At 51.4% G+C, this 57,671-nt stretch carries 53 protein-coding genes (1 of these 53 running past the window's edge); 35 read left to right on the forward strand and 18 right to left on the reverse strand.

Annotated features, from left to right (window positions below; genetic code table 11):
- Window positions 1–269: 269 nt before the first annotated feature.
- Window positions 270–491: a hypothetical protein gene (locus tag ACQ4M4_RS22830; RefSeq protein ID WP_430686776.1), complete on the reverse strand. Its 222-nt coding sequence runs from the start codon at window positions 489–491 to the stop codon at window positions 270–272.
- Window positions 492–843: 352 nt separating this feature from the next.
- Between ACQ4M4_RS22830 and ACQ4M4_RS22835 the strand changes: the two genes are divergently transcribed.
- Both ACQ4M4_RS22835 and glmM read left to right on the forward strand, forming a co-directional pair.
- Entirely contained in the window at window positions 844–1,149 is a 306-nt protein-coding gene (locus ACQ4M4_RS22835; protein WP_430686777.1) for a hypothetical protein, read from the forward strand.
- Between the two features lie 376 nt (window positions 1,150–1,525).
- Complete coding sequence (glmM, locus tag ACQ4M4_RS22840) at window positions 1,526–2,995, forward strand: phosphoglucosamine mutase (RefSeq protein WP_430686778.1); 1,470 nt, start codon at window positions 1,526–1,528, stop codon at window positions 2,993–2,995.
- Window positions 2,996–3,182: 187 nt separating this feature from the next.
- Here the strand turns inward: glmM and ACQ4M4_RS22845 are convergent, their stop codons facing one another.
- The gene (locus tag ACQ4M4_RS22845; protein ID WP_430686779.1) at window positions 3,183–3,608 is read right to left on the reverse strand and encodes an allophanate hydrolase-related protein; all 426 of its coding nucleotides are present in this window, start codon (window positions 3,606–3,608) and stop codon (window positions 3,183–3,185) included.
- 132 nt (window positions 3,609–3,740) lie between these two features.
- The gene (locus ACQ4M4_RS22850) at window positions 3,741–7,649 is read right to left on the reverse strand and encodes a hypothetical protein (protein ID WP_430686780.1); all 3,909 of its coding nucleotides are present in this window, start codon (window positions 7,647–7,649) and stop codon (window positions 3,741–3,743) included.
- Window positions 7,650–8,068: 419 nt separating this feature from the next.
- Between ACQ4M4_RS22850 and ACQ4M4_RS22855 the strand changes: the two genes are divergently transcribed.
- From ACQ4M4_RS22855 to ACQ4M4_RS22895, 9 genes are all read left to right on the forward strand, one after another.
- Window positions 8,069–9,250 (forward strand): BMP family ABC transporter substrate-binding protein, encoded by a 1,182-nt coding sequence (locus ACQ4M4_RS22855; RefSeq protein ID WP_430686781.1) that lies wholly within the window; start codon window positions 8,069–8,071, stop codon window positions 9,248–9,250.
- A gap of 124 nt (window positions 9,251–9,374) precedes the next feature.
- Window positions 9,375–10,484 (forward strand): ABC transporter permease, encoded by a 1,110-nt coding sequence (locus tag ACQ4M4_RS22860; protein ID WP_430686782.1) that lies wholly within the window; start codon window positions 9,375–9,377, stop codon window positions 10,482–10,484.
- Window positions 10,485–10,569: 85 nt separating this feature from the next.
- Window positions 10,570–11,508, forward strand: coding sequence for an ABC transporter permease (locus tag ACQ4M4_RS22865; RefSeq protein WP_430686783.1), 939 nt, complete (start codon window positions 10,570–10,572; stop codon window positions 11,506–11,508).
- Between the two features lie 67 nt (window positions 11,509–11,575).
- Window positions 11,576–12,607: a formamidase gene (locus ACQ4M4_RS22870; RefSeq protein ID WP_430686784.1), complete on the forward strand. Its 1,032-nt coding sequence runs from the start codon at window positions 11,576–11,578 to the stop codon at window positions 12,605–12,607.
- Entirely contained in the window at window positions 12,607–13,293 is a 687-nt protein-coding gene (gene biuH, locus ACQ4M4_RS22875) for a biuret amidohydrolase (protein WP_430686785.1), read from the forward strand. Before ACQ4M4_RS22870 ends, biuH begins: the two co-directional genes overlap by 1 nt.
- A gap of 5 nt (window positions 13,294–13,298) precedes the next feature.
- Window positions 13,299–14,333 (forward strand): ABC transporter substrate-binding protein, encoded by a 1,035-nt coding sequence (locus ACQ4M4_RS22880; RefSeq protein WP_430686786.1) that lies wholly within the window; start codon window positions 13,299–13,301, stop codon window positions 14,331–14,333.
- Between the two features lie 66 nt (window positions 14,334–14,399).
- A complete protein-coding gene (locus ACQ4M4_RS22885) occupies window positions 14,400–15,191 on the forward strand; it encodes an ABC transporter ATP-binding protein (protein ID WP_430686787.1) in 792 nt (263 codons plus the stop codon).
- Window positions 15,188–15,994, forward strand: a complete 807-nt coding sequence (locus ACQ4M4_RS22890; protein WP_430686788.1) for an ABC transporter permease — start codon at window positions 15,188–15,190, stop codon at window positions 15,992–15,994. Before ACQ4M4_RS22885 ends, ACQ4M4_RS22890 begins: the two co-directional genes overlap by 4 nt.
- A gap of 75 nt (window positions 15,995–16,069) precedes the next feature.
- Window positions 16,070–17,617 carry an ABC transporter ATP-binding protein gene (locus tag ACQ4M4_RS22895; protein ID WP_430686789.1) on the forward strand — a complete coding sequence of 516 codons (1,548 nt, stop codon included), beginning with the start codon at window positions 16,070–16,072 and terminating at the stop codon, window positions 17,615–17,617.
- Between the two features lie 57 nt (window positions 17,618–17,674).
- On the opposite strand, the gene ACQ4M4_RS22900 is transcribed toward ACQ4M4_RS22895, so the two are convergent.
- Entirely contained in the window at window positions 17,675–18,052 is a 378-nt protein-coding gene (locus tag ACQ4M4_RS22900; RefSeq protein ID WP_430686790.1) for a four helix bundle protein, read from the reverse strand.
- 194 nt (window positions 18,053–18,246) lie between these two features.
- Between ACQ4M4_RS22900 and ACQ4M4_RS22905 the strand changes: the two genes are divergently transcribed.
- The 3 genes from ACQ4M4_RS22905 (at window position 18,247) to ACQ4M4_RS22915 (ending at window position 21,298) form a co-directional block, all read left to right on the forward strand.
- Entirely contained in the window at window positions 18,247–18,951 is a 705-nt protein-coding gene (locus ACQ4M4_RS22905) for a cysteine hydrolase family protein (protein WP_430686791.1), read from the forward strand.
- 224 nt (window positions 18,952–19,175) lie between these two features.
- Window positions 19,176–20,621 carry a sensor histidine kinase gene (locus tag ACQ4M4_RS22910; RefSeq protein ID WP_430686792.1) on the forward strand — a complete coding sequence of 482 codons (1,446 nt, stop codon included), beginning with the start codon at window positions 19,176–19,178 and terminating at the stop codon, window positions 20,619–20,621.
- Window positions 20,618–21,298: a response regulator transcription factor gene (locus tag ACQ4M4_RS22915; protein ID WP_430686793.1), complete on the forward strand. Its 681-nt coding sequence runs from the start codon at window positions 20,618–20,620 to the stop codon at window positions 21,296–21,298. The genes ACQ4M4_RS22910 and ACQ4M4_RS22915 overlap by 4 nt, the downstream gene beginning before the upstream one ends.
- A gap of 112 nt (window positions 21,299–21,410) precedes the next feature.
- On the opposite strand, the gene ACQ4M4_RS22920 is transcribed toward ACQ4M4_RS22915, so the two are convergent.
- The gene (locus ACQ4M4_RS22920; RefSeq protein WP_430686794.1) at window positions 21,411–22,043 is read right to left on the reverse strand and encodes a TetR/AcrR family transcriptional regulator; all 633 of its coding nucleotides are present in this window, start codon (window positions 22,041–22,043) and stop codon (window positions 21,411–21,413) included.
- A 95-nt stretch (window positions 22,044–22,138) separates the two neighbouring features.
- Between ACQ4M4_RS22920 and ACQ4M4_RS22925 the strand changes: the two genes are divergently transcribed.
- On the forward strand, window positions 22,139–23,458 hold the full coding sequence (locus ACQ4M4_RS22925; RefSeq protein ID WP_430686795.1) for a glycosyltransferase: 1,320 nt from the start codon (window positions 22,139–22,141) through the stop codon (window positions 23,456–23,458).
- A 464-nt stretch (window positions 23,459–23,922) separates the two neighbouring features.
- The gene (locus ACQ4M4_RS22930; protein WP_430686796.1) at window positions 23,923–25,299 is read left to right on the forward strand and encodes a glycosyltransferase; all 1,377 of its coding nucleotides are present in this window, start codon (window positions 23,923–23,925) and stop codon (window positions 25,297–25,299) included.
- A gap of 194 nt (window positions 25,300–25,493) precedes the next feature.
- Here the strand turns inward: ACQ4M4_RS22930 and ACQ4M4_RS22935 are convergent, their stop codons facing one another.
- The 4 genes from ACQ4M4_RS22935 to ACQ4M4_RS22950 form a co-directional block, all read right to left on the reverse strand.
- On the reverse strand, window positions 25,494–26,291 hold the full coding sequence (locus tag ACQ4M4_RS22935; protein ID WP_430686797.1) for a manganese catalase family protein: 798 nt from the start codon (window positions 26,289–26,291) through the stop codon (window positions 25,494–25,496).
- Window positions 26,292–26,480: 189 nt separating this feature from the next.
- Window positions 26,481–27,074: an SAM-dependent methyltransferase gene (locus ACQ4M4_RS22940; RefSeq protein WP_430686798.1), complete on the reverse strand. Its 594-nt coding sequence runs from the start codon at window positions 27,072–27,074 to the stop codon at window positions 26,481–26,483.
- The gene (locus ACQ4M4_RS22945) at window positions 27,071–27,868 is read right to left on the reverse strand and encodes a PIG-L deacetylase family protein (protein WP_430686799.1); all 798 of its coding nucleotides are present in this window, start codon (window positions 27,866–27,868) and stop codon (window positions 27,071–27,073) included. The genes ACQ4M4_RS22940 and ACQ4M4_RS22945 overlap by 4 nt, the downstream gene beginning before the upstream one ends.
- The gene (locus ACQ4M4_RS22950) at window positions 27,861–29,081 is read right to left on the reverse strand and encodes an acyl-CoA dehydrogenase family protein (protein ID WP_430686800.1); all 1,221 of its coding nucleotides are present in this window, start codon (window positions 29,079–29,081) and stop codon (window positions 27,861–27,863) included. Before ACQ4M4_RS22950 ends, ACQ4M4_RS22945 begins: the two co-directional genes overlap by 8 nt.
- A 204-nt stretch (window positions 29,082–29,285) precedes the next feature.
- Between ACQ4M4_RS22950 and ACQ4M4_RS22955 the strand changes: the two genes are divergently transcribed.
- The 4 genes from ACQ4M4_RS22955 (at window position 29,286) to ACQ4M4_RS22970 (ending at window position 34,729) form a co-directional block, all read left to right on the forward strand.
- Window positions 29,286–29,729, forward strand: coding sequence for a response regulator (locus tag ACQ4M4_RS22955; RefSeq protein ID WP_430686801.1), 444 nt, complete (start codon window positions 29,286–29,288; stop codon window positions 29,727–29,729).
- Window positions 29,730–30,007: 278 nt separating this feature from the next.
- Window positions 30,008–32,320, forward strand: a complete 2,313-nt coding sequence (locus ACQ4M4_RS22960) for an ATP-binding protein (RefSeq protein WP_430686802.1) — start codon at window positions 30,008–30,010, stop codon at window positions 32,318–32,320.
- Window positions 32,274–32,711 carry a response regulator gene (locus ACQ4M4_RS22965; protein ID WP_430686803.1) on the forward strand — a complete coding sequence of 146 codons (438 nt, stop codon included), beginning with the start codon at window positions 32,274–32,276 and terminating at the stop codon, window positions 32,709–32,711. Before ACQ4M4_RS22960 ends, ACQ4M4_RS22965 begins: the two co-directional genes overlap by 47 nt.
- Window positions 32,681–34,729, forward strand: coding sequence for a response regulator (locus ACQ4M4_RS22970; protein ID WP_430686804.1), 2,049 nt, complete (start codon window positions 32,681–32,683; stop codon window positions 34,727–34,729). The genes ACQ4M4_RS22965 and ACQ4M4_RS22970 overlap by 31 nt, the downstream gene beginning before the upstream one ends.
- A 573-nt stretch (window positions 34,730–35,302) precedes the next feature.
- Here ACQ4M4_RS22970 and ACQ4M4_RS22975 read toward each other — a convergent pair.
- Window positions 35,303–35,521, reverse strand: coding sequence for a DUF2188 domain-containing protein (locus tag ACQ4M4_RS22975; protein ID WP_430686805.1), 219 nt, complete (start codon window positions 35,519–35,521; stop codon window positions 35,303–35,305).
- 81 nt (window positions 35,522–35,602) lie between these two features.
- Here ACQ4M4_RS22975 and ACQ4M4_RS22980 point away from each other — a divergent pair, with 81 nt between their 5' ends.
- A complete protein-coding gene (locus tag ACQ4M4_RS22980; RefSeq protein ID WP_430686806.1) occupies window positions 35,603–36,700 on the forward strand; it encodes a helix-turn-helix domain-containing protein in 1,098 nt (365 codons plus the stop codon).
- Entirely contained in the window at window positions 36,684–37,196 is a 513-nt protein-coding gene (locus ACQ4M4_RS22985) for a hypothetical protein (RefSeq protein ID WP_430686807.1), read from the forward strand. The genes ACQ4M4_RS22980 and ACQ4M4_RS22985 overlap by 17 nt, the downstream gene beginning before the upstream one ends.
- A 176-nt stretch (window positions 37,197–37,372) precedes the next feature.
- On the opposite strand, the gene ACQ4M4_RS22990 is transcribed toward ACQ4M4_RS22985, so the two are convergent.
- Complete coding sequence (locus ACQ4M4_RS22990) at window positions 37,373–37,579, reverse strand: hypothetical protein (protein ID WP_430686808.1); 207 nt, start codon at window positions 37,577–37,579, stop codon at window positions 37,373–37,375.
- 421 nt (window positions 37,580–38,000) lie between these two features.
- Here ACQ4M4_RS22990 and ACQ4M4_RS22995 point away from each other — a divergent pair, with 421 nt between their 5' ends.
- From ACQ4M4_RS22995 to ACQ4M4_RS23020, 6 genes are all read left to right on the forward strand, one after another.
- Window positions 38,001–39,182, forward strand: a complete 1,182-nt coding sequence (locus tag ACQ4M4_RS22995; protein ID WP_430686809.1) for a glycosyltransferase family protein — start codon at window positions 38,001–38,003, stop codon at window positions 39,180–39,182.
- 270 nt (window positions 39,183–39,452) lie between these two features.
- Window positions 39,453–40,715 carry a glycosyltransferase family 4 protein gene (locus tag ACQ4M4_RS23000; protein ID WP_430686810.1) on the forward strand — a complete coding sequence of 421 codons (1,263 nt, stop codon included), beginning with the start codon at window positions 39,453–39,455 and terminating at the stop codon, window positions 40,713–40,715.
- Window positions 40,716–40,719: 4 nt separating this feature from the next.
- On the forward strand, window positions 40,720–42,009 hold the full coding sequence (locus tag ACQ4M4_RS23005; RefSeq protein ID WP_430686811.1) for a glycosyltransferase family 4 protein: 1,290 nt from the start codon (window positions 40,720–40,722) through the stop codon (window positions 42,007–42,009).
- The gene (locus ACQ4M4_RS23010) at window positions 42,006–43,835 is read left to right on the forward strand and encodes an ABC transporter ATP-binding protein (protein WP_430686812.1); all 1,830 of its coding nucleotides are present in this window, start codon (window positions 42,006–42,008) and stop codon (window positions 43,833–43,835) included. Before ACQ4M4_RS23005 ends, ACQ4M4_RS23010 begins: the two co-directional genes overlap by 4 nt.
- Window positions 43,836–44,567: 732 nt before the next feature.
- Window positions 44,568–46,172: a right-handed parallel beta-helix repeat-containing protein gene (locus ACQ4M4_RS23015; protein WP_430686813.1), complete on the forward strand. Its 1,605-nt coding sequence runs from the start codon at window positions 44,568–44,570 to the stop codon at window positions 46,170–46,172.
- Between the two features lie 282 nt (window positions 46,173–46,454).
- Window positions 46,455–47,483, forward strand: a complete 1,029-nt coding sequence (locus ACQ4M4_RS23020) for a phosphotransferase family protein (protein WP_430686814.1) — start codon at window positions 46,455–46,457, stop codon at window positions 47,481–47,483.
- Between the two features lie 230 nt (window positions 47,484–47,713).
- On the opposite strand, the gene ACQ4M4_RS23025 is transcribed toward ACQ4M4_RS23020, so the two are convergent.
- Together ACQ4M4_RS23025 and ACQ4M4_RS23030 are read right to left on the reverse strand one after the other, a co-directional pair.
- Complete coding sequence (locus tag ACQ4M4_RS23025) at window positions 47,714–48,412, reverse strand: phosphatase PAP2 family protein (RefSeq protein WP_430686815.1); 699 nt, start codon at window positions 48,410–48,412, stop codon at window positions 47,714–47,716.
- 111 nt (window positions 48,413–48,523) lie between these two features.
- Complete coding sequence (locus tag ACQ4M4_RS23030; RefSeq protein ID WP_430686816.1) at window positions 48,524–49,012, reverse strand: hypothetical protein; 489 nt, start codon at window positions 49,010–49,012, stop codon at window positions 48,524–48,526.
- 430 nt (window positions 49,013–49,442) lie between these two features.
- Here ACQ4M4_RS23030 and ACQ4M4_RS23035 point away from each other — a divergent pair, with 430 nt between their 5' ends.
- The 3 genes from ACQ4M4_RS23035 (at window position 49,443) to ACQ4M4_RS23045 (ending at window position 52,760) form a co-directional block, all read left to right on the forward strand.
- A complete protein-coding gene (locus ACQ4M4_RS23035) occupies window positions 49,443–50,891 on the forward strand; it encodes a sensor histidine kinase (RefSeq protein ID WP_430686817.1) in 1,449 nt (482 codons plus the stop codon).
- An 11-nt stretch (window positions 50,892–50,902) separates the two neighbouring features.
- Entirely contained in the window at window positions 50,903–51,577 is a 675-nt protein-coding gene (locus tag ACQ4M4_RS23040) for a response regulator transcription factor (RefSeq protein WP_430686818.1), read from the forward strand.
- A gap of 400 nt (window positions 51,578–51,977) precedes the next feature.
- Window positions 51,978–52,760, forward strand: coding sequence for a hypothetical protein (locus ACQ4M4_RS23045; RefSeq protein WP_430686819.1), 783 nt, complete (start codon window positions 51,978–51,980; stop codon window positions 52,758–52,760).
- A gap of 295 nt (window positions 52,761–53,055) precedes the next feature.
- Here ACQ4M4_RS23045 and ACQ4M4_RS23050 read toward each other — a convergent pair whose 3' ends face one another.
- Together ACQ4M4_RS23050 and ACQ4M4_RS23055 are read right to left on the reverse strand one after the other, a co-directional pair.
- Window positions 53,056–53,448 carry an ATP-binding cassette domain-containing protein gene (locus ACQ4M4_RS23050; protein ID WP_430686820.1) on the reverse strand — a complete coding sequence of 131 codons (393 nt, stop codon included), beginning with the start codon at window positions 53,446–53,448 and terminating at the stop codon, window positions 53,056–53,058.
- 30 nt (window positions 53,449–53,478) lie between these two features.
- Window positions 53,479–53,631 carry a hypothetical protein gene (locus ACQ4M4_RS23055; RefSeq protein WP_430686821.1) on the reverse strand — a complete coding sequence of 51 codons (153 nt, stop codon included), beginning with the start codon at window positions 53,629–53,631 and terminating at the stop codon, window positions 53,479–53,481.
- Between the two features lie 30 nt (window positions 53,632–53,661).
- Between ACQ4M4_RS23055 and ACQ4M4_RS23060 the strand changes: the two genes are divergently transcribed.
- On the forward strand, window positions 53,662–53,946 hold the full coding sequence (locus ACQ4M4_RS23060; protein WP_430686822.1) for a hypothetical protein: 285 nt from the start codon (window positions 53,662–53,664) through the stop codon (window positions 53,944–53,946).
- A gap of 19 nt (window positions 53,947–53,965) precedes the next feature.
- Here the strand turns inward: ACQ4M4_RS23060 and ACQ4M4_RS23065 are convergent, their stop codons facing one another.
- Both ACQ4M4_RS23065 and ACQ4M4_RS23070 read right to left on the reverse strand, forming a co-directional pair.
- Window positions 53,966–54,112, reverse strand: a complete 147-nt coding sequence (locus ACQ4M4_RS23065) for a hypothetical protein (RefSeq protein ID WP_430686823.1) — start codon at window positions 54,110–54,112, stop codon at window positions 53,966–53,968.
- 35 nt (window positions 54,113–54,147) lie between these two features.
- Window positions 54,148–54,360 carry a hypothetical protein gene (locus tag ACQ4M4_RS23070; RefSeq protein ID WP_430686824.1) on the reverse strand — a complete coding sequence of 71 codons (213 nt, stop codon included), beginning with the start codon at window positions 54,358–54,360 and terminating at the stop codon, window positions 54,148–54,150.
- A gap of 560 nt (window positions 54,361–54,920) precedes the next feature.
- Here ACQ4M4_RS23070 and ACQ4M4_RS23075 point away from each other — a divergent pair.
- Window positions 54,921–55,667 (forward strand): SIMPL domain-containing protein, encoded by a 747-nt coding sequence (locus ACQ4M4_RS23075; RefSeq protein ID WP_430686825.1) that lies wholly within the window; start codon window positions 54,921–54,923, stop codon window positions 55,665–55,667.
- A gap of 156 nt (window positions 55,668–55,823) precedes the next feature.
- On the opposite strand, the gene ACQ4M4_RS23080 is transcribed toward ACQ4M4_RS23075, so the two are convergent.
- Window positions 55,824–56,207: a hypothetical protein gene (locus ACQ4M4_RS23080; protein WP_430686826.1), complete on the reverse strand. Its 384-nt coding sequence runs from the start codon at window positions 56,205–56,207 to the stop codon at window positions 55,824–55,826.
- A gap of 70 nt (window positions 56,208–56,277) precedes the next feature.
- Between ACQ4M4_RS23080 and ACQ4M4_RS23085 the strand changes: the two genes are divergently transcribed.
- Both ACQ4M4_RS23085 and ACQ4M4_RS23090 read left to right on the forward strand, forming a co-directional pair.
- Window positions 56,278–56,964 carry a response regulator transcription factor gene (locus tag ACQ4M4_RS23085; RefSeq protein WP_430686827.1) on the forward strand — a complete coding sequence of 229 codons (687 nt, stop codon included), beginning with the start codon at window positions 56,278–56,280 and terminating at the stop codon, window positions 56,962–56,964.
- Between the two features lie 31 nt (window positions 56,965–56,995).
- On the forward strand, window positions 56,996–57,671 hold the 5' portion of the coding sequence (locus tag ACQ4M4_RS23090; RefSeq protein WP_430686833.1) for a sensor histidine kinase. 644 nt of this gene lie beyond the right edge of the window; the window shows 676 of its 1,320 coding nt (coding positions 1–676); it begins with the start codon at window positions 56,996–56,998; its stop codon lies off the right edge, out of view.

A 57,671-nucleotide genomic window follows, 5' to 3' on the forward strand; every position in this document is an offset into this window, starting at 1 on the left:
CGGGCAAGCTCAGCAGGTCAGTAATCTGATGGATGAGCGCTCTAAAATCATCCAACTTTTGGGCCTACCTTACTGCCGTTACTACCTGCTTAATTAATTCCCAGCAACCTGCGGAATATCGGTTCAGTGATTGTGTTGAGGCAGTGTGTCTAAAATTTATACTCTAGAGAAGAGGGATCGCCCATAGGTAATGGGCGATCGCTCTTCTCCTTTGGAATCATAGGAACTTGGATTGTGGTTCACATGCCCAGAACAACAGGGGAAGCAAATTAGGGGTGATAAGAATGAATGGTGGGGACTACGGTTTTGCCCGTTTGTTGATAAAGGCAAATCTGTTGTTCGGATGCGGGAAGGATGGAGTGTAACTTTAATCCTAGCTTTTGGGCGTGCTGTAATGCATAATCCTTGGCTTGGTCCTCGGTGGGAGCCTGGATCAAAAGATCATCAGCTAGATAATGAGAACCCGCAAACGAAAACTCTACAATATACATGGCGATCGCTCCTCTTCTGCTGATACGGTTTTGGAGATGGAGGTAGCCTGAGTTTTCACGACTCCCGGTTCATCCTGTCATCCGGCTCATGGCCTGCCTTCCCTCCTAAGAAATAGATTGCAGCTAGATTAGAGGATGTCTGAGAAGTCAAAAAATAGCCCTCATCCCCCAGCCCCTTATCCCAAAATTGGGAGAAGGGGATTTGTAAACCCTTTCCCCTTTCCCAAAATTGGGAGAGGGGAACACAAGGGTTGAGGGCTATACACGAAGCTTTAGGCACTTTTCAGACGTCCTCTTACAGCACGGTTTTCCGTCATCATTTTGAATTGCAAGCAACAGGACTGTGAATTTCTTGTCTACCCACTTGTTACCTATTAAGCGCTTGGAAGAGTACACCATCAAGCGGCCCAATGAAGTCCTTTTGGTTGTAGCGGAGCTGGAGGGCGATCGCGAAGAAGTGACCGTTTTTCGAGGCTTTTCTAGCTCGTTAACGCGGCCCACCGCCTTTGATCCAGACATCCCAATCCTGCCAATCGATAGTCAAATCCTATCGATTGATCGGCTAAAAGCGCCCTACAATCCACAGGCTCCAGCCTATATTCAGCAAGACATCTCTTGGGTTGATATGGAGAAATTGCTGGAAGAACTTGCTCTCTAACGGTGGTGTCACTATGGCGTTTCAAACGCGGTCAGCTCACATGGTGTTAAATGCACCACTCTTGACCTGTGACTATCAGAGTGGAGGATGCTGAAGTCTGACCTAAACCTGTCCCTAAGTTCCATAGAGTTGAATCAGCTACGTAGAATTCCGAACGAAATTCTAAAAAGTCGCATCAAGCTGCTGTTGAACGTGATAAAGAGCCAGTATTTTTACAGAGAAATAAATAAAAAAGTGTTGAGCTTTACCGAAAACAACAACAAAGTTTTGTCCTTGGAGGGATGTTCGTAAAGGTTCTGTCAACCCTCAGCATTTAGACTTCTGAATCGACAAATGCTATGCTCCACTGAGTGTGAAGTGTGGAGTGTATTGGCGCATGGTTTTGTCTCCAGTTTCGCAAAACCAGATCTCAGATTTAAGCAATTCAAACGCATGCGATTTGGTTGTTGAAGACATTGTTTCTTTATCAAAGGGTTGGTGTAATCCCTTAGTTCTTCCATCGACCCAGCTGTTTGGTACCGATGGTATCCGTGGGCATGCAGGAGATTTATTGACTCCTGCCTTGGCATTCCAGGTTGGATATTGGGCCGGCAAATTGATGGGGCGAGATGATGCAACTCCTGTAATTGTTGGACAGGATTCTCGGAATTCCAGTAATACGCTGGCGGAAGCATTAACCGCAGGCTTAACTACAGCCGGAGTCGAAGTTTGGAATTTGGGTTTGTGTCCGACTCCTGCGGTGGCTTACTTAGCGCACCAATATGGGGCTGCTGGTGGTGTCATGATCTCTGCGAGCCACAATCCCCCCGAAGATAATGGCATCAAGTTCTTTGGTTCGGGTGGCACAAAGCTGTCCACCGTTTTGCAGGCTCGTATCGAAGCGTCGTTGCGCAATGAGTCTTTGCCGCTGGTGCCGGTTCCGTCTGCGTCGAGTGCGCTGCGCAGTGAGTTGCTAGAGCAATATCTTGAGTCGTTGTATGCACCGCTGGCATCTCGGGTTGACTTTACCGGGATGCGAATTGTGCTGGATCTGGCTTGGGGTGCGGCGGCTCACATTGGTAGTGTTGTGTTTCGGCAATTAGGAGCCGAGGTGATTTGTTTGCATGATCAGCCAGATGGCGATCGCATTAATGTAAGTTGCGGCTCAACCCATTTGGGTTTGCTCAAAGCTGCCGTGTTGGAACATCAGGCCGACTTGGGTTTTGCCTTTGATGGTGATGCCGACCGGGCGCTAGCGGTTGATTCTCAAGGGCGTGTGGTGGATGGAGACTACATTCTTTATCTATGGGGATGTGCGCTCAAGCAAGCTCAGCAGCTTCCCAACAGCACCATCGTCACGACGGTTATGGCCAATTTGGGCTTTGAGCGGGCATGGCAGCAGCAAGGCGGCACATTTGTTCGCACGGCCGTGGGCGATCAGTACGTCCATGCTGAAATGGTGAAGCGTGGCGCGATGCTGGGTGGCGAACAGTCGGGTCACATTCTGTGTCCGCACTACAGTGTGTCGGGGGATGGCTTGTTGACGGCACTGCATGTGGCCGCGTTGGTGCAGCAGGCTGGTTTGCCGCTCTGCCAACTGCGTGATGAAAGCTTCCAAACGTATCCTCAATTGTTGCAAAACATTCGAGTAGAAGATCGCGATCGCCGTCTCAATTGGCAGCAGTGCGATCCGGTGCAGCAGGCGATCGCTCAGGCCGAAGCCGCTATGGGAGATCAGGGCCGAATTTTGGTGCGGGCTTCGGGCACGGAACCGGTGATTCGAGTCATGGTAGAGGCCGCGAGCGCTGAACTCACCCAGCACTGGACTCAGGAGCTAGCTGCTGTGGTGAAGCAACACCTGAGTTAGCCTGCGCCCTGTCTTTACGAAATCTGAATATTGTGAAATGTGGTGATGTTGGGAAATCCAGCATCACCTTTTTGCTGGCGATCGCAGGAGCTTGATGAACGCCAGGGTCGGTTAAGGGCTTTTTCGCTGATCCACAGCTTGCGCTTGGTTATTTGTTGTGGATGCGGCTGCGGAAAAGTGAAACAGCTCAGTCAGTCCCGCTGGATATTGGCGTGGCTTCCGTAGGGGAGGCTTGAACCGCCGCGCAATACGCTCGCCAGCTTCCAAATTCGGTAATTTCCCGCTGCCCTTCACATAAGATTGGTTCACCCAATACGCCCAGCACTTCCTCCCCGTCTGCGAGGTGCACTTTGCCGATGCATAGGCCGGGTGGCTCTTGCAGCAACACCTGTGCCAACCCTTCAGGCGGAACGGCCCACACTTCAAGGGCGATCGCCCTCCCTCCCTGGGCAACCCGCACCATAGCCGGGTGGCGATCGCCAATTGACCACAGGCGATAGGTCGGTTCGGTGGTGGTTTCGCGGACAAATGTGGCCTGAACGGCCAGCAAATTGCCGTTGAGTTCGAGACCACGCATGAGGGTGCCATTAACGGCGAGGTGAATTGGAGTCATGAAAGGAGTGCCAAAAAACTCGAAAAACTTGAACGGGTCAGCAAAAGATAAGCCAACAAGATGATAGATGCGAATCTTTGTTTTGTGTTTGCTGATGGATTTTTGCTGATTTTAAAGTCGATCTTACTGATTTTAGTAGTCCGTCGCGCCCAACATTTTGAGGGTGAAAATTTGGGCAGGGGTGAGTCCGGTGATGTGAGCGATCGCCATTTCCTCATAGGGGCGGGGAATGCGCAGAATTTGGCGGCTGGTAGTGCGGGGTTGATTGGGCGGGGGCTCCGCCATGTAACCGTGCCACAAACGAATGGTTTCATCTTGCCCGCAGCTAGCTAGGGTATTGCCATCGGGACTGTAGGTAAGAAAGCGCACCCAGCGATCGTGGCCGTGTAGGGTTTGCAAGGGCTCTCCAGCTGCAGACCACAGCTTAATCGTGGTGTCGGTGCTGCCGGTCGCCAGGTGGGTATTGTCGGGGTGAATGGCGATCGCCAGAATAGGGCCACGATGGGCTAAGTGAGTCATAGTGCATTGGCCCTGGGGCAAATGCCACAGCTTGAGCATGCCGTCGGCGCTGCCGCTGGCGAGGGTGTGACCATCGGGGCTCATAGCCAAGCTCCGAATCCAGCCATCGTGCCCCACAAGGGTTTGCAAACATTGCCCGCTGTTGATGTCCCACCGTTTGATTGTTTGGTCTTGGCTGCCGCTGGCCAGTTGGCACCCATCGGTGCTGAGGGCAAGGCACCATACTCCACCGCCGTGTCCCATCAGCGATCGCACACAACGGCCCGAAACCACATCCCACAGTCGAATGGTGCCATCCAAGCTTCCACTCACTAGCCGCGTGCCATCGGGAGTAAAGAGAACCGAGAGCACTGCATCGCGATGGCCTGTCAAGGTGGCGAGGTGGGTATTCGTGTGAGTATTCCACAGGCGAATGGTGTGATCTTCGCTGCCACTGGCCAACATGGGCTGAGTGGGGCTAAAGGCCACACTCCAGATCCAGCCGAGGTGTCCTTGCATACTGGTTTGCATGGTGCCGCTGGCTGCATCCCACAGGCGAATGGTGCGGTCTTGGCTACCGCTGGAGATTGTGGTTCCGGTGGGATCAAAGGCGACTGACCAGACTCCGTTACTGTAGCCTTGCAACGTTTTGACGCAGTGGCCCGAGCGGCTTTCCCATAACCGCACGGATTGATCTTCGCTGCCGCTAGCGACCAATTCAGTATTGGGGCTAAAGGCGATCGCCCCGATCCAACTCGTATGACCTGTGAGGGTTTTTAGGGGTTGCCGCCGCCGATAATCCCACAGGCGCACAGTGCGATCATCACTGGCGCTGGCTAACGTGCGGCCATCGGCACAAAAAGCAACAGTCCGAACCGTTTCCTCATGGTTGGCAAAGGTGTAAATACAGCGACCTGTCACCGAATCCCACAGCTGCACGGTGCGATCGCTCCCGCTGCTGGCCAGAACGGCTCCGTCGGGGCTAAAGGCCACACTCCACACCCAGCCCTGGTGTCTGCGTAGGGTGCGCAGGTGGTCTCCGGTCGTGGCATTCCACAGGCGCACTGTGCCGTCATAACTAGCGCTGGCTAGCAGCCATTGGGTGGGATGTGCTGACCGAGGCATGGGGGAACTGCTGGCTTTGCGAGGGGACTTGAGGCTGGCTGGGCTAAAGGCCACCGAGCGAACCTCGTGGGTGTGGCCGGTGAGGCAGTGTTCCAGCGCTCCAGTGCGCACATTCCAAATCCGAATTAAATGGTCTTCGCTGCCTGTGGCTAAGAGCTGTCCATCGGGGCTAAAGGCGACGGAAAAAACGCGATCGCAGTATCCTTCAAAGGTGCGAATACAGGCTCCCGTTTGCACATCCCACAGTTTGACTGTCCGGTTGGCGCTACTGGCTAGCCATCGGCCATCGGGGCTAAAGGCCACACTCCACACCCAGCCTTCATCCAGCCGAAAGCCGAGCTGTTGGGTGCCATCGGCCACCCGCCATAGATGAATCTCATGGTTGACATCGCCTGTGGCCAACAGTTCGCCATCGGGACTAAAGGCGATCGCCAGGACCTGGCTAAAGGTTTCGGTAAACACCGACTTGGCTAAATCGGCTCCGGTCAAGTTCACCCTCCGCAATGGAGTACGGCGTAGGTAAGCATTCCAAACAGGCAAATGAGAAAAATCCCACCCGGTCAAATCTATCTGCATTTCACACAGTAGGTTCAATAGGTTGCCAGGGGCATAGCCAATATCGTCAAAGCTGGGATTGTGACGTTGGTGTTGCTGCATCGCTTTGAGCATGTGGCGAAACTGATGGATCAGGGCTTCTCGACCAACGTCGTGAATGAGGCGATCGCATACGGGTTTCAGCAGCAGCCGAATTTGAGTGTCGCGCACGTAGTCTTTGGCCTGAGCCAGCAGGAGCGCATGGGACGACAAAAACTCCAGCGCTGGCAGTTCGGCATCAGCCTTCCATCGGTGCACATCCTGGCAAGCCCGCTCAATACTGCGTCCTGTGACATATTCCATCACCGTTGGTTGCAGCGTAAAGCAGGCTTGGGTTCGTTCGCCTGGTTTGGGAATGGCCTTTTCAATTAAGTAGCGATGCTCAAGCGCAGTCATGGCTTCGAGCAAGTGACCCAGAGAAACGGCGGGTACCAGATTGGCGCGTAGTTGCGAAAGGGTGAGGGGTTTGCGGGCGATCGCCAGCCAGTTCATCACCTGATCTTCTAACGGAGACAGGCGGCAAATTTGCTGGCTCAGCAAATCTTGAATGTCGCCAAAAACGGAGCTACCTTCGTCAAAACAGCCCAAAAACTCACCGATTCGCCCATCAAATACTTCTTGAATAACGGGGGCTACCATTTTGAGGGCCAGGGGATTACCAGCATAGTGGTCAATGAGCTGATCCCATTCCCCCTCGGTTGCCACAAACTGTCCCTTGCGGGTAAACATGGCTTGAGCCGCGTGGGTGGGCAACCCTGCTAATCGCAGCGATCGCACGGGTAAGGATTCTCCCTCTTGCAGGGCAAACCGATTGGGCTTTTCGCGACTGGTGAGCACAACCGTACTGCGATGGGCCAGTTCGCCAACCCAACGCCACAAATTGTCGTAATTTTCGTATCCCGGGAGGTAGCCGCCGCCACAGTCTCCCTGCTGCAAAATCGTTTCACAGTTGTCGAGAATGACCAGACATCGCCGCCGTCGCAAACAGCCCAGCAAGAGCATCAGCATGTCATCGACCGAGTTGGGCAGTTCGTGGTGCCGCTCATCGGCTAAAAACCGAATGAGATCCCGCAAAAGCTCTGGCAACAGGGGCGCATTTCGGAGCGATCGCCAAATTACAGCGTCAAAGGCAGCACCCGTTGGCTCTGTCATGGGGTGCTCCCCAACGATGGGCGGTGTGCTAGAAGTCGATCGCGCCAACAGGCGTTGGGCCAGCCGAATTGAGAGTGTGGTTTTGCCAATGCCACCCATGCCAAAAATGCCAACCAGGCGGCAGTGGGGATCATGCGATTCCCCGTCGGTCGGGTCGCTCACATCCCCAACAATCCACTGCTCCAAGCGCTCCAACTCGGCTGTCCGGCCATAAAACGCAGGCACATCAACGGCATCGCCCCAATCCGTTTTGGGCAAGATAGGAGGAGAGTCTTCCGCTGTCGCAATGCGAGATGAATTGGCGGTGGGAGTGGCGATCGCAGGATGCTGCAGTTCTACCCCTACAGACTCCATCTCTACCGAGTGTTCCATCGCATTGGGTTCATCGGTTTCCAATGCAACAGAGCGATTGCCCGTCCACATGGCGCAGTTGCGTTGCACAATCAGCCGAACATTGTGCTTCGTCACCTTTTCATCAAAGGCTTTGGACAACATTTGCCACAGCGAAGCACCAGCCTGCTTGACGTAGCCCAACTCATAGCCAGAACGACGCGCAATTTCTCCATAGGCGCACTCTTCCCAGGCATAGCGAAACACCACCTGCTGTAGCTTGCTCAGGCGCTCATGTTTCAATACAGCCTCAACAAATGCCAAGGCCTCGTTAGAGTTCATAGGTTCAACAGTAACATTTTTGAAATTGGGCTTTGTAGGTGCATCAAACGTTGAGTGTTCATAGCTTTTGCGCGTAGGGGCGGCGCAGTAGAGCTGTATCCTACAAACTTCCTAAAGCTTGCTTTGTAACGCAGATAACAATTTGCGATCGCCCCCCGTTACCTTTTACGAACTTTTCTCGCACCTTTTCACACCCCGAAATTCAAACCATCCTGGTACGCTCTTACTCAATCGCATCGATTTGGCTAAAACCATTGAGCTGCCGCTGTTGGGGCACTGCTCAGTGGTGCCGTCAATTGGTTTGCTATGGCTTGGTTAGCGACACAGGATTGACGTTCATCAATGGCCAACGCATCACAACGACACGTCACGACAACTTCACCACTGATAACGAACGGGAATATTGCGAGGGAGTCACCATGAGCAGCAAACGCTATCTAAATCTGTCTCGGCGGCAGGTCGTTCGGGGTCTGTTGGCTACAACAGCCTTTGGATTAACGGCCAAGTTTGGCACGGGCTGTAGTCCCGCATCGGATGGCGCTGCCACAGGTGGCGGAACCAGTGGCGAGGATGTCACCATTGGGTTCATTTACGTAGGGCCAAAGGATGATTATGGCTATAACCAGGCCCACGCCGAAGGTGCCGCAGGTATGGTGCAGCAGTTGGGCGGTGTCACCTTGGTTGAAGAAGCCAACGTTCCTGAAACCACGGCTGTTGCGGAATCGATGCGCAGCATGATCGATATTGACGGAGCCAAAGCTTTGTTCCCCACATCGTTTGGCTACTTTGACCCGCACATCATCAAACTGGCGGAAGAGTATCCCGATGTGCAGTTCTTTCATGCCGGCGGTTTGTACCAAGAAGGCACAACTCCCAAGAACGTGGGCAGCTATTTTGGCTACATCGACGAAGCGCAGTATTTGGCTGGCATCGTGGCAGCGCTTACGTCGAAAACTGGCAAGCTGGGTTTTATTGGAGCCAAGCCCATTCCTCAAGTACTGCGGAATATGAATGGCTTTACGCTGGGGGCACGCAGCGTGCGCCCTGATGCCACAACGCAAGTGGTGTTTACGGGCAACTGGGCCGAGCCGATTAAGGAAGCGGAAGCGGCGAACAGCATGGCCGACCAGGGAATTGATGTGATTACCTGCCATGTGGACAGTCCCAAAGTGGTGATGGAAACAGCAGAGCGGCGCGGCATTTTTTGCTCTGGCTACCACGCCAATCAGGCGGCGCTGGCCCCCAAGGGCTATCTCACAGGAGCCGAGTGGGATTGGACCAATATTTATTCGCAAATTGTAGGTGATGTCAAAGCAGGCAAAACCTTGATGGATGGCGGCATTCCCCATGTACTGCGGGGTGGCTTGAAGGAGGGCTTCTGTAAGCTGTCGGACTTTGGGCCAGCGGTATCGGCGGAGGCTAAGCAAGCGGTAGAAACGGCGATGGCCAAGTTTATGGATGGCAGTATGGTGATTTATGCCGCTGGTACAAAAGACAACACGGGCAAGGTGGCAATCTCTGAAACGTTGAAGCAAACCGATCCCAAGCTGGAGCAAATGGATTACTTGGTGGAAGGCGTTATCGGTTCTATCAGCAGCTAGGTTCTATGGCGTAAATGGATAGGCGATCGCCTCAGTTCTTGGAGGCATCAATCCAGGCTGTGCGATCGCATCCGTTTACGATTCCCCACAAGATTCGCATTTACATTCTCAACAGGTTCTTCATATGTCGGCTTCGTGGCGTAGAACACTGGAATCCTTTCTCATTCCGTTTGGGGCCTTGGTTGCGGCGCTAGCGCTGTTTGGCGTGTTTTGTGCGCTGTCGGGTGCCAATCCTTTTGCAGTATATGGAGCCATTTGGAAGGCGGGCTTTGGCAAGTGGAGCACGTTTCAAAATACCCTGATTCGGGCGGCTCCCCTGATGCTAAGTGGCCTTTGTACGGCGTTACCTGCTCGGCTGGGTTTGGTGATTATTGGCAATGAGGGAGCGCTGGTGGTGGGCGGTCTGGCAGCGGTTGCGACCGGGCTCACGCTGGGCACTGCGGTGCCGCCTGTGATGGTACAGGTGGGAATGGCGATCGCTGGAATGATTGCGGGTGGCATTTGGATTGGTGCGGCGGGTTGGCTGCGGCACTACCGAGCGGTCAACGAAACCATTAGCAGCCTGTTGCTGAATTACATTGCGATCGCCCTACTCAACCATTTGGTGGGTGGGCCAATGAAAGATCCCAGCTCGCTCAATAAGCCTTCCACCTTTCCCCTGGCAGACGTGAATATGCTAGGCAACATTCCCGGCACGCGGGTGCATTGGGGGCTGCTATACGGCGTCATTGCCTGCGTCATCGCCTACTTCTTGATTCAGCGCACGACCTTTGGCTTTTCTGCCCGGGTGGCGGGTGGCAACGTTCGGGCTGCCCGGGTGGCGGGTTTACCCGTGGGCAAATTGACGGTGATTGTGTGCTTTTTGGCGGGATCTTGCGCGGGCTTGGCAGGCATGGTGGAGGTGGCTGCAGTGCAAGGCGCAGCCAACGAATCGCTGAATGTGGGCTACGGCTATGGCGGCATTATGGTGGCGTTTGCCGCGCATCACAACCCGCTAGCGGCCATTCTCATTTCCTTGTTGGTGGGTGGCATTTTAGCCAGCGGTGGCATTTTACAGCGCAGCTTTGGATTGCCCGATGCCACCGTGCTGGTGTTTGAGGGGCTGGTGTTTTTGGTGGTGCTGTTTAGCGATTCGCTCTATGGCAAGTTTGCCCTCTTTAAGGAAAAGCCCGTGGTGACGACCTCATCTTCGCCGCCGCCCAGTCCGGGCCAAGAGCCTGTGGCAATGGGCTAGGGAATGGGCTAGAGCATCTGAAAAGAGAAAACAATTGGTGTCCTTGGTTGCTGTTTTGGTCTTCTGAACTGTTGTGGAGCGGGTTATGGCTACAGAAGCATTAGGCTGGTGGGGTGTACCGCTGGCGATCGCCGCAGGAACCATGCGGGGGGGAACCCCGTTCCTGTTTGTTAGTTTGGGCGAATGCCTGACGGAGAAAAGTGGCAAGATCAACCTGGGATTGGAAGGGACGCTACTGCTGGGCGCGATGAGCGCCTACGCGGTCTCTTACCTGACCGGTTCTCCCTGGTTTGGCGTATTGGCGGCGGGGTTGGCCGGGGCCGTGTTGGGCGCAATCCACGGCTGGCTTTCCCAACAACCTCGGGTCAATGATGTGGCTGTCGGGATTGCCATGATCATCTTTGGCAGTGGCATTGCCTTCTTTTTGGGCAAGCCGTTTATTCAGCCCTCGGCCCCGCAATTGCCTACCATCAACCTGGCCTCTAGCGGTATGGCTCCGGCGGTACAGGCCGCGTTGCAAATTAGTCCTTTGTTTTTGTTGGGATTGGCGATCGCCCCGTTGATGCAGTGGTTCTTCCGCTCGACTCGCTGGGGTTTGTTTGTGCGGGCAGTGGGCGATAGCCCCGAAGCGGCTCGTGCCATGGGCGTCTCCATATTTAAGGTGCGCATACTCAGCATCATGGCGGGCAGCTTTTTGGCAGGCATCGGCGGTGCGGCCCTGTCGCTCTACTATCCCGGCGTCTGGACTGAGCGCATTTCCAGCGGTCAAGGCCTGATGGCGGTGGCCCTAGTAATTTTTGCCCGGTGGAACCCGATCGCCTGTTTGTGGGCTTCGCTACTGTTTGGTGGCGCACAAGCTCTTGGGCCAGCCCTGCAATCGGTCGGCATTCGCGAAGGCTACTACCTGTTCAACGCGGCACCCTATGTGTTGACGCTGTTCATCATGATTGTTACCTGCTCACCCAAGCGATCGCTCCTGGGTGCGCCGGGGGCTTTGGGAACCGACAGCCAGGGTAGGGCTTAGACACGCCAAGCACTTGAGTCATCAAGCACGTGAAGTTCGAAAGAAAACGTTGGAAGGGTTGAGAACAATGTCTGGATTGGGTGGCTTAAACAAATCTCCAAATGGTGTTGTGCTGGGATTGGTGCAGCTACAACTGCCGAACGTGGTGACTCCCGATGACCTGGCGGCACAAACCCAGCGTATTTGCGACATGGTGGCCAAAGCGCGCCGCAACATGTCCAGCATGGATCTGGTCGTGTTCCCCGAATATTCACTCCATGGCCTATCGATGGACACCAACCCCGAAATCATGTGTCGGTTGGATGGGCCAGAGGTGGCGGCGTTTAGCCGAGCCTGCCGCGATAACAAAATTTGGGGTTGCTTCTCCATCATGGAATACAACCCCGACGGCAATCCCTACAACAGCGGCATCATTTTGGATGATCAGGGCGAGCTGCGGCTGTACTACCGCAAGCTGCATCCCTGGGTGCCCGTAGAACCTTGGGAACCGGGAAATTTGGGGATTCCGGTGTGCGATGGCCCCAATGGCAGTAAGTTGGCGCTGATTATTTGCCATGACGGCATGTTCCCCGAAATGGCGCGGGAGTGCGCCTACAAGGGAGCCGATATTATGATTCGTACGGCGGGCTATACCGCTCCTATTCGCCACAGCTGGCAAATTACCAACCAGGCCAATGCCTTCTGCAACCTGATCTACACGGCGTCGGTGTGTATGTGCGGCAGCGATGGCACCTTTGATTCCATGGGTGAGGGCATGTTTGTCAACTTTGACGGTGCGCCCCTAGTGATGGGTAGCCATCGACCCGATGAAATTATCACGGCGGAACTGCGGCCTGATCTGGTGCGCGAAGCTCGCAAGCAGTGGGGTGTGGAGAATAACATTTATCAATTTGGCCACCGGGGCTACGTGGCGGTCAAAGGCGGTGCCCAGGATTGCCCCTACACCTATATGCAAGACATGGTAGCGGGCAACTATCGCCTGCCTTGGGAGGATGAGGTCGTTCATCAAGACGGCACGTCTTGTGGATTTCCGGCTCCGACCCGTCTGTATCGTGGCCACGAACAGTTGACCGATATCCCTACCGCAGGAGGTGCGTAATGGGACGATTTGTGGAGTCTGATCCCTATCCCTATCCCTACAATGGCGACCTGCGGCCCCAAAATACGGTCGTGCTGGTGATCGATATGCAGACGGATTTCTGCGGTAACGGTGGCTATGTCGATCGCATGGGGTATGACCTTTCCTTAACTCAGGCACCGATTGAGCCCATTTCTAAGGTGCTATCGGTGGCGCGGGCCGAGGGCTACCATGTGATGCACACGCGAGAGGGGCATCGACCTGATCTCGCAGATTTGCCGGATAACAAGCGCTGGCGATCGCGCCAAATAGGGGCTGGCATTGGCGATCCGGGGCCGTGCGGCAAAATTTTGGTGCGGGGAGAACCGGGTTGGGAAATCATTCCAGAATTGGCTCCCATGCCGGGTGAAGCGGTGATTGATAAACCCGGCAAAGGATCGTTCTACGCCACCGATCTGGATCTGATTTTGAAACAAAAGGGCATTCAGAACATTGTGCTGGCGGGCATTACCACTGATGTGTGTGTGCATACCACCATGCGCGATGCCAACGATCGCGGTTATGAATGCCTACTACTGTCTGACTGTACCGGAGCCACCGACTATGGCAACCATTTAGCGGCTCTCAAGATGGTGAAAATGCAGGGCGGTGTGTTTGGTGCGGTTGCCGATTCTCAAGCCTTTATTGAAGCCATTTCTCAGGGGTAAAGCTCATGAACATTCGCCGTCGTCGGTTTCTAGAATTTGGAGCAGGAGCTGCGATCGCCACTGCACTCCACGGTTGCGTGAGTCCAGCGGGTGACACCACCCAATCCGGTGTGACATCATCGGGTTCTGGCGGAGCCGATCCGGGCAAAATTTCGATTGGCTTTTGGCCAGTAGCGGCTGGCTTGCCCCTCTTTTTAGGCGTGGAAAGAGGCTACTTCAAAGAGGCGGGATTGGATGTTGAGGCGGTAAAGTTTGCCTCTGCGCAGCAGGTGGCCGAAGGCATTATTTCAGGACGGTTGCAGGGGTCGGGAAATGGCACCGCTTCAGGGGCATTAGGTTTGGCAGAGATTGCCTCCCCTGGCCTGTTCAAGATCCTGGCATCGAATCCCAGCAATGTGGATCTGAAGCTGGAACAGTTCATTGTGGCGAAGAATAGCCCGATTCAATCCATTGCTGACTTGAAAGGAAAGCGGGTTGCCAGCGGCCCCGGTGCCCAGAACAAAGTGATTGCCGAAGCCGTACTAAAGAAAAACGGCATTGAAGGGGTGGAAGTGCAGCAACTCGAAATTCGCCAGCATGTGGCTGCCTTGGAATCGGGCCAGATTGACGCGGCCTACACCTTAGAGCCTACGGGCACTGTAGGGGAGATGAAGGGCCTGACCCGCATTTTGGAAAATGGCGTGGTGTCCACTTATATCTTGGGCGATTCCAAAGCGCCGTGGTTTGGGGGGTCGGCAACCCTCAGCACTCAATTTATTGAAACCTACCCCGAAGCGGCTAAGACTTACGCGGAAGCGTACCGACGGGCGATCGCCGATATTCGCACCAATCCCGACGAAACGCGCCAATACTTGGTGGGCTATACGGCGATCGAGGGCGATTTGGTCGAGAAAGTGCCGTTGGTGGGTTACACCATGTACGACGAGTTCACGCCGCAGGATGTGGAATACTTCCAGGCCTTTTTCGACTTCATGACAGAGTCTGGCGTGTTTGCCAAAACCGTGGATGTTGCTCCTCTGATCTTTCAACCGACGACCTAGGGGGCTTTGCACCTTTGGTTACGGATGAGTGTGATGGTTGCCAGTTGTGGTTTCTCTAGAGGTTCTATGGTTGAGGTGAATGCCCAAACCCAGATCGCGCCACCAGACGCCTGTGTTCAAATCCAAGGCTTGTGCAAGTCGTTTGGCGGACAGGTGCTGTATGAAGACTTTGATCTAACGTTGCCAAATCACCAGTTCGTGTCCATTTTTGGGCCAAATGGATGCGGCAAGTCAACGTTGATCAACATGATTAGCGGGCTGATTCCCTTTGATCGGGGCACGATTCTGATCAATGGCAAGCCAATGCGGCGATCGCGCATTGGCTATGTGTTCCAGAATTACCGCGATTCCCTCTTTCCCTGGAGGAGCGCGTTTGATAACATTGCCTATCCGCTCAAGGTAAAGGGCATGAGCGATCGAGACTGTCGCGATCGCGTTGAGCAACTGATCGAAACCTTCAACATTCGGCTGGATCTGAAGCGCTACCCCTACAGCTTTTCGGGTGGACAGCAGCAAATGATTTCCATTTTGCGGGCATTGGTGGCTGACCCAGAAGTACTGTTTTTGGATGAACCCTTTTCGGCGCTAGATTTTGAAACTACGCTGTTTGTGCGCGATAAACTCCAGGAAATTTTTATGGCAGCAAACCTGCCAATGCTGATGGTGGTGCACAACCTGGAAGAGGCGGTGTACTTAGCCGACACCATCTTGCTCCTGAGCAAACGACCCACTCATTTAGTCTCTAGGGTGCCGTTCAATGCGCCTCGGCCCCGCACGCCGGATACTCTGTCATCCCCCGAATTTGTGCAGGTGAGCCGACACTGTTTGGATATCTTTCGGGAGGAGATGCGCAAATGATCACACAACCTGGGCGATCGCCCGCTCTCTCGTTTGGTTCCCCCTTTCAAGTTTGGCTCGATCGATTGCTGCCCCTGTTGGGCGTTGTTTTACTCTTTGTTGCATGGTGGTTCATTGCTGTTTCGGGCTGGGTGAATCCGGTGTTGTTGCCCACGCCGTTCGCAACGCTATCCCAATTAGTGTCTGCTACCCTGAGCGGCAGCATGCCTGTTGATTTTGGCGCAACCATTCTCAGAACCTTTCAAGCATTTGTCATGGCCGCAGTAATTGGGGTGCCGTTGGGGGTGGCGCTGGGCAGTTCCGAGCGGGTATACCGCAGCGTTGAGTTTTTGATTGACTTTTTTCGTTCAACGCCTGCCAGTGCCCTCATTCCCATGTTCATTCTGTTCTTTGGGGTCACCGATGGTTCCAAGGTCATCATTGCAGGATTCAGCGCGCTGTTGGTGGTTCTGTTCAACAGCGCGTATGGCGTGATTAATGCAAAGCGATCGCGCATCCTAGCTGCAAAGGTAATGGGAGCCAATCAGTGGCAAACTTTCAAGGATGTGCTGCTGTGGGAAAGCATGCCACAAACCTTCATTGGTCTACGGAGCGGCATCAGCATCGCCCTAGTGATCGTCATCGTTGCAGAAATGTTTATCGGTACAGAGCATGGTTTAGGAAAGCGTATTATCGATGCTCAGCAAGTGCTGAATGTACGGGACATGTACGCCTCGATTCTGCTAACTGGCATTCTCGGTTACCTCCTCAATATGCTGTTTCTCATGTTTGAAAAACGATTTATCCATTGGAGTGGGAAATAAGCTACTCACTTCATCTTGTTATCCAACTGTTTCGATCTAACTGGTTGACTCCTTTCTCCCCACCACCACACGACTATGACTACCGCAACCGAACTTCGCGTCGCCGAAACGATGAATCGCCCACCCGACTTAAAGGTGGTCAGTATGACCAAGCAATTTGGTAGCTTGGTTGCCCTTGAGGATGTGTCGCTACATCTTAAACCAGGCACATTTCATGCCCTGCTGGGCGAAAACGGTGCGGGCAAAAGCACCTTGGTGAAATGTGTCATGGGCTTTTATGCACCAACCCGAGGCGAAATTTTGATCGATGGTGCCTCGGTGAACATTGATAATCCCCGCGATGCCCACCACTATGGCATTGGCATGGTGTATCAGCATTTCACGTCGGTTCCTGCCATGACGGTTGCTGAAAACCTGGTGCTCTCTCGCTACGACAGCACCAAAATCATCAACTGGAAACAGGAAATGGAGGGACTACAAACCTTCATGAATAGCTCACCATTTCGAGTTCCATTGGATGTTCCCATTGCGCAACTTGCCGCAGGCCAAAAGCAAAAGTTAGAAATTTTGAAGCAGCTTTATTTGCAAAGTCGCATTCTAATTTTGGATGAACCGACCTCAGTGCTGACCCCATCTGAAGCAGATGAGGTGCTGGGCTTGCTGCGAGAGCAGGTGACCGAGGGCAAGCTAAGCGTGCTGATGATTTCTCACAAATTCCGCGAGGTGATGGCCTTTGTGGATGAGGTGACTGTATTGCGCAAGGGCAAGTTTGCTGGGCATGGCTTGGTAAAAGAGCTCACCGTTGGTGACATGGCGGAAATGATGATGGGAGAAAAGAAAGATCCCACTCCCGTTAATAAAACAAATCACGATGACGTTGCGTCGGTGCTGGAGGTGCGCAACCTTCACGCTAACAAAGATAACGGTGTAGAAGCGGTGTGTGGCGTAACCCTGACGGTTCACAGCGGCGAAATTGTTGGCATTGCTGGTATTTCGGGGAATGGGCAGCGGGAACTGGTTGAGGTGTTGGCCGGGCAGCGGCAACCTACCGAGGGTGAGGTGCTGGTGAATGGAGAACCCTATGGGGCAACGCGAGCAGAGATGGCGACGCACAAAGTGTTTGCATTACCGGAGGAACCCTTGCGGAATGCCTGCGTACCGCATATGAGCGTGGCAGAAAATATGGCCCTGCGAACGTTCGATAAACCGCCTCAGGCAAAAGGCATGTTGCTCAGTCTGAAAGCGATTCGGATGATGGCGGTGGACTTGATTCACCAGTTTTCGGTGAAGACCCCGTCTCCCGAAACGCCGGTGGGCAACTTGTCGGGTGGAAACGTACAGCGAACCGTGCTGGCACGGGAACTGTCAGAGGATCACATTAATTTGTTGATTGCTGCGAATCCCTGTTTTGGATTGGACTTTAACGCGGTGGATTTCATTCATACGCAAATTGTGGAAGCGCGAAATCGCGGTGTGGCGGTGCTGCTGGTGAGTGAGGATTTGGATGAGTTACTCAAACTGTCGGATCGAATTATTGTGATTAGCGAGGGCAAGTTTATGTACGAGAGTGCGATCGCCGATGCAGACTTTGCGGCCATTGGTCGCAGCATGGCAGGACATTAATTGCATCATTTGAATCAGGTTCGAATACGGTTCGAATCAAGATGGACGGCGTCGCCTTTAGCGAGAGATGGTCTGCTTTGGCGGAGGTGGTGTTTTGGCCCGTTGAATGTACGTAGTCACCAGGGTGGACAACTCAGTGGTTTCTTGAATGAGTTTCCTCAACTGTGCAGCCTCCATCAACTCGGCTTCAATCAGCAGTTCTAGCCAATAGATGGTTTCTTCTAGAGCCTGCTGGGCTACCTCAAGTTTGGCAATGTATTCGGAGCGAACCCGACTGCGACTGGCAACAAGGTAGAGGGCACCCACCGAGGTGCCACTTTCCAGCAGATGGCTGCCAATGACTTGAGCCGCTTGGCTGGAGGATGGAAGGGCGGCATAGAGCCGAATGATGCGTAAGGCAAATGCCTTGGTGCGCTGCTTTAAGTCCTGCTGCATGTAACGCGATGTCGATTAGGTGCTGAATAAGGGCTGAAAGTGTCTATGTTCAAGATTCCCTGTTTGCGCCGCTTTGTTGATAGAAAACTGTGAGTTTTTGGTCTGCGGCTGGGTGGCATGTCATGTCAAAACTTTATGCTCGCTCCAAGAACTGACCTGCAACGAGAAATCACGTTTATACTCTAGCGACTCCTATGGATATTTCTGCTCTGCCTTACGATTACACCTTGCCTGAGGATGTGAAGAAAGTTGCTTTGGTGATCATTGACATGCAGCGCGACTTTTTGGAGCCGGGTGGATTTGGTGATGCCTTGGGGAATGATGTGTTGCGATTGCAGGCGATTGTGCCGACGTTGCAGCAGTTGCTATCTACATTTCGGTCGATGGGGCTGATGGTGATTCATACGGTGGAGTGCCATCAACCCGATTTGTCGGATTGCCCGGTGTCAAAACTGCACCGAGGCAAGGGTGATCTCAAAATTGGCGATCGCGGTCCCATGGGGCGCATTTTGGTCAAGGGAGAACCTGGAAACGGCATTATTCCAGAACTGGAGCCACTGCCCAACGAGGTTGTGATTTACAAACCAGGCAAGGGGGCATTTTATGCCACCCCATTGTCCGACCTATTGCAACGTGAGGGGATTACTCATTTGCTGGTGACCGGGGTGACCACTGAGGTGTGTGTGCAAACCACGATGCGCGAAGCGAACGATCGCGGCTACGAATGTCTCATGGTTGAAGACTGTACAGAGAGCTATTTCCCTGAGTTTAAGCAGGCAACCCTAGATATGGTGCGGGCTCAGGGGGGCATTGTAGGCTGGACAGCGCCTGCCGCCAATGTGATAGCAGCACTACAAGCTTGGATGCAACGCCCCGAGGAGAAGGCGATCGCATTCTAACGTCACTGGTTCCTCGTAGAGCCAGTACTGGCAACTTGCACCTGGAAGCTTCCAGGTGCTTTTTTCTCAACGTCAGTTTCGGTTAAGGGCTTTTCTGAAGTTTGCGCGCCGCGCAAACTTCAGAAAAGCCCATTTTTGCGTGCGCAACGCGCACGCAAAAATGGGCACTTCAGCTTATCCAAAACTCAGGTTTTTTTAGATATTTTTGTTGAAGGCGGTTTCTGATGCGCCATTTACCCCACATGATTACTCGCCGATTGGCTAAACGAATCTCCCCGACCTCGCTACAGTTTCGCTTGACTGTGGAACTGATTGCAATTGCAGTTCTGGGGGTCAGTGGCGTGGCGATTTGGGCGGGTTGGCGAATGGAACAAACTTTAATTTCGGTTCACAAACAAAACCTGGAATATATTGCAGCACGCTTTCCAGAGCAGGTTGAGCTTTACCGTGAGATGGGATCGGTTGAGACCGGGGTAAAAGCTACTATCGATAAACTTTCAACACCAGAATTGTTGATTTGGGTGCGGAGTCCGGATGGGCAAATTCTGTCTCGCCCTTCTGCTATCAATAGCTCCCCCCCTGAGTTGATGAATGGGGTGGTGACAACAGATGTTCCCGCACAACCAACGGTCTTTCGTTTTGGCGATCGCTATGTCGTACTGTGTGGCAATCCCCTCTCCATCAGCGGCACCCCCCTGGGGCAAGTGTATATTTTGAAAGATATTACCGAGGATCAAATGCGGCTGAATGCAGGAGTTCATAGCCTCATTCTGTCCAGCATTGTGGCCGTTGTTCTTTTGGTGATTGCTATCTCCCGCCGAATTCGTAGAGCGCTCCAACCCCTGCAACAGATGAGCCAGGTCGCCAGTGCGGTTTCTGCGGACGATTTGAGCGGTGCAAAACTGGAATTAGACCGCGCCCCCGATGAAATTGTGGGATTGGCGCAAGCCTTTAATGAAATGTTAGTCCGGCTATCTGGTTCCTGGGATCAACAGCGCCAATTTGTGGGGAACGTTTCCCATGAACTCCGCACTCCTTTATCTGTGATTACCGGATATCTCCAAAGCCTGTTACGGCGGGGAGACAATCTGAGTCCCCATCAACAACAGGCCGTGGCAACGGCCTCTGCAGAAGCCGAACGCACGATCCGGATGTTGGAAGATTTATTGGATCTGGCGCGGGTTGATAGTGGCAATCTCCATTTTCGGCTGACCCCGATATTGCTGAATACACTGGTGATGGAGGTCGCGCAAATGAGTCAGAAAGTCAGCAATCGGCAAATTGACCTATTCGTCACGAATGAGGATGTCATGGTTTGTGCTGACCAAGACCGCCTGCAACAGGTGTTGATCAATTTGGTTGATAATGCCATCAAATATTCTGAGCCTGATCAAGCCGTTGATCTGGTGTTGGAAAAGACCGAACAGCAGGCAGCCATTCATGTTCGCGATCGCGGGGTAGGGATTGCTCTGGCTCATCAACAGCGGATTTTTGAGCGGTTTTATCGGGTGGATGAATCCATGACCCGATCGAGAGACGGAACAGGATTGGGATTGGCGATCGCAAAAAGCCTGATCGAAGGCATGGACGGACGCATTACCCTCCGATCGAAACTGGGCGAAGGCAGCCTGTTTACGATCACCTTACCGCTTTGGAAGCCGCAAGCATGACTGCTCACATTCTCCTAGTTGAAGATGACGCGAAGCTGGCGCAGTTGATCGAAGCCGAGCTGAGTTTAGAGGGCTATCAGGTCACAGTTGCAACGAATGGCATAGAAGGCTTGAGCATGGCGCGTGAAATTCAGCCTGCTCTGCTGATTTTGGATTGGATGATGCCAGGTGCATCCGGGTTAGATGTTTGTATGAGGCTGCGAACAACGGGGATGCAGGTTCCGATCATTATGCTGACTGCTAAAGATGAGATTCCCGATCGCGTGGCTGGACTGAATGCAGGAGCCGATGATTATGTCACCAAGCCGTTCAGCATTGAGGAACTTTTGGCGAGAGTCAAGGCTCATTTGCGCCGCGCTCACCCAGAAAAACCCGATTGTCTAGAATTTGAAGGTTTGACGCTAACCTGTATTACCCACGAAGTTTATCGCGATCGCCAATTGATTCCACTCACCGCCAAAGAGTTCGACTTGTTAGAATTTTTGATGCGCCATCCCCGTCAGGTTCTCACTCGCGATCAGATTTTGGAGCAGGTTTGGGGATATGACTTTGTTGGCGAATCAAACATTATTGAAGTTTATATTCGAGCATTACGCATTAAATTAGAAGCCAACAATCCAAAACGTTTGATTCATACAATTCGTGGTGTGGGTTACGTCCTCCGAGGAAGCGTATAGAGGGAAGAGGGATAATTCTCCCGATCGCCGCTGTTTCACAAATTTCTCGTTCGCAGTCGAGTCCTGAGTAAGCTGATGATTACTCAATCATCGAGACATCAGATACTTCCTGCTACTCTTCTGAAAATGGTTCCAAGGCTTTGAATGCGATCGCCTCCGCATCATCACTACTCACTCCCAACGATTTAAGAATTAACTTTGTAATCTGTTCTGGATAATTTGCTTCGGTATGTCCTTCCAGAATGGTGCGCATTGCCATCAGTGATGTTCCTAAAACAAGATCCACGGAGGCTTGCACACTGTCTACACGAAACCGTTTCAACCGGATTCCTGCTTCTAAATCGGACATCAAACCCCGTTCGATCGTTTCACTCAAAGGGGCTGCCACCAACCCAATGCGAACAATCACCCATCCCCAGGTGGCATCACGCATCGCTTGATGGAGAAACTGCCGCAAGCCGATCGCCATTCGTTCAGCCGGGTCTGCGATCGTTGCATACTGTGCCCAAATTTTTTGATTCATCACATCACTCAACGATGCTGCAACAGCTCTCAATACCTCTTCACGGGTTTGAAAGTAGTTATAAAACGTCCCTCTGGCAACGCCCGCCTCGGCAATAATGTCGTCAATGGTGACCGCATCCGTTTCTTTGCGAGCAAAGACCCGATAAGCGGACTCGATCAAATGCGATCGCGTCCGTTCCCGTTTTTCCATGCCAATCGAGGCTCGACGAGAGGGCTTCATGAAGCTTGCGTTGAACAATACCGAACCTAGCATACCGCTTGTTGACACTTCCATCAAAATGACGCTATCGTCAAAATGACATAATCGTCAATTTTGTGCCATTAACTCCAGTCATCAAATTAGGAGTCCTTGTGATGCGGATCGCCATCATTGCTTTGGGGAGTCAGGGAGATGTACAGCCCTACATTGCACTGGGGAAAGGGCTAAAAGCAGCGGGTTACGCTGTCCGTTTATTAACCCATGAGAACTTTGGAGGCTTAGCCACCTCGCATGGCCTAGATTTTTGCCCCATGCAAGGAAACGTACAAGAACTGATTGAAACCCCAGAAATGCGGGAGCTTTCCGAGAAGGGAAACTTTATAACCATGACCCTAAAGACGGCAAAAGAAACCGAACGAGTGTCTATTCAATGGGCGCAATCAGGGTTAGAAGCCTGTCGCGGCATAGATTTGCTAATCGCAGGAGTGGGAGGGCTGTATCTTGCGCTGTCGTTTGCAGAGAAGTTAGAGATTCCCCTGCTGCCAGCCTTTGTGTTTCCCTTTACGCCTACCCGGACGTTTCCAGGAATTTTGTTTCCACAGTCGCTCAACCGTTGGGGAGGCACCGTTAATTGGTTATCCCATCAAGTTTTGAGACAAATTATCTGGCAAGGCTCTCGTTCAGGTGATACCGCCGCTCGTCAGCAAGTTCTCGACTTATCCCCATCTCCCTTTTTCGGTCCCCACCAATCTTCCTATTTGCGTCGCTTGCCAACTCTCTATGGATTCAGTCCTGCTGTTCTTGCCAAGCCGTCGGATTGGCACAATGCCGATGTCACCGGCTATTGGTTTCTGGATGCCGCCTCTGATTGGACTCCCCCGACCGATCTGGTGAACTTTCTAGAGGCCGGTTCACCCCCGGTCTACATCGGCTTTGGCAGTATGGGAAATCGCAACCCAGAAGAAACCGCTGAGCTTGTTTTACAAGCTCTGGAAAAAACAGGACAACGCGCGATTTTGCTGGCGGGCTGGAGTGGAATGCAGAGAGAAAAAATGCCAGATAATGCGTTTCTGATCAAATCTGTTCCCCATGCGTGGTTGTTTCCACGAGTTGCGGCAGTTGTCCATCATGGAGGGGCAGGTACAACAGCGGCAGGGCTCCGGGCAGGAGTGCCAACGATCATTATTCCGTTTTTTGGTGATCAGGGCTTTTGGGGGCAACGAGTTGCAGATTTAGGCGTGGGAACCGCACCAATTCCGCGCAAACAGCTTACAGCAGAGCGACTAGCACAAGCGATTCAAACGGTGGTGGGCGATCGCACCATGCAGCGGCAGGCAGCGAGTTTAGGAGAAAAAATCAGATCTGAAAATGGGGTTGCAAATGCCGTGGCCATTATCAAAAACCTCGAACCGGTGCTCACGACAGTCCCAATCTAAGAATCTTTTCGGCTCACTTAGGTCGCCATCGCTGAAGCACTAAAAGTCGCTTTACTTTTCCAGTAATATCCTCTCCGGCTAACCCTTTCAGGTCTAGCGGGAGCTTCCCAATCTCACGATTGAAAGTTGCTGCTTCAGTGGCATCTCAACAAATAAGCCTCCACAGCCAGGAAACGCTCGTCTAAAGGGCATTCAGCGAAATGGTTGTGTTTCACAGTTGTGGATGTGTGTGGTGGAAGGGATGCTCCAGATCCCTTCCACCACACACCCACCTGTCTAGAACATTACCCAGCGAAATGATGACGATCTTGTTACAGTAAGCCCTATACCTTTGGAAACATTGCTGCTTGGGAGTATGCGCCGATTGAACAATCTCCATCAATGGGCAGATTAAGCCGTTTGAACAACGCTTCAAAATCAAGAAATATGAAGCACTTTCATAACGCAGCTTTCCATAACACAGCTTGCTGCAACCGCTTGATCGCTTTGGAGATACAGCAGTGGGTTACGTGAATGATTGCCTGACAGCGATCGCGGTTCCATCAATTTCTCGTCTTTCTGAAATTGAATCTCCCCCTTTAGTGTCAACACCACCATTGCCTCAATGTGAGGTCTGCGTGATCGTGCCTGTCCGAAACGAGGCGGAAGTTTTAGAGCGCACCCTTACGGCTCTGGCGTACCAGGTGGATTTGCATGGCCGCCCAATTCCATCAAAGCGCTATGAAGTAATTTTGTTGGCAAATAATTGCAGCGATGATTCTGCCGCGATCGCTCGACGGTTTGCCCAACGGCAACCAAATCTGGTGCTACATGTGGTGGAGCAAACGCTGCCTGCATCTCAAGCGTACATTGGCTGGGTGCGGAAGCGACTGATGGATGAGGCGCATTCCCGCTTGATGGGATTAGGGCGCACGCGGGGAGTGATTGCTTCCACGGATGGTGATACCTGTGTCGCTCCTACCTGGATTGCGGCGACGCTGCACGAAATTCAAGCTGGGGCTGATGCGGTGGGTGGACGAATCATGACCGATCGTCACGATCGAGCTGCTCTTGATCCCTATGCGAGAGCCTGCCACTTACGGGAAGTGGGGTATCGGTTTTTGATTGCTGAACTGGAAGCTTACCTCGATCCCGATCCGTTTGACGCGATGCCGCGGCACTTTCAACATTACGGTGCAAGTTTTGCCGTGACAGCAGACATGTATGAACAGGCAGGCGGGTTGCCCCCGGTAAAAACATCCGAGGATGTTGCCCTCTACCGTGCGTTGCTGCGAGTGAATGCGCGCTTTCGTCATAGTCTACGGGTACAAGTGACCACGTCAGCTCGGCAGGTTGGACGCGCTCAAAATGGATTAGCTCACCAGCTCAATCAATGGGCAACCATGGGCGTACAACACCAGCCGTTTTTAGTTGAACCCGCAGGCGCGATTGTCGCTCGGTTGCAAGCCCGCCATGAGTTGAGGCGGCTCCTAAACCGGGCGTTGGATGGTTACACACCCACGGTATCGGACGTTGCGTTACCTGCAAATCGGTTAGGTGTCGATCGCGGCTGGTTGATGGATCGATTGGCACAGCCTGCCTCTTTCGGTGCGTTATTAGAGCAAATCGAACAGCAGCAGGTACGGGAAGGGCTTTGGCAGCAGCGATGGCCGCCCATCAACATTCAGCAAGCAATGAACGACCTGCGTTTGCTGCTAGAGCCGCTGCGGTCTCAATCGAACAACGTCTCTCACTTGAAGGACGCTTTTCCATTAGGCACCGCAGCTTCCCCGCTGGTCGCGATCGCTTCCCCCTTACGCATGACAGCTTCAACACAGGTGACGACGGCAACGACGGCTTGAGGACGCGTAACCACAGCATCAGCAGTGGTGAGTCATACTTCATTGAATTGAGCATATGACATCCCCTGTTGAGGAAAAACAATGCCGTGACCGTATCCACCTGTTGCTAACTCCGTTAAAAAAGGTCTTACAAAACAACGCCCCACTCCACAGTAAATGCATGGAGTGAGGCGTTGAGACGTAGATAACTACTTCTACTTTGATTGATGCTGGTTTATAGGATCAGCGATGTACCGGAAGTTGGGTTCAGAGTTCCAGGGGCCGCGATCGTCGCCTGATTTGCCATTCGATGACAGATTGTAGTATAAATCAACCGTTTCATCGGGTTGAACGTTACCAAAGAACGGATCATCCAATTTACCCAGTGAATTGAGTGCTTCCATGAACATCTTTGTGTGAGAAATCTCACGGGTTAGAAGATGCACCAATGTCTGCTTGGTACCGTCATCGGGACACAGCTTGATCAGTGATTCGTAAGTTTGACGGGCTCCAGCCTCAGCTGCAACGTTTGCTCTCAAATCGCGAACCACGTCGCCGCCTTCATTCAAGTAAGTCGCTGTCCAAGCGGTTCCCTGACTATCTAAGAAGTGAGGCCCCATGCCACGCACAGCAAATAAGCTGCTCTTAAAAGCATCCGTCTGATCCACGTTTTTGGTGTGAGCTTCAATCAACTTGCCCACCATTTCCAGGTGACCAAATTCTTCAATGGCGATATCTTGCAGCATATCTTTGATGCCAGCATTCTCAACGTGAAAAGACTGCACCCAGTATTGCAACGCCGCTGAAAGTTCTCCCGTGGCTCCACCAAATTGCTCTAACAAAAGCTGAGCGAAGCGTGGGTCTGCTTCGTTAACATTAACGACGTGAATCGGGTCTTTTTTATGGAAAAACATGAAGAAATCCTTTTGATGATGAGGTGTTCTGGCGTTTGAGGCAGGACTGATTGCGCGTATCGTTGGACTGTCCAGAATGAAACCGCTTTGTATCTCCAATCGCCAGTTGTTGAAGGGTTAAACCTGGCAGGTAGTCATGCCTTTTCGCCAATTTTTTTCGTTTGAGAGCGGTCTCCATAGGCTGATCGTAGAACTAACTGCAAGACACTACGTGAGCCAAAAGAGGGAGTTCTTAAGATGTTTTCAATGAAAAATTAACTGTAGAGCTTGAAAGGTTTAAGCTCTTGACTAGATACGTTCAAATAAATCGAGTCGATAAGTTTCGGCGCGATCGCCCTTTATATGCCGAATTTGTGACGAAGGGAGGGCTAAAAAGGATTCGTGAACTTCATCACCACTGAGTGGATTGTGATAATACGCGTCGTAAGGCGTCCAGTGAACCAACAGGAGATGACCACCCGGTTCAAGCTGTTGCAAAATTAACTGCTGCGCTTTCTTAAGGTCATCTAAACACCAGTAGTAGCCCACTTCTGAGAGCACTGTGAGGTCGAATTGTTCGTCTGGATAGGCTTGTGGCACCTGCATGAGCTGGAAACGAACATGTGGTAGGGATTGACACCGCTCGATCGCCTTCTGCTGCGCCTTTTCTGATACATCCAGCGATAGCAAAGAATCGCACCGGGTCGCCAGCATTTCCGTAAGGACACCAATTGAACCGCCAATTTCTAACGCCGAACGATAGCGATCGCTCGGCAAAGCTGCCATTGTTGCCGCGTACTTCTTCGCCTCGTAGTCGCTGGTTTCAAACTTCCAGGGGTCAGCATCAGCGGTGTACAGGGAATCAAAATAGTCAGGGGTAAGGGATGATTGAGATGGCTTCATCGAATCTCCTCCAAATAAACTTCCCAGGGACGCGCAAAGTTTGCCAGCATCTCTGGTGTTAACTGAAATCCTTCTGGATCGTCATCAATCAGATTGGTGGTTTGAGACTGGTAGGCTGCGATCGCCATCAGCTTTTTCTCCAACACGGTTTGAATATCCAACCGCCAACTGACAATGTGTTCCAGGTGGCTAAAATCTCCTTGTTGTTCCGGATCCCAATCCCAGATTGGGTATTCAATGACGCGTAGTGAACCATTGGGATAGGGTGGATGAGAGCCCCGACTTCCCTTAGAGCAGGGGCTTTCAGAAATCAAGTCAAGCAATGCTGTGCGAAGGAGTTGCCAGGTAGCGCGATGATCAGGGTGCGGATCGAATCGCCAGGGTAAAAAAATGGTTTCTGGCAGCCGCGTTTCTAGATACGTGCGACAACGCATTACGGCTTCATGTATGCCAGGAGATGCAGACGTGGGAACGGAACCATCGGGCAACCGCAAAAAGGTAACCTCTGCTGCGTCTACACCCAACGTTGAGAGGGCGTGTAACGTTTCGGCTTCCCGGAGTGCTTGCAACCGTGGGGCAGGGTATTTGAGCGATCGCGGATGCGACAGCGTACCATCGCTCATAACCAGAACATGCACTGGATAGCCCAACGCTCGCAACAGCGCGATCGCCCCGCCACAGCCCAAGGTTTCATCATCGGGATGGGGTGCGACAACCAGCGCCGAACCAGCGATGGTCTGCACCGATCGCAGCGGTAATGCCGCAGAATTCAGCAAGGATGGTTGACTAGTCATTGCCATCATCAGACCACAGGGAATAGGCAGCATTGGGTTGCGCTAAAGCATACTGTCCGACGTTTGCCAGAGCCGCATCAAAGACAGGTTGTCGCAAATACAGGGTTAAATCCCGGATGATGCGCTCCATCGGGTAGGGAGGCAACAATCCACGCGTACCCACCGATCGCTCACAAAGCTGCATCACATCCATACAGATCTGTTCGATCGCCGTTCGTACCATATTGGCGTAGGCGACCAGTTTATCTGCCTGGTCAGAGGGTTGATCAGGATGTCCACCAAACATCGGTGCATAGTCTTTCACAAGCTCTGCGGCGTTGCGTAACCAAAGATTGCCGCTTTCAATGGCGATCGCCATACGTCCCAGGCGTTCCTGCTGGTAGGGATCTGTCGTGCGATTGAGGCTATTCAGGTAATGTCGAGTGGTATCAAACAGCGCTTCTGCACCTCCGAGCTGCACGGCTGCAAAGCGGATGACTCCTGCCGTTAGCCACGGTTGGCGAAAATAATCACCCGGTTTCCCAATCAAGGCACTTGCATCCAATTCCACATTGGTAAAATCGACTTTGAAGCTCGCTGTAGCGCGCATACCTGACGGTTGCCACCAGCTTGGATCACTTACCGTTGCGACCGCTTCCATCGGGACAATGCACATTTGCCAGGGGCCGTCCCCTAACGGTCCATTTACAAACGGTCGATCGACAAACCCCGATCCTGAACAAAACGTTTTGGAACCTTCCAGGCGATATCGCCCATCTTCCATCGGATGGACTGTTACACCATCAGCGGCTTCTGCATTCCACACACCAAAGATTTTGTGGCGATCGCGCGCATCACTGGCATAGCGTTCCATCTGTTCGCGTGTGCCAAAGGTTTGGATGAGTTGCAGTGCATTCACATGGCCTTCGTAAATGCGACCCACCGCCAAATTCCCGCGTCCCAGCTGTTTCAACAGCATGAGTAACGTGCCTGTAAGGCCCGCATCCACCCCCAAACCGCATCCACCCAACTCTGGTTGCAACGGTGCTGCCAATAAACCAGTGTTTGCGATCAGCTCAAATTCTTTGACTGGAAACGCACCGTTATGGTCGATCGCGCTAGCGTTTTCAGCGCAGAAATCCGAAATTTCAACAGCGTGAGCGATCAATTCATCTGGCGTTAAACGACTTTGCTGATCAATTGAATTAGGCGAGATGTCAGCAGTAAGGGGCACCACGTTAGTAATCTTTCTTCAAGGTCAATGTACCGATAGTGCAACAGAATCGCCGTTTAGTGCCTCTGCCTTTCGACTACTTTTAAGCCTTGAGTGGAATTTAGTGTCTGTCTCTGTCAACGTTACAGATTTGCGATCGTAGCAACCATACTCCGAACGGCTCGATCAATGCCAGAATAAACGGCAGGTCGTTCTGGATGTAAAATGCAGGATCTTTCGACTCAACGCCTGATTCTTGTGCTGCAATCAGACCCAACCTATAGGCATCTGATTCAAGAAGTGCTGGCTGAAAATGAGATGAACCCTCAGATAGTAACGATGGGTCACACTCAGGAAGCCTTAAATTTCCTGCGGCGTGAGGGGCCGTATGCTACGAGTCAACGCCCCGACCTGATCCTGTTAGATCTGGATCTGACGGGTGAACCGATGGGTTATGACCTCCTCTCTATGATCAAAACAGCTCCCGACCTGAGGCGTATTCCCATCATTGTGTTGACAATGTCTGACCGATCAGAGGACATCTTCAAGACCTATGCGATTCAAGGCAATTGCTATGTTATCCGCCCGGGCGATCGCGACCAGTTGATTCAAACCATTCGTCGCATTGAAGACTTTTGGCTAAAAATTGTAACGCTCCCCCAGGAGTAAACACTTCTCTATATTGAAATAGTTTTGAACCTATTTGAAGGAATCGAAATAAGCCAAAACCTTTTATCGAGCAGATGTTTTTTTGTGTGGAATTAAACTGCTTTATTGCAAGATTTGGCATTTTATTTCGAGTCTTTTCAAGCTTTAGTTTTATTTAACAACTTTCTCCCAAGTTGGTAAGTTTGATGTTCTATCGTCAGATAGAGCAGTGTTAAATTCTTTTGAATTTCACGCTATAAAACTGACGCTTCTTCTAAGAAGAGCGGGAGATAACAAACATGAGCAGCCAGTCCCTAAGCATTTCAGACAATCATCTTTCAAGCTTAAAACAACCCTCTCTCCATACTTTGAACCAGGTGCAGCCTCACGGTGCAATTCTGGTGCTGCAAGAGCCAGATATGACGGTTTTACAAGCAAGCCGGAATGTCTCAAAGCTCGTTGGAAGACCGGCTGAAGACTTGATTGGGAAAACTCTGGAGGATATCTTTGACTCCTATCAGGCTGATAAATTACTGCAAGGGCTAGCTGCCGAAAACTTGGATTTGATGAATCCTTCGAAGGTTTGGATTCGTCGAGTTGGGGATGATTATGGTGTATTTGATGCGATCGCTCATCGCAGTGCAGATGGCTTTTTGGTGCTGGAATTAGAGCCGTCTTTACTTCAAGAAAATATTCCTTTTTTGGGCTTTTATCATTTAACACGCGGCTCCATTCATCAATTGGAAGCAGGCGCGAATTTAACCCAATTTTTTCAAACCATTGTGCAAGAAGTCCGAAGTGTGACGGGGTTCGATCGCGTCATGCTCTATCGCTTTGACCAAGATAACCATGGCGAGGTCGTAGCTGAGGACAAAGCTCCTGAGATGGAGCCTTATATGGGGCTCCACTTCCCCGAGTCAGATATTCCCCTGCCCGCTCGCAAAATGTTCATCTCCAACTGGATTCGCACCATTCCAGACGCGACGGCTGAGCCTGTAGATATTTACCCACCGATCAATCCTCAAACCCATCAGCCCACTGACCTCACCCAGTCTATTCTGCGCAGTCCATTCCCCTGTCACCTTGAGTATCTGCACAACATGGGGGTGGGCTCCTCCCTCACGATTTCCTTAATGAAGGATCAAAAGCTGTGGGGTTTAATCGCTTGCCACCATCGCACCCCTCGGCAAATTCCCTATGAGCTGCGTAAAGCCTGTGAATTTTTGGGTCGCGTGATTTTCTCGGAAATTGCCAACCGAGAAGAAGAAGCCGACCACCACTACCGCATGAAGCTGTCTCACGTGCAAACGTCGTTGATTAATGCGATGTCGCGGCATGACAACTTTATTGATGCGCTGGTGCAGGGCGACCCCAATTTATTGGATTTAGCCAATGCATCTGGGGCGGCTGTCTGCTTTAACGGGCGGTGGACGATGATAGGCCGGACTCCTTCTGAGGAGGAGTTGACCTATTTGACTCAGTGGTTGGCCAAACATGTGTCTGAAGATGTGTTTTACACAGATTCTCTGCCGCAGATTTACTTTGAGGCTGAGCGGTTTAAACACATCGCCAGCGGCCTGCTAGCAATTCCCATTTCAAAGCGAAGTTTTGTTCTATGGTTTCGTCCTGAGGTCATCCAAACCGTCAATTGGGGGGGAGACCCAAACAAAGCTTATGTGCTGAAGGGAACCGATGTAGAAGATGTTCGGTTGTGTCCCCGACAGTCATTTGCGTTGTGGAAGGAAACGGTGCGTCTCAAGTCACTGCCCTGGCAAGCGGCTGAAGTGAAGGCAGCATTGGAATTTCGCAAGGCGATCGTCAATATTGTGCTGCGACAAGCCGAAGAGTTGGCGTTCCTGGCACAAGATTTGGAGCGATCGAACGCAGAGCTGAAGAAGTTTGCCTATGTCGCGTCCCATGATTTGCAGGAGCCACTCAACCAGGTAGCCAACTATGTGCAGCTGTTAGAGATGCGCTATGACAGCGCTCTCGATGAGGATGCGAAGGAGTTTATCAACTTTGCAGTGGATGGCGTTGGGTTGATGCAAACGTTGATTGATGACGTGTTGGCTTACTCTAAGGTAGACCTGAAGGGCATTGAGTGCCAGCTCACGAATGTCGAAGATGCAGTGACCCAGGCGATCGCCAATTTGCGTAGTCGCATTGGCGAAACCCAGGCAACCGTGACCTATGATGCCATGCCGCAACTGGTAGCCGATCGCACTCAACTAATGCAGCTGTTCCAAAACCTGATTGGTAACGCGGTTAAATTCCGTCAATTTGAGCAACCTCCCCGGATTCACATTAGCGTTGAGCGAACGGAGGAATCTTGGAAATTTGGAGTCCATGACAATGGCATTGGCATTGATCCAAAATTTAGCGATCGCATCTTTGTGATCTTCCAACGGCTTCACACCCGCGACGAATATCCCGGCTCTGGAATGGGGCTGGCCATCTGCAAAAAGATTGTTGAGTGCCATCGCGGACAGATTTGGGTCGAATCGGAGCTGGGTCAAGGTGCAACATTCTACTTCACATTGCCCGTGGGAGGGTTAGATCCGAGCCATGCTAACCGATGGAAGACGCAAAACTATCTTTTTAGTGGAAGATAATTTGGGTGATATTCGCCTGATTCAAGAAGCGCTCAAAAATACCGCCGTAGAGTGTGACATTGCGATCGCCCGTGATGGGGTAGACGCCATGGCCTACCTACGGCGGGAGGGAGACTACGAAAATGCCGTCCGTCCCGACCTGATTTTGCTGGACTTAAATTTGCCTCGCAAAGATGGTCGGGAAGTACTGGCTGATATCAAGGTAGACCCTGAGTTGTGCCACATTCCAGTGGTTGTGCTAACAACCTCCCGTAATGAAGAAGACATCCACAACAGCTACGACCTGTATGTAAACTGCTACATCTCTAAATCTCGTAACCTTAGCCAATTGTTTAAGATTGTTCGGGGGATAGCGGAATTTTGGTTAGAAACAGTCGCCCTACCCTCATAAAGTCCATCACTTGTCCAGTCGAGAGCATTCTGCTGATTGAGGATAACCAAGCCGAAGCTCGATTTTTGCAGGAAATCCTCAAGGGCAGTCTCCTACACCAAGCCCAACTCACCCACGTTAATCGGTTGGAAGAAGGCATGGCTCACTGTGAGCAGCATCCAGTCGATATCATTTTGCTGGATCTCACCCTTCCCGATAGCTACGGGTTAGCCTCCCTGGATAAACTGTTGGGAAAGGCGCCTGGCATTCCCATCGTGGTTTTGACCAATACCAATGATGATGATCTGGCGGTAGAAGCGGTGCGTCGAGGCGCACAGGATTATTTAGTCAAACGGCAGGTCAACCAGGACTTGCTGGTGCGATCGCTGCGGTATGCCATCGAGCGGCAGCAGGGAGAAGTAGCGCTGCGCGAAGCCAATGAAACGTTGGAACAACGGGTGCAACAGCGAACGGCTGAACTCGATAACGCCAATACGCTCTTGCTACAGGAAGTTCAAGAACGCAAGTCCGTTCAAGAACGACTGACGCTGGCCCAACAAGCGGCCAAAATGGGGACGTTTGAATGGAATTTGGAAACCAATCAAGTCATTTGGTCTCCAGAGCTGGAAACGCTGTACGAGGTTGAACCGGGCAGCTTTGGGGATACCTATGAATGCTGGCTCAACACCCTTTATGAGGACGATTGCCCCACCATTGAGCAAGCACTTCACCAGGCGATTGTCGATCAACAGCCGATCAATGTGGAATTTAGAGTCATCCAGCCAAGGGGTAGTCTTCGTTGGATTAGCGTGAAAAGCAATGTCTATCACGATGCAAAAGGCATGGCCCAGCGCATTGTCGGCATCCACATGGACATTACTGAAAAGAAACAGTTTGAAGCGCAGTTTCTGCGGGCACAGCGACTCGAAAGCTTAGGAACCTTAGCGAGTGGCATTGCCCATGATCTGAACAATATCCTGACGCCCATTCTCGGGGTAAGCCAACTCCTTCCCCTCAAATTTCCAACCATGACCGAGCAGACCCACCAACTGCTTGACATTCTAGAGACCAGCGCCCGCCGTGGCAGTTCCCTCATCAAGCAAATTCTATCGTTTGCGAAAGGGGTTGAAGGGAAACGCATTAGCCTGCAAGTGGCTCACATCCTGCAAGAAATTCGTCAGATCATGGGTCAAACGCTGCCCAAATCGATCGAAATTTGGTTGGATTTGAGTTCCAATCTCTGGATAGTTGAGGGAGACGCAACTCAACTGCATCAGGTTTTTATGAATCTTTGCGTCAATGCGCGGGATGCGATGGCTCAGGGCGGTTCCATTATCATTCAAGCTGAAAATCTAGAGCTAGATGACACGGCTGCCCGCACGTTTCTAGAAGCTCGACCCGGACGCTACATTCGCGTTACGGTGACTGACACGGGCAAAGGAATTTCTCCTGAAAATCTCTCCCGCATTTTTGATCCATTCTTTACCACAAAAGAGATTGGCAAAGGCACTGGACTTGGTTTATCTGCGGTCGTGGGTATTGTCAAAAGCCACGGAGGGTTTGTTGATGTGCAAAGCGAGGTCAACAAGGGGAGTGAGTTTTCCATCTATTTACCTGCCAGTCAAATAGACGTAGCACTGGCTGCGGAGAACGTGGATATTCCTCTGGGTCATCGAGAGACGATTTTGATTGTGGATGATGAGGCCGCGATTCGAGAAGTGGTGCGCACGGTGCTGGAAACCTATCAGTATCGCGTTCTCGCGGCAGAAAGTGGCACTGAAGCGATCGCCCTCTATCAAACCTACAAAGATGACATTGATCTGCTCTTAATCGACATGATGATGCCTGGTATGGATGGAGTCACCCTCCTGTCGTTGCTTCACCAAATTAATCCTAATGTGAAGGCGATCGCCATGAGTGGTTTGGGTTCTACCAGAATGACCGAGCGCGCAACATCTCTTGGGTTTCAAGATTTTCTCTCTAAACCCCTAGCCACCGAAGATCTCTCACAAGCCCTGCGCCGCTGTTTAGATGGGTGAAATGAGCAAGATACATGACTTAGGCTGTCGTCTAAATCATCCCAAGCTGATACATAGAAACTATGACAACTCAATATACAGGTAATATTGAGACTCCGATCACAAAGGCAATTGAGCAAGCTGGCACAAGTATTGTTGGCATTCTGTGATCTTTACGACCAAGCCATCTGATTGACTTCGCAACACATAAAAACATACGGAAAGATTTTAGCAATTCAGATTGAGCGGCGTATTATACAGAATAATTCGGCATAAGTAGTGAATCTAGGGTATTATGCCGAATTATTCTGCCTATCTACCCAAAACTAGGATATTAGGCAGAAGATTTCAGTCTAATAAGTTGTTAGCTTGCTAAATCTTGGACGAGGAAGTGCTTCAGTCTTCACCACAACATGAATGGCAAGTTTGATTTGCTAAAGTCCTGTTGTTCTAAGCTTTACATCAACAGAACTCGTGAATATGAGCAGCAAGATATATTACAGTAGTAAGAACGGGGTGCGGCTATAGCTACACCCCTAAGAACACTCAATTTGCTGAAGCCCCTTAGACTCCTACCTCTTTGGGGCTTCTCGTTTAGCCTTTAGGCGGATATGGGTCATTCCCATACGACCAAGCTTCACGAATTTGACCATTGGGGCGATGGATAACCAACTCTGATCCCTGGGACTGGGCGACGGGCTTTCCAGCATCAATGGCTCCACCTTGAGTGTTGTGAGTGCTGAGAGGATTAGAATTTCCCTCAACCTTCACAGCCCAAGCACCGTTGTAAGGTACCACATGAACTTTTGACATAATCTGTCCTTTGTGGGATGTTTGTACCCACGTTAGGTTTACAATACATATTGTAGCGCAAATTTGTAAACCGACCACCTTATGATTGGCACTCGTATTAAGCTTGCTCGAAAAAAAGCTGGCTATTCGTTGCGTAGTTTAGCCGAAGTTCTGGATGGCAAAGTGTCCGCACAGGCGATTGGCAAATATGAACGTGGTGAAATGGCTCCTAGTTCTGATGTTTTACTAGCTCTGAGTAAAGCATTAGGGGTTACCGTTGCTTACCTAATGAATAGTCAAGGTATTGAGCTGACTTCTGTTGATTTTCGTACTAAAGCAAGTACGACTGGAAAAGATCGTGCTCGTGTTGAAACTGAGGTTATCGAATGGGTAGAGCGTTACCTGCAAATTGAAGGCATTCTTGAAATAGACGGAACCCATTGGAAAAAGCCTTTTGAGCAATTAGAGGTGATTTCCTCCATTGAGGAAGCCGAGGACATCGCTAACCGTGTGCGCGATCGTTGGAAGTTAGGTTGTGATCCAATCCCCAACATGACTGAGCTTCTTGAGGAAAAGGGGTTGAAAGTTCTCATTGTTGATCTTCCAGAACGAGTGTCAGGTTTTACTTGTCTTGTAGCAAGACGAGGAGATTTAGCTCCTTTACCAGTGATTGTGGTCAATAAAAAATGCTCATTGGAACGTCGAAGATTAACCCTTGCCCATGAACTATGTCATCGATTAATTGATCCTCAAAGGTTATCCGAAAAAGATGAAGAGTATGTAGCAAATCGATTTGCAGGAGCATTTCTTATGCCCCGTTCTCATTTGGAGAAGGAAGTTGGTAAGCACCGAAACTCACTTGGATATAGAGAATTGATTTCTCTTAAACGGATCTACAGAGTTAGCGGTGCAGCACTGATTGTGCGCCTACGTGATATTGGCATTATCTCTGGTTCTGTACTCACTTATATGTTCCAATCGGTAGCTCGAACTTGGCGCACTAATGAACCAGAGGAATTGGAACCGAATGATAAAAGGGGAGAATATGAACAACCTCGCCGCTTTGAAAGGTTGTGCTATCGTGCGTTAGCCGAAGATTTGATTTCGCTCTCGAAAGCAGCAGAACTGTTACGTTACTCAATTGAAAAAGTAGAAGCTGGACTAAAGGGACCGAAATCAGTAGATGCGAATTCTTATTAGTGACACATCTTGTTTGATCGACCTTCGTAAAGCCTCCTTACTGGAGGCTTTTGTTCAGCTTCCATATGATTTGGTGATTCCTGATGTCTTATTTGAGCAAGAACTAGTAAATTTTTCAGATTCTGAGAAAGAGCTTTTAGAGAGAGCATTAAGAGTTGCAAGCTTATCTGGTGAGGGAGTTATCAAAGTCCAAAATGTGAATCGCGACTATCCTGCCTTAACGTTAAACGACTGTTTTGCTTTCGTTATCGCAGAGCAGACCCCAAATTGCATTTTAATGACTGGAGATCGTAACCTCCGTGACTTGGCGACTAGTTCTGGTGTAGAGGTTCACGGGGTTCTTTGGGGGATTGACGAAATGTACAGTGCAAAATCTGCTACAGTCAACCAACTATACTCAGCACTTCTGTTCTTTAGAGCAGATTCTACTGTGAGGCTTCCTGACAAGGAGTTGAACCGATGGATTGAACGATATCAATCTTTGATAAGTGGTTAAGGTAATTCTTCAAAAGTGAGTACTTTGTGCTGCCGCAAGCTAACACTGCGTTGGTGCGGACGGAACAGAAGTTGTCGGTGAGAGTTTGAGGTTATCTGCCGCCGCACAACTTCACCGTTAAGCAACCGCTAAATTACAGAACCCTCAGCTTTTTTGGCCATGTTTTTTCGCTATACCTACGAAGCATGGCCCAACTGCATAAGTGCCATCCAAGTGGAGTGAGCAATGCCCACCCCACTCTTAAGACTAGTTGGGATTGTCTTTTTGAAATATACCGAATGCGGCGATCGCTCCTGCATCAAGGGCGATCGTTGAGGCGACGGGATTTGTAGCCCGACGATAGAGAACTGATATTCGTATCCTGCAAAAGTGTCCAGGGGCAAAAGGATGTGGGAACACCGAGATGAAAACGTTCTCATAGAACCTTCACCCACGTTTTAACGAGAACCAGCATCCTAAAGATACATAACCCGGACTTAGCCCAAATCGGGGATTGGTCTGGATTTTCGGGACCAATGGGAGCCAGATCCCTGTCGTTTTCCGGCCACAGTAAGTTTTTAGATTAGGGATTGTTCTCCCTAGCCCTCATGACTTGCTGAGGGTCAAACCAAGGATTGCCCCCGAAATCTACCTATCTTTCGAGCCGCGAAGGAGCCATCTTTGTTTCCATTAACCTCGCCCCCACATTCCCTCATTCGTTTACCGTTTCGTTCTCGGCAAAAATCTTATTTCTCCACCCTATCGGCTTTACATCAGAAACCAGATGCATTGGAACACTATCTAGGGCAAAGACGACCACGGATCGTGCTTTACTCCCACGACACCATGGGGTTGGGGCACAAACGCCGAAACCTGCTGATCGCCCAAACCCTTGGAAGCTCTGATCTTGAGGCTAATATTTTGATGATCAGTGGGATGCGAGACGCCAGCGATGTGTCCACTCCCGATGGGGTTGACTGTCTAACGTTGCCTGCACTCTGCAAACGAGAGGATGGCCATTATCAATCCCGACGATTGAGGCTGGATCTTGAGGAAATAATCGGCTTGCGATCGCAACTGATTCGTACAGCCGTCAAAAACTTTCAGCCCGATGTCTTGATAGTAGACAACGTACCGCGTGGCGCCATGCGGGAACTAGACCCCACCCTAGAGTATGTGCAATCTCAACCTCACATCCGCTGCGTGCTGGGCCTACGAGACGTGCTGGATACTCCTGAAGCCGTACGACAAGATTGGCGACGGGGCGACTATACCGAGGCATTGCTTCACTATTACGACGCCATTTGGATTTACGGCGATGCCAACCTTTATGACCTGCGACAGGAATACGACCTATCGGCAGACATCACCACAAAAATGAAGCCTTTGGGCTATCTTAACCAGCGCCCCCGCTTGCAATATGTTCGTTCCAGCGTGCGCGCCAGCCTGGATGCCCTCAACCTGCCCAACGATAATCTGGTGCTGTGCTCGGTAGGAGGCGGCCAAGATGGAGCCGCTCTGGCCCAATCCTTCGCTCAAGCCACCTTCCCAAAAGCAATGACTGGCGTGTTGTTGACCGGCCCTTTTATGCCGCCTGAAGTTCGAAAAACTCTCCTCGCTCAAGTGGCTCATAATCCCCAACTGCACATTGTAGATTACCTCGAAGAACCCACCCTGCTATTGGAACAAGCCAGTCGGGTCATTGCCATGGGTGGCTACAACACAACCTGCGAAATTTTGTCTTTTCAAAAGCCTGCTCTGCTGGTGCCCCGTATCACCCCTCGACAGGAACAGTGGATTCGAGCTGAACGGCTGCAAAAGCGGGGCTTAGTCGATGTGCTGCATCCCGATAACCTCAGCCCTGCAACGTTGACCGAATGGCTCCATCAACCTATTCCTCCTGGCCAGGTTCGTTCCCCAGTGAACCTGAATGGTCTTAGCAATTTGTTGATAGAGGTGCGACACCTGCTGATGACAACCCCGCTCTCTGCCCCTCACGCCTCTTGAAGAGTATTTCGTTTTGAGTGTTGAGTTGACGGCATCCCTCAAAGTTTAAAACTCTAATTCCAACAGGACTGACGCAGTTGAATGATGTTTGCATCATTCAACTCCCTAGTTTTTCGGATGAAGTGCGTCAGTCCTATCAAAACTGGACTTACGCATTGGTGTTGTGGGTAGGGTGCGTCGCACCCTACCCACAACACCAACACACCAGATTTAGTGGGCTTGCGTCAGTCCTATCAAAATTGAAAACCCAAATCTCAAAAGTCAACGCTCATGCCTTCTCCCAAAGTCGCTTATATTGTCAAACGCTATCCCCGCTACTCGGAGACTTTTATTGTTAACGAAATTCTGGCCCACGAAGCGGCAGGCTTAGATCTACACATTTTTGCACTGCGTCCCCCATCGGATACCCACTTTCAAGACAAGATTGCGCAGGTGAGGGCTCCCGTCACCTATTTGAGCAAGCCTGTCCAGGGGCGGATGAATGCTTCCGTCACCAGCCAAATGCCAAATGCAGCCACCTACTTGTGGGCGGAACTGCAAGAAGCGGCAAAGGTCATTCCAGATTTGTGGTTGAAGCTGGGCTATGCCGTTGGCGAGCGAGCCAGTGTGGTGTATCAGGCGGTCTGGCTGGCCCAAGAAATTCGGCAGCGAGGCATTACGCATTTGCACGCCCACTTTGGCAGCGTCGCCACCAGTGTTGCCCGACTAGCCGCCTACTTTGCAGATGTGTCCTACAGCTTTACAGCCCACGCCAAAGATATTTTCCACAATGACGTTGAATCCGATGATTTGCGGCGAAAGCTGCGAGATGCCGCAACAGTAGTGACGGTGAGCGATTACAACGTGGCTCATTTGCAGCAGCAGTTTGGCTTAGATGCTGGGAAAGTCCAGCGTATCTACAATGGCATGGACTTGGGTGACCTGCATTACCAGCCGCCAACCCAGCGGGCACCGCGCATTCTATCGGTGTGTCGGCTGGTGGAAAAGAAGGGGCTAACGTACCTGATTGAAGCCTGCGGACTGCTGAAGCAATGGGGCTGTGAATTTACCTGTCAGATTGTAGGCACCGGGCCAATGGAACAGGAGTTGCGATCGCGCATCACGGCCCTGCATCTCAATCACTGGATCGAAATCGTCGGTCCCCGCCCCCAGAGAGAAGTCTTTGCCCTCATGCAGGAAGCCGCCGTATTTGCCGCCCCTTATGTCATTGGCAAGGATGGCAACCGAGATGGTCTGCCCACTGCTTTACTTGAGGCCATGACCTTAGGGACTCCCTGCATCGCCACCAATGTCACCGGTATTCCCGAAATCATTCGTGACGGGGAAACGGGGCTGCTCGTGGCTCAGCAAGATGTGGAGGGTTTAGCCAGAGCGATGCAAACGCTGCTAACTCAGCCACAGCTGAGAACCGTACTCGCTACCCAGGCTCGACACCTCATCGAAACCAAATTCGACATTACCTGCAATGCAGCAGAGCTTAGAGCTTGCTTTCAACCGGGTGCGATCGCCGCACCTGCACTTCAGGAGGTTTAGACCTATGCGTATTGCCTACATCTGCGCCGATCCGGGGATTCCCGTGTTTGGACAGAAGGGCTGTTCCATCCACGTGCAAGAGGTAATTCGCGCCTTGCGGCAGCAGGGAGCCACCGTGGAGCTATTTGCTGTGCGATGGGGAGATGACCCCCCGGCAGATCTCGCAGATTTGAAAGTTCATCGACTTCCCCCCATCCCGAAAGGAGAACCGGGTTTAAGGGAGCAAATTGCCTTCGCCATCAATCCCGATTTGCAAACCGAGCTGCACCTGAGCGGTCCCTTTGACCTAATTTATGAGCGCTACTCTCTGTGGAGCTACAGCGCTATGGAATTTGCCCAGACCATGAGAATTCCCGGCATTTTGGAGGTAAATGCACCGCTGATCGAAGAGCATGCCAAGCACCGTGGCCTAGTGCATCGGGAAACGGCGGAACAAGTCGCCGAACGAGTATTCCATGCCGCCACGGGGATCGTGGCCGTATCGGAAGAAGTCAAAGGGTATCTGCATCGCTGGGGTATGGCCGATAAAGTTCAGGTTATTCCCAATGGGGTGAATCACCGTCGCTTTACCACCCACCGACAATCTGTAATTCCCAAAAGTTCAGATATTTTCACCGTAGGCTTTGTCGGCTCCCTCAAGCCCTGGCATGGTCTTTCCTGTTTGGTGAACGCCTTTGCCCAACTGCATCAATGGGTGCCCCAGTCGCGACTGTTGATTGTGGGAGAGGGTCCCCAGCGAGACACCCTTCAAGCAGATTTGGAACACCGGGATTTGTTACACGTCAGCCACCTCACTGGCGCTGTGCCACCGTCAGATATTCCTGCCCTCTTGGCGTCAATGGATGTGGCAGTCGCACCTTATCCCGCCAATTTAGATTTCTACTTCTCACCGCTAAAAGTGGTGGAATATATGGCAGCGGGGCTGCCGGTAGTCGTGAGTGATATTGGGCAGTTGTCCCATCTGGTCGCCCACGGCAAAACCGGGTGGCTGTGTCCGCCAGGACATGAAGGGGCGTTGGCCGATGCTTTAGCACAACTCTGGCGTTCTCCGGAACTGCGGCAACGGCTAGGGCAGGCGGGACGGCAATACATCCTGACCCATCACACCTGGGAGATGGTGGCACAGCGGATTTTAACCATGGCCTTTGGACAGGTTTTTCCTGAGAACCAATATCCAATCCCAGAGACGGGCCAATCCCTTCCTGGAAAAGGTAGGAGTGGGTTCGCCCAGGCTTTACAACCCACCTCCCCTTCACCGGAGGGGGGCGTTTACCACGAGAACTTGAAAAGATGAACCGAACGACTCCTATCCAACAAGCGGTTCCTGGATTGTGGCGTTTTGTGCGCCGTTTCTGGCATGATATTCGCCCCCAATGGCCCTTGCTGATGGGCTCTGGCATTGCTCTGTTGGCGGAAGTAGGCTTGCGAGTGATGGAACCATGGCCCCTGAAGGTGATCTTTGACGATGTACTGATTCCTCCCCAGAGTGGTCGAAGCGCTGTACCTTGGCTAGAAGCGCTGGACCCAGTTCTGCTGCTAACTGTAGCAGTGGTGAGCATTGTCGCCATTACTGGACTGCGGGCAGTGGCCACCTACTGGAGCACTGTTAGCTTGGCCATTGTGGGCAGTCGAGTCATGATGCGGGTGCGCGATCGCATCTACCGACACTTACAACGACTTTCTCTGGGCTACCACCACCAGGCTCGCAGCGGAGATTTAATTATCCGGGTCAGCAGCGACGCCAGCCGATTGCAGGAAATCTTGCTGACGGCAGCCCTGCCTTTAGCAACAAGTATTCTGACCCTAACGGGCATGGTCATCGTCATGGCCTGGTTGGACTGGAAGCTGACCTTGCTCTCGTTGATGACGTTTCCCCTGTTCTGGCTTGCAGCAACCCGGTTCAGCCAGCGAATTCGCCATGCTTCCTACCAGCAACGGCAGCAGGAAGGAGCCGTAGCCGCCACAGCAGCAGAGTCCCTCGCGGCAATCAAGCTGGTGCAGGCTCTGTCTCTGGAAAATGCCTTTGCCGATGTCTTTGCCCAGCAGAACCGTCGCAGCTTAGAAGACAGTGTTCAAACTAAGCGTCTTGCGGCCCACCTGGAACGCACAGTGGATGTGCTGATTGCCCTGGTAACTGCGCTGGTGCTGTGGTACGGCGCTCGCCTAGTGATTCAGGATGCCCTCACTCCAGGGGATGTGCTGGTGTTTATGACCTATCTAAAAAACGCCTTCAAACCCGTCCAGAACTTTGCGAAGTACACCGGACGTTTAGCGAAAGCTGCCGCCTCTGGGGAGCGCATTCTAAATGTGCTGGAGCAAACCCCAGAAGTTGCTGATCTGCCCTACGCCCAGCCCGCCCCCATCTTGCGGGGGGCAGTGCGGCTGGAAAACCTCCATTTCGCCTATGCGCCAGGACGTGAGGTGCTGAAGGGCATTTTTCTCTCGGTGCAACCAGGGCAACAGGTGGCGGTGGTTGGCCCTTCTGGGAGCGGCAAGTCTACCCTGATGAGTTTGCTGTTGCGGCTTTATGATCCAACAACGGGACGGGTGCTGATCGACGACAAGGATATTCGCGACTACACCTTGGACAGCTTTCGTCCCCAAATCAGCGTAGTGCTACAGGAGAGCTTGCTGTTTGCCGCTACCCTTCGGGAAAACATCGCCTACGGCATTGCCGGGGTCAGCGGTGCAGACATTGAAGCCGCTGCCCGGTTGGCGAATGCTCACGAGTTTATTACCGCTCTGCCTCAAGGCTACAACACGATAGTTGGGGAACGGGGAGCAACCCTATCCGGTGGACAACGGCAGCGAATTGCGATCGCACGAGCCGCCATCCGCCGCACCCCCATCCTAATTCTCGATGAACCCACCACAGGTCTGGACAAAGCCAACGAACAGGCGGTGGTGGATGCTCTGCGAAAGCTATCTCAAAATCGCACCACGTTTCTCATCACCCACGACCTGCATCTTGCAACCCAGGCGGATCAAATTCTTTACATAGAGCAGGGTCAGGTCTTGGAACAGGGCACCCATCAAGCGTTGATGCAGCGGAATGAGGCCTATGCAGCTTTGTTCAGAATGCAATCTGTCATTCGGGAAGAAGTAACTCCAATGAGTTAACGTCAGGTCTGGATCAGCCGGGATCCCTATCTTGGCGTGCGCAATGTGCATACAAAAGCCGACTGCCGGGTTGATAAGCACCCTCAATCTTGACCGCTTGAGAATCGATGAGGACGAAACTGGGCCTGCCACTCTGCGCTTGCTTGAGGCGGACCCATTGGCGCAAGTACCAATAGATACGCTTCCAAGTGACATCGAGCCACCAAGTGCGAAAGATAGGTGTAAACGGTTTGCTATTGATACATACACCACCGCGCAATCATGGGCTGTATGACAGGCCACGGAGATTAAATTCATTGACAGGGGCATAATAGGGCAGATCTGCTGTGTGCCGGACTGTTCTGCTTATGTTCCTGCGGGTTAGCAGAGGGTAATATCCATAGTCTGAATTGGGTTCAGGACTTACGCCGTTGAATGATGTTTGGAGCGCTAAGCGCTCCAAACATCATTCAATCCCCTGGTTTTTCGGATGAGTGCGTGAGTCCTAGGGTGATTAGGCTTATCTTTCGGAGGTGTCCTGCGAGTACCTCTTAAAAAATGACTCACCCCGCTATTTCAAAGAGATGATGTAACCTGTCATCCTGGCAAAGATAAAGTTTTTTTCAGAGGTGAAAGACACATCGATACACTAAAATCTTTCCTCCTTTGATTTTCGCTTGCATGAGTATGGCCGCACAAGCAAAGACCCTGTGGATTGATGAGAAAAGGTAAACCATTTCTGAGGTGTATTCGATGTTATTTCGCAAGTTTTTTGTGCTGAAAAGAGTCCTTTATTTGTCAACTGTTTTTATCTTGACGACGTTACTGTCGGTCATGAGCTCCACATGGCTGAAGGCGCAAACTTTAGATCTCACCCAACCTCATGTTTTTTATGTCGCACTGAATGGAAGCGATACGAATGAAGGCTCCTTCGAACATCCTTGGGCTACTGTGAACCATGCTGCTGCTGTATTAAAAGCAGGGGAAACCGTATACGTTCGTGCTGGCACCTACCCTCTAACTCAACAGATCCATGCGAAAAATTCTGGTACTGCCGATCAATGGATTACTTATCGAGCATTTCCCCAAGAACAGGCTATTTTAGATGCACAGTCCGTCAGGGTGGCTCCTCCTTCTGGCCAGCCCCCTTTTGCTCAGGACCAGGGAGCTTTTCAGTTAGAAAATGTTCAATATGTCCAAGTGCAGGGACTAAAAATTATTAACTCCCACAATTCTGGAATTACTGTCAGAAATAGCGCCCATATAAAACTTTATAATAATCAAGTCGAAAACACTTTCTCACCAGGAATTGGTGTTTGGCACAGTGAGGATCAAAAGGTCATTGGCAATACGGTGGTCAACGCTAATTGGCTTGCCATGGCTGACTTTCTGTATACCCATGCGGAGGCTCCGCATGAGGCCATTTCCCTCGGCAGTGTAACTGATTTTGAAGTTTCCTATAACTTAGTGCGAGACGGAAAAAAAGAAGGGATTGACGTTAAGGAAACGAGTAAGCATGGAATCGTACACCATAACTACGTGCACCATATGGCACGACAAGCCTACTATGTGGATATTTCTGGCGGCATCTTAGAAAATGTCGAAGTGCTGAACAATGTTGCGCATGATTGTAAAGGTGCTGGATTTGCCATCTCTGTAGAAGGAAGAGGCAATGCAGCAATGAGGAATATTCGATTCCATCATAATTTACTCTACAACAACTCAGGAACTGGGATAATTTTCTCTAGATGGGGCGGCGACGGTTTGCGCGAAAATATCAAGATTTACAATAATACGGTTCATCACAATGGTCACGGAGAACCTAATCCCGGCGAAGCTTTTCATTGGATTACTGGTGGGCTATATCTGTTCTCAGGAAGTCTGCAATCTGTTGAAATCAGACACAACATTTTTAGCGAAAACTCCGGTTTTCAAATAGGATATAGCGATCGCCACTTCGCCAATTCTTCTAACATTCGCGACCTTTCCAACAGCTCTCCCAATCAAAATCCCACTCAGATTGAAGACGTGCTGCAACAAAAAAATATTGATATTTCTCATAACTTGATAGCTGGCCCAAACGATCCAGATGCTGCTGTTTATGCCGGATGGCCGCCCGATAACTATGCCAATATCTATGCCCTAAATGGCACCGATACCATCGTGGATCATCCTCCATTTATCGACGCCGCATCTGGCAACTTCTACCTGCGCTCCTCTCCCATTATGAACCAGGCTGGTTTAGCGCCCCATCTTGCACGACCTGAGCCAAGCATTGGAGCTTTTCCAGTTTCAGAAAATCCCGATCTATGGTGGCAATCTAATTTCCCGCCTGATTTTACTAGTAGAGCCGACTAGTGGGTTGCTTAGCAAAAATACCACCCTTTTTAGCAAGATTTGCCAAGCTAGAAAAGTCTCTCTCCTAGCGGACATGACTCGCTGTCAGAAGGCTCTGTTGCGTGTGCTGACGAATGATGAACAGCAGGAATTAATATCATGACGTTGGTGAATAAACCATTGATCAATCAACTGTAGGCATTTAAGCGAGCATGATATTAATTTCTCGCCACCAAGAACCTGGTTTTTCAAAACAATAGGACTCTATTCCTTCCAACCAAAATGAGATCTGACGAAATAACCGTGAGTACATCTGCCTTAGATCCCAACATTTCCTTTTTAGCTGACACCCTTGACCGACAACAAGCTCAGGTACAGCTGCAACCCCTCTTTCCAAATCTGCGTGAGGTCACCGCTGCCACTTTGGTCCGTCACAAACTAGGCCGTCGTGCCCTGGTGGAGTACCACCTCACCACAGTAGAGGGCTCCCTGACGATCTTAGGCAAAATTCGTGCCAAAGGTACCGATTGGAACAGCTACAAAGTTCAGCAAGCACTCTGGAACCAAGGCTTTGCCGCCAACAGGTCTGACGGTTTCTCTGTTCCCGAACCTCTGGGCGTTCTTCCAAATTGGCAGATGTGGCTTCAGCGCAAAGTCTCCGGCATTCCCGCTACGGACGTGCTGCCCACTGCTGCCGGTGTCTCCCTCGCCCGTCGCATCGCCGCCCTCGCCCACAAACTCCATCACACCCCTGTTGCTTCTCCCAAAAACCACACCCAAACTGATGAACTCCGCATCCTGCACACAGGACTCCTCCTCGTAGCTGACCAGCATCCCCACTGGCGATCGCGCATTGAAACCATCCTTCAGCACTGTGACACCGCCGCTGCAACAATTTATCCACCCACTCACCCACTCATCCACCCATGCACCCATGCACTCATCCATCGCGACTTTTATCCTGACCAAGTCCTTGTGGATCGCGATCGCCTCTGGCTGGTAGACCTTGATCTTTGCTGCCATGGTGACCCAGTCCTCGATATCGGCAACTTCATTGCCCACATTACGGAGCAAAGTCTTCGACAAATGGGTGATCCATCAGCCATGCATGAGCAGGAAGTTGCCTTACGGGAAGCATTTATTCAAGCCTGTCTTACCTCCGAAACGAGCGACCATCACTTGGATGCAAACCAACTTCGTAGGGCAATTGAGCATTACACAGTGCTGAGCTTAGTCCGCCACATTCACATCAGCAACCGCATCACCGCTCGTCAACATTTAACTGAAAGAATTCTGACCCTCTGCGAAATCCGATTGCAGCAACTTGAATAAGAACATCCGCTCAGAGGATGTTCTTAAGGTGACAATTGCGACCCGAACCGCCCCCGACATCCCCCAAAATCGGGGGCCTGTGAATGGAAAAACAGGGTCGGAAGTCCCCCAGAATTGGGGGGTGGGACGCCAATGCAGAACATTGAATACTTCTCAGCCACCCTCCCAGAAATCAGCCATGAACTTGCATAGGATCTGGGTTTTAATGGTGTCGAGGTGCTTAGAAGTTGTTATTTTTCTGACCGTCTAATTTCAAGTTGAAACAAGCCAATACACACGCTGAGCCAGAGAAAGCCAATGCTGTAGCCGGCCACCACATCTGTGGGCCAGTGAACCCCCAGATAAATCCGACTAAAACCGATACTGGCAATCAACAAAGTAGCAATACCGTAAATCAACCGCTTGTGCGATTGAAACCGCTGCACCAGCAAGTAGGCTAAAAAACCATAGAGCACCATTGCCCCCAAAGCGTGACCGCTCGGAAAGCTGTAGGAGGTTTCAGTGATCAGTTGCGACCAAAGCACAGGGCGCTCCTTCTGAAAGACTAGCTTGAACCCCGTACTCAGCACCGCCCCACCAATGCAGGTAATGGCAAAAATAGCGGCAATCCGCCACCGCCAATACCACCACAGCCAAACGACGCCAATGCAGGTCAGGGGCACCACAATAGCCGGGTCGCCCAAACGGGTCGCAGTCAGCATGACCTGATCCAGCACGGGATTAGCATACTGGTTCACCGATAGCAGGATAATTTCGTCGAAAGCAAAGGTTTCCTGCTCCAGAACCTCCTCAGCCAGATTGGTTAAGCCGAAAAGCAGAAGCAAACAAACCCCAAGCCAGGTGACCCCAGCGGTTGCAACGAACGACATCAACCGAGGGTGAACCTTGTGCACCCACAGCCTGGCTAGTTTCTTCAAGGTTTCGTACATGGTGAATTCACTCAGTCAGCATAGTCAGCTTTCAGGGTATTACTTGTCCGTACCCAAAAGCTCTATTCGGCTAGCCAATGCCTCGAAATTGACACAACCACCCTTCCGATGCTAGCGGGTGAGGGAGCATCCACTCAAAGCAAGCTTTTGCTTCAAAACGGTCATTAAGTATCGAGTTGAGAAAGGCTTGATGAAAATATCTTCTGGGGCAGCAATCTTTCGCAGATCATAGCCTCCAACTTTATAGTCCCCTGCTAGCAGAATTAGGGATAGCTGTTGCTGCTGGATGATCGACACCAAAGATGCAGTATCAGCCTGAAAAAAGTCAGCATCAACCAGCACCAGGTTGGGAGTTTGTCCAATAGCCTCGATGACAGCGCTGTAGTTTGTTGCGATCGATGTGGTCCACCCCTGAAGCCGCAGCCCTTTTTCTAGCAGGCCAGCGAGGGAAAGATGATTGGCAGTTACTAAGACACGAATCATAAGTAACGGATGATACAGGGCAAGGCTAATCCGTCCAAGGCGGTGATGGTTTGCGAACGGTGAGACGAACGTCCTGATGGCGGCGATTTCTGCGGCGACTTCGAGCGTTTGACTCATGGATCACTCTTCAGGCTACAGCGCAAAAGTAACATGAAGGTTTCAAGCATTCTCAAAAAGCTGAGGTAGAGGGTGCGATCGCGCAGGGTTTAGGCATTCATCCCAAACAGGTTGGTCGTTTGACTCGTTCCTGATTGGTTGAATCCACCGTCTGCAGGTTTTCTGGAGCCGGGAGTCCTTTCTGCGTGCCAGAAACGAAAGTCCTCTAAGGGCTATCAGACCGACTTGAGCATTGCTCAGCACCGCCGCTAGGGGGGCGCGAAGTTCGTGGGAGGCATTGGCCATGAAGGCAGGTTTAAGAGAAAATGGAACCCAATTCGGTGGATACCTCAGTCAAACCTACAATCTGTCGTTTTAGGGAACAATTCACTTCTGGATTTGGACACGGTTGATTTGGAAAGGTTTTATCCACTTGCCCTCAATGAGTTCTTTGAATAAACCCTCGAAAACAAAGTGGCAGTTTTTGGGAGCAGCTCGCACCCGAATTCTCATTTGGTATCTGGCGCTGATGTCCCTTTCTAGCGTGACCTCAGTGCTGGTGGTGCGGCAGATTCTCATCAGCCGTCTTGAGGAACGGGTACAGCAGTCGCTGCAGCAAGAAATTGAAGAATTTCGGCAGCTCAGAGATGGCAACGATCCTGAAACTGGGCAACCCTTTGATAATGATATTGAAGCGATTTTTAATGTTTTCCTATCTCGCAACATTCCCGAAGACAGTGAATATTTGATCACCATTTCGGAAGGAGAATTTTATCGAGCCAGTTCTTTAGCCTTACCCACAGCTCTTCAAGCCGAAGCTCCCTTGATTCAGCGCTGGGCAACCGTTACTGAACCGACTCAAGGGATCGAAATGACTCCATCGGGGATGGTGTTGTATCAGGTTGAGCCGGTTTATCTCTATTCCTTATCCAATGCGGTTATCCCAAACGCTCAGATTGGCGGTGTGTTTGTGGTGGCTTATCTGACAGCCGGAGAGCGGGATGAGGTGGATGAGGCGGTGCAGATTGTAACCCAGGTATCGCTAATGGTGCTGGCGATCGCATCACTACTGGCCTGGCTAGCCGCTGGCAAAGTGCTGGCCCCCCTGCGGTTGCTCAGTCAAACAGCCCGATCCATCAGCGAATCCAACCTGACCGAACGAATTCCCGTACGAGGCAGCGGCGATATTGACGAACTCGCTGTCACCTTCAACGACATGATGGATCGCATTGAGACCATCTTTAACAGCCAGCGGCAACTGCTCAACGATGTGGGGCACGAACTGCGCACCCCCATCACCATCATTCGAGGCCATCTGGAGCTCATGGGCTCTACCCCGGAAGAACAACAGGAAACCCTCGATATTGTGCTGGACGAACTGGATCGCATCAGCCGATTTATTCATGAGCTCATGCTGCTGGCTAAAGCCGAACGTCCAGACTTTCTATCTCCCGAAGTAATTGACCTAACCCTCTTTACCGAAGAACTGTTCACCAAAATCACCACCCTGGCCGACCGTCACTGGCAGCTGAGTGCTTTGGGTACAGGGCATTTCGTCGCCGATCGGCAACGCTTAACAGAGGCAATCATCAATCTGGCACAAAATGCAACTCACCACACCGAGCTAGGAGATAGAATCGCCCTCGGATCAGCGTTGCGCCAGGGGCAGGTTTATCTTTGGGTAAAAGACACCGGCGAGGGCATAGCCCCCGCTGACCAACTGTGTATTTTTGAACGCTTTGTGCGGGGCAACAGCCGCAAACCTCATCCCGAAGGAACCGGGCTAGGCTTATCCATTGTGCAGGCCATTGCTCAGGCTCATGGCGGTAAGGTCGATCTCAACAGCCAACCTGGCCAGGGGGCTACATTTACCCTGGTCCTCCCTTACAAGCCACCCTAGGAGTTGCCATCGTGAGTCGCATCTTAATCGTGGAAGATGAGCCCCGCATTGTCTCATTTCTAGTCAAGGGGCTACAGGCCAATGGATTTACGACAACCCATGCACCAGATGCAACTCAGGCCGCTAACCTGGCCCTTAGCAGCGATTTCGATCTGATGATTCTTGATCTGGGCTTACCTGACAAAGACGGCATGGTGCTCCTGGGTGAGCTAAGAGGGCAGGGATTTGGCCAACCCATCATTGTGCTCACCGCTCGGGATGATATTCATGACAAAGTGCATGGGTTTGAAGCAGGAGCAGATGATTACGTCACCAAACCCTTTCGCTTTGAAGAACTGCTGGCGCGAATTAAAGCCCGTCTCCGCACTGCCCACCTCATGGGCAATTCAAACGACAATATTTTGACCATTGGGCCCATTATGCTGGATCGGCTCACTCGACAAGTTCAGGTATCGGGCAAGCCCGTTGATCTCTCAGCTCGAGAATTTACTTTGACAGAAACCTTTATGCGCCACGCCGGACAGGTGCTTAGCCGGGAGCAATTACTTGATTTGGTGTGGGGCTATGACTATGATCCGGGGTCCAATATTGTAGATGTATATGTAGGCTACCTGCGCAAGAAGCTTCGCAGCGACTGCATCGAGACGGTGCGAGGCATGGGATATCGCATGCTGAGTCTTCGGTGAAGGGTTCAACGAATGCAGGTTCACAAACAGGTTCACAAACAGCCGCTAGTGTGATCGCACTCGCTGAATTGTCGCGATCGCATCCTTGTCCTACTGGTCTTACTCATTGGTGTTGTGGGCAGGGTGCTTCGCACTCTAACCACAACACCAACCCACCAGATTTAGTGGGCTTGCGTAAGTCCTGTTCTAGATAACGTCAGTTTCGGTTCAGGGCTTTTCTGAGGTTTGCGCGTCACGCACGCAAAAATGGGCACTTCAGCTTATCCAAAACTCAGGTTAGATAAGTTGGCAACCCATCTCCACCAGCCCCGACTGTGACACACCCACAGGTGACCCAAGTTCAAGCTATCACTGCGATCTGAGTGATAGTTTGAGATGAACATAACTGCAGAACTCCTATATGCACCGACATGGTACTGGTCTTGCCGTAAGTCTGGGATGCTTGTGCATAGCTGCCCAAGCGTTGGCTTGTGTGCCGCTGCCCCGCACAGACTCTGACCCGAATGCCGCGAATCCTCCCGAGGCCCCAACTCAAGCCCTGCCCGTTGTGATTGAGCCTCTGTTACCACCGTTAACCCAGGAGAGAGGGCAGGCCCTGGAGGCAGAAACGCAGACAGGGATGGAAACTTGGTTTGCATGGGCGGGGTTAGATAAGCTGCCCGCGCCTCCCAGATATTCTGAGGCGTTGCAAGACTACCGCGCGGAATGGAGTGCCATCCATGCGGATGCAGCGAACTTTTTGGGTTATTGGAAAAACGACGAGGGCTATCCCTATAGCCTCAACGTTTTTCCTAGCTCCACCCCAGGCAAGCTATGCATTCTGGAGTTCCAGCCAGAATGGAGCCTCGACATTTTGAATGAGGAAACAGGGGAAACTGTCAAGGATGTGATTAGCCCCGAGATCCTATCTTTTTCAGTGGCGACGGTGGAGCAAGGCATGTTCCGCAGTAGCCAGGTACGTTCACAGGACTCTGCTCTGCTCACCACCCAATATGCCGTGGGAGAAGCCTACCCAGTCATGCTATGGGGAGTGGAGGACGATCAACAACGAGTGCGAGTGATCGCCGCCAGCAGTTCCCCCATGCTGCCTCCGGATTTTTCAGAGGCGCTAGCCCCCCAGGTAGAGCAGGCTTTGGCGGCGCACGGTTGCACCGCTGGGCTCCCTGCTGAAGGCGGTAGCTAAAATCCTGCTCTCCCTCTCTTCATTTCTACCCGTAGCCCATCTTATTGAGTTGAGAGCAGGCAGCAGGTTCCCAGTGCACCTCATTCTGACCATGTATAGCTGGCGACAGCTTAGTTGAGACAAGGACATTTTTGGGGATGGCGAAGCCATCCCCAAAAATGTCTTAATCAAACTGGCTATCGCTATATCAGCTGATAGGTTGCTCAACGCAGCGTTGATGAAAATCCAGACTGTACAGCCCAAGGGTTTGCATACAGACCATTGCGTACAAGCAATTCGTCATGAGATCCCTGTTCTAGATCTGACCATTCTCCATCCCATAAATACAGTCGGCGTTGCGGATGGTCGAGAGGCGGTGGGCAATCGCAATGGTTGTTCGAGTTTGGGTAATCTTTGCCAGGGATTTTTGAATTGCCGCTTCGGTTTCGTTATCCACCGCTGAAGTGGCTTCATCGAGGATCAGAATTGGTGGGTCTTTGAGGATGGCACGGGCGATCGCCAAGCGTTGTCGTTGTCCTCCCGAAAGTTTCTGTCCCCTTTCTCCCACAATGGTGTCGTACCCCTGAGGGAGCTGCTCAATAAACTCATGGGCTTCTGCTAATTTTGCCGCTTGAATAATTTGTTCACGAGTGGCATCGAGACTGCCACAGCGAATGTTTTCGGCTACGGTTCCATGAAACAAGAACACATATGAACTTCATAGAATGGAAATACCAGTCTAATCGGGGGAAGCTAAGTCACAGAGTGTGTTGAGAATGGAACTGGCGATCGCCCCTCCAACCTGGCGTCGATAGGGCTTGGAGTAGCGCAGTAGACGCAGGAGGGTGAGTCGCGAGAGTTGCCACAAACGCTTTTTTCGTAAAGTTATCATGATATGTATCAATGCGATGAGGTACTGGCTATGCCCCTGATTCCCCTCTTAATTGGCTCATCTACTGCGTTAGGAGTTGGATATTTCTGTGTCGATCTCTACCGCAATCGGCGCAGATTGGCTGAAAAACCTGTACCGGAAGTCGATTTGACCTGTTACGAGTTGGGTGACATTCTGGATGGGAAGGGGCTTCAGTCTGTTGGTCAGATGGTTAGCCATGCAGAACATGGGATTGCGGAAGCCTCTAGTGAGTGTGCGAGCGGTGGCATTGGGCATTGTGTAGAGGCGATCGCCCATGTTATTTCTCATCATTAACTGGGCCTAACAACGTGCATCACTGGACGAGGCGTTGCTGAATTTCGCGAGTTGGCCTGATCTGGAGGGGGGGTAGCAGTGTAGGAATAAGGCGATCGCCCCACTGCCCAGGCTCATCACCACCGCCATCCGCACCATCAAACCAGGCTTCGTCATCCTCACACACCTAGCGGCTTCCCTCAATTACAAGAAATTCTTGCTTTATGTAGAAATGAGCATGTAGGGCAAAATCAGCTCAAACACCTTACCCTGCAAATACAACCGCTTGGTCGTCCCCACGAATGGGCAATCGATGAATTGTTGCACCACCAATCGTATCTCGCTCGTCATATTGGGAGAAAAGATCTGCTGCCAATCATCTCGTCGCAGCCAGGGTTGAAGCTCAAGTGAAGCAGCCGATACCTCCAGCGGCAAGTCTCCCAACGTACATCAATGTGAATCCGGGATAAGCTGAAAAACCCAGAGTTGCCTACGCGTTGTGCACGCAACTCTGGTTTTTTTCAAAGGTCACGCGTCACGCGATCTTTGAAAAAACCCTTAACCCGAACTGCCGTTACATCAGGGTTGCAGGGTCAGAAGCCTGTTTGGATAATGCCAACTCCTAGACGGAACTAGGCCAACATGACGGCTGCTGCGATCGTGATACTGAGGGCACATGATAGGTGAGGTTATGGCGATTTGTACGTTCTCCCGGATGAGTCATCAAATCGCTGAACTCCAGCATTCCACTCAATGCTCCTGTAACTAATCAGATTTTTTACTTTTTCCATTCAATTCGGAATCTAAGGCTGACAGTTTGTAGATGTAAATATCAAGCTTCACTCTAAGTTTCGGTCTTTCGGGGTCGCATCATTCCTGGGTACCGATTGTAATCACATTGAGCGTTGAATTCTTTCACCGATGTCGTTCCATAACAGATGGCAGATCTGTCATCTGAGCATCGTTCCATCTTTAACATTTTTTCACTAAGTCTTATGTCAAACTCTACTCTGGAGCGCTTTCCGCAATTGTTTGCAGGATTCGCAGCGCTGTCTCTTGCTTTGGTAATTAGTTCAGCCATTGGCGCAAAAGCTGTCCATGACGTGAAACAAACCAACGATGTGTTAGTTGTTACAGGTTCAGCCAAGCGTCCCATCCGCTCGGATTACATGATTTGGCGTTTATCCGTTTCGAGCCAAGAGCCCACTGCCCAAGCAGCCTATCGAGACCTCACCCGCCAAACTGAGCGCGTCAAGTCATACTTAAAAGACCAGAACGTGCCGGATGATGCCATCACCTTAAGTGCAGTCGAAAGTTATGCCATCCCCGCTGTTGATAGCAATGGGCGCGAAACTGGTCAAACCCTGGCCTACCGACTAACCCAGCGGGTTGAAGTTCGCTCTAACGAAATTGAGCGATACACTCAGCTTGTTCAACAAGCATCAGAGCTGCTGAATGAAGGAATTAACTTTGTCTCTGAGCCACCTCAATACTTGTATACCCAACTCAGCAGCATGCGTGTTGAAATGGTGGCTGAAGCAACCAAAGATGCTAAGGCACGGGCTGAGGCGATCGCCATCAGTACAGGAGGGCAGGTCGGGCCGGTGCGCAGTGCCGAAACGGGCGTATTTCAGATCACTTCTCGCAATTCAACAGACGTGAGTGATTACGGCATTTACGATACATCATCCATTGAAAAAGACATCACAGCGGTCGTATCGATTACGTTTAGCATGCGGTAGATTAGCGCATGCGAACGCTTCATTCGACCCTTGCACCCATGGCTATTTGAAGCATGAATTGTTGCATCGCAGTACCATGCAACAATTCATGTAAAAGCCGATTTACTCATTGCGTTTCACCTGTCTGTCTAGCATTGGGCGTGCGCAGCGTGAACGCTAGTCGATGCGATAGCGAATGAGTTGGCGAATATCGGAGGGTGCCAAATTCAGCTCTTGGGCGATCGCCTGTTCAATATCAGCAAACTCTGTAACAGGAAACTTAAATTCCATTTCCTCAAGAGGCGAGCCAACCGCACGAATACTCACCCCTGTGATGCCAGTTAAGCGGTCGATCTCTGCATCAATAGACACAATTGTTAATTGAAATGAGAGATTGACTTGATGCTGTCCAACGGCCTGGAGTTGCCTGGTCGCTGGCTGTGGTTGGCTAAGAACCTGATGGTTAATCAACCCGGTCACGAACCAAAATAGGGCACCAACCAAGGGCAGCAACAGGCTCAGTCTCCACCCCAGTGTTAGCCCTTTGGCAGTCCAGCGCATTGGATAACAACCCTTACAATAGAGAACTCGATTCGCTATTTTAGCGCTTGGCTACGGATGATAGATCACGATGAAAATTTTGCTGGTAGAAGACGACCCCATTCAACTAGAACCCCTAAAAGCAGCCTTGAGTAAATCGGGGCATGGGGTGGATGCGGTACAGGATGGTGCGATCGCCCAGCGGCTCATTGATGAGCGGCATTATGATTTGCTGATCCTGGACTGGATGCTGCCCCAGGTAAGCGGGATACAGTTGTGCCAGCACTACCGCCAATTGGGAAAAAGTTCTCCGGTGCTCTTTCTAACCGCGAAAGATGCCCTGAATGACAAAATCACCGGGCTGGATGTGGGGGCCGATGACTACCTGATCAAGCCGGTGAATGTGATGGAGTTACTGGCAAGAGTGCGAGCTTTGGGTCGGCGATCGCCCCTCTGGCAAGGCGATGTGCTCACCCTAAGCGACCTCCAGCTGCATCTGGCTACCCTCATGCTCCAACGGCAGGAAAAAGCGATTCAGCTTTCAGGGCGGGAATTTCAGCTGATGGAGTATTTGCTGCGCCATCCTCGTCAGGTGTTGTCTCGTGATCAGATTGAGCAGGCGCTGTGGGAGTGGGATATGGTGCCTGAGAGTAAAGCCGTGACCATCTTAATTCATCGGGTGAGACAGCGGTTGCAGGCCGTAGGGGCAGAAGACTGGCTGCAAACCGTGTATGGTATGGGATATTGCCTCACGGTTCCAGAGGCCGACCGTGAGTAAGCTTTAATTCCAGGAATTCCACGTGCACTTTATGCTGTTTAATCGCAGTCGTAGCAATTTAGCCACCTGGTTTACGGTGTCGATGGGAAGTATCCTGGTCTTATTTACAGGCATCCTGTACTTGCGAGAAGCCCGCGATCGCCTGCATACCTTTGATCAGTCTCTGTATAACACCAGCCAAATTATGGCAGCCGGGGTTGAGAGTTATGTCTACGCAGGACGGCAGCGCACCGATCTGGAAAATGTGCCCGTCCTGGGGGAAGATTCCTTTCCTCGCAATAGCAATCTTGTGTTTGCTCGCTGGTATACCTCGGACTTGCAACTGCTTCAGTTTTTTGGAAGTATTCCTCCCACCCAATTAACGACTCCGGCGGGGTTTCAAACCTTGCGGGTGGTTGACCCCGCGCTAGTTGACCCCGCGCTAGTTGACCCCGCGCTAGTTGACCCCGCGACGGCTGCATCCATTCCGTTGCGGCAACTCACCTTGCCGGTCTATCAAAACGATCGGTTAATTGGCTATCTTCAAATTGCGGCCTCATTGCAGTCGGTGGAAGCTCCCTTGCAACAACTCCGGTGGTTTTTGGTGGTGGGAGTGCCCTTGGCTGTGGGAGCGATCGCGCTGACGGGCTGGCTGCTGGGGGGCAAAGCGATGCGGCCCATTCATCAATCCTATGCTCAACTCCAGCAGTTTACTGCCGATGCCTCCC

It is taken from the genome of Leptolyngbya sp. AN02str (assembly GCF_050565595.1).
GTDB lineage: Bacteria > Cyanobacteriota > Cyanobacteriia > Elainellales > Elainellaceae > Kaiparowitsia.

Excerpts from the sequence above, each read along its gene's own strand:
- ACQ4M4_RS22955 (WP_430686801.1), top strand. The coding sequence starts at position 29,286 with ATGCAGGATCTTTCGACTCAACGCCTGATTCTTGTGCTGCAATCAGAC.
- ACQ4M4_RS23055 (WP_430686821.1), bottom strand. The coding sequence starts at position 53,631 with ATGATAACTTTACGAAAAAAGCGTTTGTGGCAACTCTCGCGACTCACC.
- ACQ4M4_RS23015 (WP_430686813.1), top strand. The coding sequence starts at position 44,568 with ATGTTATTTCGCAAGTTTTTTGTGCTGAAAAGAGTCCTTTATTTGTCA.
- ACQ4M4_RS22860 (WP_430686782.1), top strand. The coding sequence starts at position 9,375 with ATGTCGGCTTCGTGGCGTAGAACACTGGAATCCTTTCTCATTCCGTTT.
- ACQ4M4_RS22920 (WP_430686794.1), bottom strand. The coding sequence starts at position 22,043 with ATGAAGCCCTCTCGTCGAGCCTCGATTGGCATGGAAAAACGGGAACGG.
- ACQ4M4_RS23010 (WP_430686812.1), top strand. The coding sequence starts at position 42,006 with ATGAACCGAACGACTCCTATCCAACAAGCGGTTCCTGGATTGTGGCGT.
- ACQ4M4_RS22900 (WP_430686790.1), bottom strand. The coding sequence starts at position 18,052 with ATGCAGCAGGACTTAAAGCAGCGCACCAAGGCATTTGCCTTACGCATC.
- ACQ4M4_RS22965 (WP_430686803.1), top strand. The coding sequence starts at position 32,274 with ATGCTAACCGATGGAAGACGCAAAACTATCTTTTTAGTGGAAGATAAT.
- ACQ4M4_RS22870 (WP_430686784.1), top strand. The coding sequence starts at position 11,576 with ATGTCTGGATTGGGTGGCTTAAACAAATCTCCAAATGGTGTTGTGCTG.
- ACQ4M4_RS23030 (WP_430686816.1), bottom strand. The coding sequence starts at position 49,012 with ATGAGTCAAACGCTCGAAGTCGCCGCAGAAATCGCCGCCATCAGGACG.
- ACQ4M4_RS22830 (WP_430686776.1), bottom strand. The coding sequence starts at position 491 with ATGTATATTGTAGAGTTTTCGTTTGCGGGTTCTCATTATCTAGCTGAT.
- ACQ4M4_RS23000 (WP_430686810.1), top strand. The coding sequence starts at position 39,453 with ATGCCTTCTCCCAAAGTCGCTTATATTGTCAAACGCTATCCCCGCTAC.
- biuH (WP_430686785.1), top strand. The coding sequence starts at position 12,607 with ATGGGACGATTTGTGGAGTCTGATCCCTATCCCTATCCCTACAATGGC.
- ACQ4M4_RS22940 (WP_430686798.1), bottom strand. The coding sequence starts at position 27,074 with ATGAAGCCATCTCAATCATCCCTTACCCCTGACTATTTTGATTCCCTG.
- ACQ4M4_RS22975 (WP_430686805.1), bottom strand. The coding sequence starts at position 35,521 with ATGTCAAAAGTTCATGTGGTACCTTACAACGGTGCTTGGGCTGTGAAG.
- ACQ4M4_RS22855 (WP_430686781.1), top strand. The coding sequence starts at position 8,069 with ATGAGCAGCAAACGCTATCTAAATCTGTCTCGGCGGCAGGTCGTTCGG.
- ACQ4M4_RS22885 (WP_430686787.1), top strand. The coding sequence starts at position 14,400 with ATGGTTGAGGTGAATGCCCAAACCCAGATCGCGCCACCAGACGCCTGT.
- ACQ4M4_RS22865 (WP_430686783.1), top strand. The coding sequence starts at position 10,570 with ATGGCTACAGAAGCATTAGGCTGGTGGGGTGTACCGCTGGCGATCGCC.
- ACQ4M4_RS22895 (WP_430686789.1), top strand. The coding sequence starts at position 16,070 with ATGACTACCGCAACCGAACTTCGCGTCGCCGAAACGATGAATCGCCCA.
- ACQ4M4_RS22845 (WP_430686779.1), bottom strand. The coding sequence starts at position 3,608 with ATGACTCCAATTCACCTCGCCGTTAATGGCACCCTCATGCGTGGTCTC.
- ACQ4M4_RS23045 (WP_430686819.1), top strand. The coding sequence starts at position 51,978 with ATGCACCGACATGGTACTGGTCTTGCCGTAAGTCTGGGATGCTTGTGC.
- ACQ4M4_RS23025 (WP_430686815.1), bottom strand. The coding sequence starts at position 48,412 with ATGTACGAAACCTTGAAGAAACTAGCCAGGCTGTGGGTGCACAAGGTT.
- ACQ4M4_RS22890 (WP_430686788.1), top strand. The coding sequence starts at position 15,188 with ATGATCACACAACCTGGGCGATCGCCCGCTCTCTCGTTTGGTTCCCCC.
- glmM (WP_430686778.1), top strand. The coding sequence starts at position 1,526 with ATGGTTTTGTCTCCAGTTTCGCAAAACCAGATCTCAGATTTAAGCAAT.
- ACQ4M4_RS23080 (WP_430686826.1), bottom strand. The coding sequence starts at position 56,207 with ATGCGCTGGACTGCCAAAGGGCTAACACTGGGGTGGAGACTGAGCCTG.
- ACQ4M4_RS22960 (WP_430686802.1), top strand. The coding sequence starts at position 30,008 with ATGAGCAGCCAGTCCCTAAGCATTTCAGACAATCATCTTTCAAGCTTA.
- ACQ4M4_RS22905 (WP_430686791.1), top strand. The coding sequence starts at position 18,247 with ATGGATATTTCTGCTCTGCCTTACGATTACACCTTGCCTGAGGATGTG.
- ACQ4M4_RS22850 (WP_430686780.1), bottom strand. The coding sequence starts at position 7,649 with ATGAACTCTAACGAGGCCTTGGCATTTGTTGAGGCTGTATTGAAACAT.
- ACQ4M4_RS22880 (WP_430686786.1), top strand. The coding sequence starts at position 13,299 with ATGAACATTCGCCGTCGTCGGTTTCTAGAATTTGGAGCAGGAGCTGCG.
- ACQ4M4_RS23060 (WP_430686822.1), top strand. The coding sequence starts at position 53,662 with ATGCCCCTGATTCCCCTCTTAATTGGCTCATCTACTGCGTTAGGAGTT.
- ACQ4M4_RS22915 (WP_430686793.1), top strand. The coding sequence starts at position 20,618 with ATGACTGCTCACATTCTCCTAGTTGAAGATGACGCGAAGCTGGCGCAG.
- ACQ4M4_RS23085 (WP_430686827.1), top strand. The coding sequence starts at position 56,278 with ATGAAAATTTTGCTGGTAGAAGACGACCCCATTCAACTAGAACCCCTA.
- ACQ4M4_RS22980 (WP_430686806.1), top strand. The coding sequence starts at position 35,603 with ATGATTGGCACTCGTATTAAGCTTGCTCGAAAAAAAGCTGGCTATTCG.
- ACQ4M4_RS22910 (WP_430686792.1), top strand. The coding sequence starts at position 19,176 with ATGCGCCATTTACCCCACATGATTACTCGCCGATTGGCTAAACGAATC.
- ACQ4M4_RS22945 (WP_430686799.1), bottom strand. The coding sequence starts at position 27,868 with ATGACTAGTCAACCATCCTTGCTGAATTCTGCGGCATTACCGCTGCGA.
- ACQ4M4_RS23075 (WP_430686825.1), top strand. The coding sequence starts at position 54,921 with ATGTCAAACTCTACTCTGGAGCGCTTTCCGCAATTGTTTGCAGGATTC.
- ACQ4M4_RS22985 (WP_430686807.1), top strand. The coding sequence starts at position 36,684 with ATGCGAATTCTTATTAGTGACACATCTTGTTTGATCGACCTTCGTAAA.
- ACQ4M4_RS23005 (WP_430686811.1), top strand. The coding sequence starts at position 40,720 with ATGCGTATTGCCTACATCTGCGCCGATCCGGGGATTCCCGTGTTTGGA.